The organism is Bacillus sp. 220_BSPC, assembly GCF_001054655.1.
Classification (GTDB): Bacteria; Bacillota; Bacilli; order Bacillales; family DSM-1321; genus Peribacillus; species Peribacillus frigoritolerans.
Map to the genome: position 1 here is coordinate 1 of NZ_JVPL01000060.1, position 40,661 is coordinate 40,661.

At 40.0% G+C, this 40,661-nt stretch carries 33 protein-coding genes, 1 pseudogene and 1 riboswitch; of the genes and pseudogenes, 25 read left to right on the plus strand and 9 right to left on the minus strand.

Translation table 11 applies throughout. From position 1 onward, the window contains the following. Positions 1-116: 116 nt before the first annotated feature. On the minus strand, positions 117-1,139 hold the full coding sequence (locus ADA55_RS03610) for a hypothetical protein (RefSeq protein WP_048679155.1): 1,023 nt from the start codon (positions 1,137-1,139) through the stop codon (positions 117-119). A 701-nt stretch (positions 1,140-1,840) separates the two neighbouring features. Between ADA55_RS03610 and ADA55_RS03615 the strand changes: the two genes are divergently transcribed. The 5 genes from ADA55_RS03615 (at position 1,841) to ADA55_RS03635 (ending at position 6,740) form a co-directional block, all read left to right on the plus strand. Beyond that, positions 1,841-3,121: an MFS transporter gene (locus ADA55_RS03615; protein WP_048679157.1), complete on the plus strand. Its 1,281-nt coding sequence runs from the start codon at positions 1,841-1,843 to the stop codon at positions 3,119-3,121. A 350-nt stretch (positions 3,122-3,471) separates the two neighbouring features. After that, on the plus strand, positions 3,472-4,260 hold the full coding sequence (locus ADA55_RS03620; protein WP_226990395.1) for an SDR family NAD(P)-dependent oxidoreductase: 789 nt from the start codon (positions 3,472-3,474) through the stop codon (positions 4,258-4,260). A 176-nt stretch (positions 4,261-4,436) separates the two neighbouring features. Beyond that, a complete protein-coding gene (locus ADA55_RS03625; protein ID WP_048679161.1) occupies positions 4,437-5,231 on the plus strand; it encodes an alpha/beta fold hydrolase in 795 nt (264 codons plus the stop codon). Positions 5,232-5,275: 44 nt separating this feature from the next. After that, positions 5,276-5,524 carry a ferredoxin gene (locus ADA55_RS03630; RefSeq protein ID WP_048679242.1) on the plus strand — a complete coding sequence of 83 codons (249 nt, stop codon included), beginning with the start codon at positions 5,276-5,278 and terminating at the stop codon, positions 5,522-5,524. Positions 5,525-5,747: 223 nt separating this feature from the next. Beyond that, the gene (locus ADA55_RS03635) at positions 5,748-6,740 is read left to right on the plus strand and encodes an NAD(P)/FAD-dependent oxidoreductase (RefSeq protein ID WP_048679165.1); all 993 of its coding nucleotides are present in this window, start codon (positions 5,748-5,750) and stop codon (positions 6,738-6,740) included. Between the two features lie 516 nt (positions 6,741-7,256). Here ADA55_RS03635 and ADA55_RS03640 read toward each other — a convergent pair. Beyond that, positions 7,257-8,168, minus strand: coding sequence for a LysR family transcriptional regulator (locus ADA55_RS03640; RefSeq protein ID WP_048679168.1), 912 nt, complete (start codon positions 8,166-8,168; stop codon positions 7,257-7,259). Between the two features lie 422 nt (positions 8,169-8,590). Between ADA55_RS03640 and ADA55_RS03645 the strand changes: the two genes are divergently transcribed. The 4 genes from ADA55_RS03645 to ggt all read left to right on the plus strand — a co-directional run bounded on the left by ADA55_RS03645 (position 8,591) and on the right by ggt (position 14,437). Then, positions 8,591-9,565 carry a TAXI family TRAP transporter solute-binding subunit gene (locus ADA55_RS03645; RefSeq protein ID WP_048679174.1) on the plus strand — a complete coding sequence of 325 codons (975 nt, stop codon included), beginning with the start codon at positions 8,591-8,593 and terminating at the stop codon, positions 9,563-9,565. 84 nt (positions 9,566-9,649) lie between these two features. Further along, on the plus strand, positions 9,650-10,156 hold the full coding sequence (locus tag ADA55_RS03650) for a DUF1850 domain-containing protein (RefSeq protein ID WP_048679176.1): 507 nt from the start codon (positions 9,650-9,652) through the stop codon (positions 10,154-10,156). Continuing rightward, positions 10,149-12,143 (plus strand): TRAP transporter permease, encoded by a 1,995-nt coding sequence (locus ADA55_RS03655; RefSeq protein ID WP_048679179.1) that lies wholly within the window; start codon positions 10,149-10,151, stop codon positions 12,141-12,143. The genes ADA55_RS03650 and ADA55_RS03655 overlap by 8 nt, the downstream gene beginning before the upstream one ends. A 218-nt stretch (positions 12,144-12,361) precedes the next feature. Beyond that, positions 12,362-14,437, plus strand: a complete 2,076-nt coding sequence (ggt, locus tag ADA55_RS03660) for a gamma-glutamyltransferase (protein ID WP_048679182.1) — start codon at positions 12,362-12,364, stop codon at positions 14,435-14,437. Positions 14,438-14,532: 95 nt separating this feature from the next. On the opposite strand, the gene ADA55_RS03665 is transcribed toward ggt, so the two are convergent. Then, positions 14,533-15,030, minus strand: coding sequence for an SRPBCC domain-containing protein (locus tag ADA55_RS03665; protein WP_048679185.1), 498 nt, complete (start codon positions 15,028-15,030; stop codon positions 14,533-14,535). A gap of 782 nt (positions 15,031-15,812) precedes the next feature. Here ADA55_RS03665 and ADA55_RS03675 point away from each other — a divergent pair. The 6 genes from ADA55_RS03675 to ADA55_RS03695 all read left to right on the plus strand — a co-directional run bounded on the left by ADA55_RS03675 (position 15,813) and on the right by ADA55_RS03695 (position 23,962). After that, positions 15,813-16,217 carry a VOC family protein gene (locus ADA55_RS03675; RefSeq protein WP_048679189.1) on the plus strand — a complete coding sequence of 135 codons (405 nt, stop codon included), beginning with the start codon at positions 15,813-15,815 and terminating at the stop codon, positions 16,215-16,217. Between the two features lie 558 nt (positions 16,218-16,775). Continuing rightward, entirely contained in the window at positions 16,776-19,391 is a 2,616-nt protein-coding gene (gene ppsA / locus ADA55_RS03680; protein ID WP_048679192.1) for a phosphoenolpyruvate synthase, read from the plus strand. A 472-nt stretch (positions 19,392-19,863) separates the two neighbouring features. Continuing rightward, complete coding sequence (gene hutG / locus ADA55_RS03685) at positions 19,864-20,820, plus strand: formimidoylglutamase (RefSeq protein ID WP_048679195.1); 957 nt, start codon at positions 19,864-19,866, stop codon at positions 20,818-20,820. A 316-nt stretch (positions 20,821-21,136) separates the two neighbouring features. Then, the gene (locus ADA55_RS29135; RefSeq protein WP_153246094.1) at positions 21,137-21,292 is read left to right on the plus strand and encodes a hypothetical protein; all 156 of its coding nucleotides are present in this window, start codon (positions 21,137-21,139) and stop codon (positions 21,290-21,292) included. 59 nt (positions 21,293-21,351) lie between these two features. Beyond that, the gene (locus ADA55_RS03690) at positions 21,352-22,023 is read left to right on the plus strand and encodes an SOS response-associated peptidase (protein WP_048679198.1); all 672 of its coding nucleotides are present in this window, start codon (positions 21,352-21,354) and stop codon (positions 22,021-22,023) included. Between the two features lie 334 nt (positions 22,024-22,357). Then, a riboswitch (SAM riboswitch) is annotated at positions 22,358-22,465 on the plus strand. A 189-nt stretch (positions 22,466-22,654) separates the two neighbouring features. Continuing rightward, positions 22,655-23,962: a Na+/H+ antiporter NhaC family protein gene (locus ADA55_RS03695; protein ID WP_048679199.1), complete on the plus strand. Its 1,308-nt coding sequence runs from the start codon at positions 22,655-22,657 to the stop codon at positions 23,960-23,962. A gap of 198 nt (positions 23,963-24,160) precedes the next feature. Here the strand turns inward: ADA55_RS03695 and ADA55_RS03700 are convergent, their stop codons facing one another. Together ADA55_RS03700 and ADA55_RS03705 are read right to left on the minus strand one after the other, a co-directional pair. Continuing rightward, a complete protein-coding gene (locus tag ADA55_RS03700) occupies positions 24,161-24,706 on the minus strand; it encodes a chromate transporter (protein WP_226990396.1) in 546 nt (181 codons plus the stop codon). 48 nt (positions 24,707-24,754) lie between these two features. Further along, positions 24,755-25,384, minus strand: coding sequence for a chromate transporter (locus ADA55_RS03705; protein WP_226990397.1), 630 nt, complete (start codon positions 25,382-25,384; stop codon positions 24,755-24,757). Positions 25,385-25,629: 245 nt separating this feature from the next. Here ADA55_RS03705 and ADA55_RS03710 point away from each other — a divergent pair, with 245 nt between their 5' ends. The 10 genes and pseudogenes from ADA55_RS03710 (at position 25,630) to ADA55_RS03750 (ending at position 37,782) form a co-directional block, all read left to right on the plus strand. Further along, the gene (locus ADA55_RS03710) at positions 25,630-26,508 is read left to right on the plus strand and encodes a LysR family transcriptional regulator (RefSeq protein ID WP_048679202.1); all 879 of its coding nucleotides are present in this window, start codon (positions 25,630-25,632) and stop codon (positions 26,506-26,508) included. A gap of 238 nt (positions 26,509-26,746) precedes the next feature. Further along, positions 26,747-27,058: pseudogene (locus ADA55_RS28175) on the plus strand (transposase); the annotation flags it as partial. 214 nt (positions 27,059-27,272) lie between these two features. Then, complete coding sequence (locus ADA55_RS03715) at positions 27,273-27,758, plus strand: DUF2975 domain-containing protein (RefSeq protein ID WP_048679206.1); 486 nt, start codon at positions 27,273-27,275, stop codon at positions 27,756-27,758. A gap of 352 nt (positions 27,759-28,110) precedes the next feature. Then, positions 28,111-30,105, plus strand: a complete 1,995-nt coding sequence (locus ADA55_RS03720; RefSeq protein ID WP_053087359.1) for an alkyl/aryl-sulfatase — start codon at positions 28,111-28,113, stop codon at positions 30,103-30,105. A 263-nt stretch (positions 30,106-30,368) separates the two neighbouring features. Then, the gene (locus tag ADA55_RS03725) at positions 30,369-31,607 is read left to right on the plus strand and encodes an MFS transporter (protein WP_048679211.1); all 1,239 of its coding nucleotides are present in this window, start codon (positions 30,369-30,371) and stop codon (positions 31,605-31,607) included. 117 nt (positions 31,608-31,724) lie between these two features. Continuing rightward, a complete protein-coding gene (locus tag ADA55_RS03730; RefSeq protein ID WP_048679214.1) occupies positions 31,725-32,630 on the plus strand; it encodes a LysR family transcriptional regulator in 906 nt (301 codons plus the stop codon). Between the two features lie 168 nt (positions 32,631-32,798). Further along, on the plus strand, positions 32,799-33,971 hold the full coding sequence (locus tag ADA55_RS03735) for an acyl-CoA dehydrogenase family protein (protein WP_048679217.1): 1,173 nt from the start codon (positions 32,799-32,801) through the stop codon (positions 33,969-33,971). A 27-nt stretch (positions 33,972-33,998) separates the two neighbouring features. Further along, complete coding sequence (locus tag ADA55_RS03740) at positions 33,999-35,573, plus strand: class I adenylate-forming enzyme family protein (protein WP_048679220.1); 1,575 nt, start codon at positions 33,999-34,001, stop codon at positions 35,571-35,573. 404 nt (positions 35,574-35,977) lie between these two features. Then, on the plus strand, positions 35,978-37,405 hold the full coding sequence (locus ADA55_RS03745) for an alanine/glycine:cation symporter family protein (protein WP_034312526.1): 1,428 nt from the start codon (positions 35,978-35,980) through the stop codon (positions 37,403-37,405). A gap of 164 nt (positions 37,406-37,569) precedes the next feature. Next, complete coding sequence (locus tag ADA55_RS03750) at positions 37,570-37,782, plus strand: YozQ family protein (protein WP_048679223.1); 213 nt, start codon at positions 37,570-37,572, stop codon at positions 37,780-37,782. Between the two features lie 101 nt (positions 37,783-37,883). Here ADA55_RS03750 and ADA55_RS03755 read toward each other — a convergent pair whose 3' ends face one another. The 4 genes from ADA55_RS03755 to ADA55_RS03770 are packed head-to-tail and all read right to left on the minus strand — an operon-like array spanning position 37,884 to position 40,567. Further along, positions 37,884-38,729 (minus strand): energy-coupling factor ABC transporter ATP-binding protein, encoded by an 846-nt coding sequence (locus ADA55_RS03755; RefSeq protein WP_048679226.1) that lies wholly within the window; start codon positions 38,727-38,729, stop codon positions 37,884-37,886. Between the two features lie 18 nt (positions 38,730-38,747). Then, positions 38,748-39,524: a cobalt ECF transporter T component CbiQ gene (gene cbiQ, locus ADA55_RS03760; protein ID WP_048679229.1), complete on the minus strand. Its 777-nt coding sequence runs from the start codon at positions 39,522-39,524 to the stop codon at positions 38,748-38,750. Continuing rightward, positions 39,511-39,822: an energy-coupling factor ABC transporter substrate-binding protein gene (locus tag ADA55_RS03765; RefSeq protein ID WP_048679232.1), complete on the minus strand. Its 312-nt coding sequence runs from the start codon at positions 39,820-39,822 to the stop codon at positions 39,511-39,513. Before ADA55_RS03765 ends, cbiQ begins: the two co-directional genes overlap by 14 nt. Before the next feature lies 1 nt (position 39,823). Beyond that, entirely contained in the window at positions 39,824-40,567 is a 744-nt protein-coding gene (locus tag ADA55_RS03770; RefSeq protein ID WP_048679235.1) for an energy-coupling factor ABC transporter permease, read from the minus strand. Positions 40,568-40,661: the final 94 nt, after the last annotated feature.

The following is a 40,661-nucleotide window of genomic DNA, read 5'->3' on the forward strand; positions in this document are numbered from 1 at the left end:
GGGTTCAGAATTTTTTAATTCCGAACCCCTTTTGTCTACAAACTGAAAGGTGAACCATTAGGGGTTCACCTTTTCCTATATCGTAATACTTTATCGCAAGATTGTTAGTCACCCACTTAAATACACACAAAGTGTGATTGATTTATATTTCTTGGCACCCCGATGTCAGCCATTGTAAGTAAACCTGGTTTACGGAGGGCATCAATTTGCTTAGCGGTATTGATGATCATTGCTGCGGTTGCAGTATCTCCAAAAATGCCGTTTGGAACAATCAACCTTTGGGTTTCGTTCCCCTCAATAACGATTTCATCTTCCTGTTTAATACCTGCAGACATCGTTAAATCCAAGGAAATTTCCTTTCCGTCCACAGTCTTGCCTGTGGAAATTTGATGAAGCCCCATAACATCCCCTCGTTTTAAGGTAGTTAGCGGAACGGTCATATTTTCGCTTGCAATCGTTGGTTCAATTGTATTGATAACATTTGAAAGTTTCCAATTCAGCCCGTAAGCGATTAACCTTACAGACTCCTCAAGACCTACATGCCCAATTTCATTCCGTTGGGCCAATAATTCAAACTCTTCTCTGGTCATCCCGATTCCGACCTTTTTTTGTAAAGGGAGGCGCCTTTTCGAAACATCAACTTTACGAATGACCTTAATTTGGTTAACAGTGGTCAATACTGTTGTAAAAGAAATGGCCATAGTATCCATGATGTACCCTGGATTGATTCCGGTCCCGATGACACTAAGTCCTTTTGCTTTAGCATAATCATCTATTTCCTTTGAAAGTAAAGGGTAGCGATGCCAAGGGAAGGAAAGCTGTTCACAGGTGGATACAACTGAAAAGCCGTGATATAGCAGCTCTTTGATTTGGGGCCATACTTGTTGTGCATTGGAACCGGTTGCATGGAGGGCGATAGGGTGGTCAGCTTCAGTATTTACTTCCTGGATATGGGGAACTACACACTTGTTCGTTTCCTTTTCATTGATCAGGAAGCCAATATCCTTCCCTACCTTATCGGGATCAATATCGACAACACCGATAATCGATTGAGGATTCGTTTGATAAGCACTGCGTACAATTTCAATTCCGATGGGACCGAGCCCGAATACTGCGAATTCAGAATATTGGATAGTCATTCATCTCTCATCCTTTCAAATAATTTATAACAAAATGCTAACATTGAGTGATAAATAATAAAAATAGTTAATTTTTATATATTTATAAAGAATCGTTATAAAAGGAAAGACGGCAACCGAATGAGCGGAAGAACATTCTTCAATTTTGAGTTTCCCTATCTAAGGAATCGTTGGTTGGCGGTTCAGGAACTGTATGCCTTTTTCACCTCAAGTTGCAGCATAAGTTGTGGTGATGGACTGAAAACCGCCATACTATTCCCGGTTAAAACTCTTTACTTGAACGGAACTAGACTTAGCAGTGCTTCAGTCCCATGAAGGACATTTTATTGTTGCAGGTAATGAAGTTTCAAATAATTATGGAGTTGCATTACCTTAATTACGAGGATTTGCAGAAACGTTATCCGGTTTTTGTGATAGGTGGGCAAGGTATTGTTTCGGGTTGTTTTCATCGAAACAATACCTTATTTAGTTTTTTATATAAAACTAGTTTTTCTGTTGGAAAAATATTATTCTGAATATTATTGACTATTACGAAAATTCAATATAACATTAAATATCGGTAACAATGTTTTTTATATGAAACAAGAGTTGCTGCTATTTTTTGAAAGGGGGAGTTGGTGAAGTTTGATAGCATGATAGCCATTTTGTATCGAAAATCATGAAAGCGCATTCAAATGAGCCTATGATAAGGGGGAAATAACATGTTACAAGGTCAAAAAAGATGGTTGTACATAGCGATTCCTATTTTTTTCTTCTGGTTTTTCGGTCAGATTGATAAAGTAGGTATCTCTGTTATCCAAACCGATCCGGGATTTTTAAGTGATCTTGGTCTGACTGGCCCGGATAAAAATGCGAAAATTGGCTTGATCTCCTTTATATTCATGATTTCATACTCCTGTTCCAACATTTTTTGGGGTGTTATTATCGACAAGTTAGGGGCGCGGAAAACAGCAGTTTTAGGTTTACTGGTATGGACAGCGACAATGGTCATGGGAGGACTGTCCACTACATACGAAATGTTTTTAATTAGTAGGGTCATCCTCGGAATCGGGGAAGGCATGATGATCCCGATATCGGGTAAATTCATTTCGAATTGGTTTAATAAACGAGAGCTTGGCAGGGCGCAGTCATTCTGGATTACTGGAAACTACCTTGGCCCGGCAGTGGGTACCGTTATGCTCATCCTCATTATTTCAACATTTCATTGGCAGGCCGCGTTCTTTGCTCTCGCCGCATTTAACTTGTTTATAAATATTCCAATGTTCCTTTATTTGACTCGTAATACGCCAGAAGAGCATCCACGCATGAGTAAAGAGGAAGTCTCCTATATTCGCCAAAAGGACGAAGCGCATGATGTGCAGTTGAAGCAATTCTTCGCAAAGGATTATCGTTATTGGATTGTCTGGTTTGGCAATTTGATGTCGTCCTTTCTTTTCTTTGGAATCAGTATTTGGCTTCCTACCTATCTCGTGGAGGCCAAAGGCTTTGAAAGAGATGCAATGACTGGGATTACCTCATTATCATGGCTATTCGCGCTAGGATTTGTCCTGGCTGGCGGATTTCTGGCGGACAAAACGAAACGCCCGAGCTTGCTTGCGACGATTCTTTTCATACTAACAGCTGTATTTTTGACAATCGCGGTCCTTGCACCTAGTCCTATTATGGCCGGGGTTTCAATGGGGCTCGCCATGGGAACTCAGGGAGGAATGTTTCATCTGACCAATTTCTTCATCATCAAATTTTCAACACCTGAAACAGCGGGACGTGCTGCCGGTTTAATGGGATTCACGAATATTATGGGTGGATTTTCAAGTTATATCATGGGGTGGAGCCGCGATATGTCTGGCGGTGATTTTGGTCCCTCCATTGCCATGCTGATTGTAGCAGCCACTCTGGGGTTTGTCGCGTACTTATTTATGATTAAACAAGAAGTTGCCGAAAATCACCTAAGTAATACGACAGGAAACAAAGTAACTTTATAGAGAGCAAAAAAGGTACTTATCATACGTTTCTCAGTAAGAAGGGACGCTAGATTCTTACTGAGAACCACAATAAATCTTGAATAACTCATTGGCGTGTACACAGGAATAAGAATGACCACAGCTTGATATACAACAAGGCACGTATTCCCGAACGATGGTTTCAGTTTTTTTACAGCTTACATTGACAATGAAGCGATTACATTTTAGAATTGTTTATATAAAAAAACATAGTTTTATATATGAAACGTTTATTGGGGTTATGTCCTCGCTACAAGACCGTATACTTGAATTGAACCGATCTTTGGATAACCGTTCATCATGTTTGAGAGATATTAGAAGGGGTGGAGACAATGGGCATGGCCTTAAAAGATAAAGTCGTTTTGATTACAGGGGGAGCTTCTGGAATAGGAGAAGCTGTCACACGCCGTTTTATACAAGAAGGAGCAAAAGTAAGCATTATCGGCCGCTCTAAAGAGACATTAGCGAAAATGAAAGGAGAATTTGGTGAAAATATCCTTACTTATCAGGGAGATGTAAGCAAATACGAAGACAATGAACAAGCGGTCCAAGCTACTGTTGAGCAATTCGGAAAGTTAGATGTCTTCGTTGCGAATGCAGGCGTGTTCGATGGATTTGCCAAATTTGCCGATGTGACTCCCGAGGCGCTTTCCGAAGCGTATGATTTTCTATTCAATATTAACGTAAAAGGCTCTTTTTTCGGAGCTAAAGCTGCTCTTGAAGAACTGAAAAAAACAAATGGCAATATTATTTTTACCGTGTCCGGTGCAAGTTTTTATCCAGATGGCGGCGGTGTTTGGTATACAGCGAGCAAACACGCCCAAATTGGATTAATGCGCCAGCTTGCGTTCGAACTATCGCCTTCCATCCGGGTAAATGCCGTAGCCCCAGGGGGTACATTGACAGCACTCACGGTGATTCCACCGCTGTGTCCATTTGTGAAAATCGTCGATAATGATACGAAAGCAAGCAGCATTAAAAAACGGAATATTCTTCAACTTGCCCAGATGCCGGAAGATCACGTTGCGGCATATGTACTGTTAGCTTCTGACGAATCACGAGCAATCACCGGTGAAGTCATTTCCAGCGACGGCGGATTGTCAGTGCGGGGCCTTGGCTAAGCTGGCAAGGTATTTGAATACGTTAGCTAAATTGTAAGTCGGGAAAGAAAGCACTTTCTTTATAGGGTTTTCAAGCAAAATATAAAAATAGTAAATCATTCTCTAATTTAAGAAAGTTATATCAAGTTTGGGGGCTTTAAGAGTTAGAGACTTACCTTTAGAAGGGGACTGATCGTATGCCATTCGTAAAAGTAGAAGATTTAAGTATTCATTATGAAATAGAAGGTAATGGAGTACCTTTAGTATTATTACATGGTATGAGCAATAATTCACAGTCATGGAAGGAACAAATCCAGGAATTAAAGGAGCATTATACAGTAATCGCATGGGATGCTCCGGGTTATGGGAAAAGTTCAGATCCATCAGAAGAATATAGAAATTTTAAAGAGTTCGCACGTATTCTGAACGGTATGCTAGATCAGCTAAAGCTGGAAAAAATCGATCTGCTCGGCCATTCAATGGGAGCGGCAATTGCGATAGAGTACTGCAGCCTGTACCCTAATAAGGTTAATAAACTTATATTAGCAGATTCGACAAGGGGGGCAGCTGCTCTATCCCCAGAAGAGAACGAGACGAAATTGAAAAATCGATTATTTTCAATTGAAAACCTTTCTACTAAGGAGATAGCGGAAAAGAGGATACAAGCACTGCTATCTCCCCATGCTTCAGAAAATGTCCATACACGAGTCAAAGAGATTATGACACAGATAAGACCGGCAGGATATCGTTCGGTAGCATATTCACTTTATCATCTAAATCAAATGAGTATGTTATCTCATATAGTTGTTCCTGTTCTTGTGATTTGTGGTGAGTTGGATACTGTAACTCCCATTAAGGAATCAGAAGCCATTCATGAAAAGCTAATGAACTCCCGGCTAGTGATTATTCCAGATGGCGGTCATTTGTGTTACCAGGAAAATCCAAGGAAGTTTAATTCGAGCATTTTGGAATTTTTGAACGGGAATGAGTAAGGAAAAAACAGGACTGAGATTTAAGAGGGGAATGAATGGGAAAAGTGGCTAATTATACAATCGTGGATAAAGAAACGTGTATTGCTTGCGGGGCTTGTGGTGCTTCAGCTCCGGATATTTATGATTACGATGAGGAAGGGATTGCGTTCGTTTTATTGGATAATAATGTTGGGGCAGCGATTATACCTGAAGAACTCGAGGAAGATATGATAGATGCTTCAGAAGGATGTCCAACCGATTCTATAAAAGTGGCTCAAGCATCCTTTGATGGTAACCCTAATAAATTTGAATAATAATTTTAGGTGCGTTTGTGACTAGTAGCTATATAGATTTTTAATGTGGTGACATATCCAGATTGTCTTTGAAAGGGTGGATATTCAATTGCTTTTATCCATCATTTCTGAATCAAAGAAAAAAGGAAGGGCTACTTGTGAAAACATTACAAGTCGATCTCTTACAACCTGTAGATCATGTTCAGTATGAACAACCAACCTAGAAGAACAAGGAGTGATTGCATTGACAGAAGAAAAGAAGGTCTATGACATAACTATTATTGGCGGCGGCCCAGTTGGCTTGTTTACTGCGTTCTATGGCGGAATGAGGCAAGCGAAGGTGAAAATCCTCGAAAGTCTGCCTCAATTGGGTGGACAGCTTTCGGCTCTTTACCCCGAAAAATTCATTTATGATATAGCTGGTTTTCCAAAAGTAAGGGCGCAGGAATTGATAGAGAATTTAAAAGAACAAATGAAAGTATTCGAACCAACCATTTGTCTTGAAGAGGCAGTTGAACAAATGGAAAAGCAAGCAGACGGAACATTTAAGATCACCACAAACCTCGATACTCATTTCTCTAAATCAGTGATCATTACTGCTGGAAATGGGGCCTTTCAGCCTCGTAAACTAGAATTGGAAGATTCAACACAGTTCGAGGATAAGAATTTGCATTATTTCGTGAATGATATGAACCGATTTAAAGGAAGAAAAGTGGCGATTCTAGGCGGTGGGGATTCTGCTGTTGATTGGGCCCTTATGTTAGAGCCGATTGCTGAAAAGGTAACATTGATACACAGAAGAGATAAATTCCGTGCCCATGAGCATAGTGTAGAAAAATTAGTGAATTCCTCTGTTGAGGTCAAAACACCTTATATTCCCTCCGAATTGGTAGGAACAGATTACATTACGCAAATAGTTTTAGAACACACTAAGACTCAACAAAAAGAAGTGGTTGACGTAGATGATTTAATTATTAATTACGGCTTTGTCTCTTCTCTTGGAGCGATTAAAGAATGGGGTCTAAACATCAATAAAAATGCAATTATCGTTAATTCAAAACAAGAAACAAATATTTCAGGCATTTACGCAGCCGGGGATATTTGTACGTATGATGGAAAGGTTAAATTAATTGCTTCCGGATTCGGTGAAGGTCCTACGGCAGTTAGTAATGCCAAAGCCTATATTGATCCTTTGGCGAAAGTTCAGCCGCTGCATAGTACTTCATTATTTGGATGACCTCTTTCTAACAACAAGACTTTTCTGAAGACTAAAGTACATAGGCTGGGTTCCTGAGATAAAAGTGATGGATAGGGGGTCTCGATTTTCCAGGTTATAATCGAAAAAAAGTTAAGTTTGATATATTCGAGGCTTTACATGTTTTGTTACTTAACAAGGGAACAGGTTAATATGACTGTTAAAATTAAAAGTCGAATTCCTCCACAGTTAGGAATTCGACTTTTTAGATTGGTTTAAGTAACGCCCCTATAGCGATTTTTCATAATGTTAATCTTTATTAAAGTTACAGGAAATACGGATCAAATAAGCACAAGGGTCCTTTGATAAGGTTTTCATAAGTTATATAGGGGTGAACCGCCCCATCGCCAATAAGAAGTTTAAAAGGTGAAATGATCGAATATTTAACAGCCCCGTTTCTCAGTGTCATAAAAGAGAAATGGGGCTTTTTAACACCGATAAGTATCATTCATTTTACTATAATTGCCTCGCTTCGCAGCAATATCCCAACCAAGAACTTTATATATTGTTAAAATCATCATCATTCTCTAACGTTTCCAAAATATGCTTAGTCAGAATTGAGGCATCCGTGTTTTTCCAAACTGCCGATATCGAACTGGTTAATTCCGAGTTATCGATGTTCAAGGCTTTTACTTGGCTTTTTCCCAACAAACTAACCATATCTTCCGGCATGAGGGCTACGCCTAAGTTATTGGATATTAGATTGGCAATCGTCAGTAATTCAGAGCCTTTACATAATTCTTTAGGTGAAAATCCAGCCGTCAGACAAGCCTTTTCCAAAAGGAATTGAAGGGAGTGTGCTTGAACGGCATCATAATGGATAAAAGGTTCGTCTTTTGCTTCGTATAAATGTATAGCGTCTTTATGGGCTAGTGTATGATTCGTGGAGACGACTAATTGTAAAGGGAACCTCATGAATTCAATCATGCTTAATCCTTCATTGGCGATGATGTTACTGTGAATGGGCGTTCGGATGAAACCGATGTGATAATTTTGTTGGTTTACGAGTTTTACTGCTCTTGAAGATGTTGTTTCATGCACGTAAAACTCTGTTTCCGGGTATTGCCCCACGATCTCTTTCAATAACTTCGGGATATATATACTAGCTGCAGAGGGTACGGTAGCAATCTTCAGTTTAGGCTTGGGGATGGTTTTGTTTTCAACTATGTAATTCACTGTTTTCTCGATATCTTCAAAGGAGGGCGCAAGCTTTTTATAGATGTATTCTCCTTCTTCCGTTAATGTAATTTTTCTTGTCGTTCGATTCAATAATTTAAAGCCTAATTGTTTTTCGAGGGATGAAATCTGTTGGCTAAGTCCGGGCTGGGATATATGCAGGGTTTTGGAAGCCTCGCTGAAACTAAGATGGTTAGAAACCTCTATGAAATAGCGAAGGGATAGGTAATTCAAACAATCACCCACTTCAATTGGATTTGAAAATGGAAAGGGTTGACTTTTAATTCCCTCTCAAACAAAAGCTGGATATAACGATTTATGGTTAAAAGGGCTAGGATGATTTTATAACATCTACTTATAAGTTTATAACAATAATATATTTCTAAAATGGAAGAGTCAATATTATCCTTAAAGAAAGGAAGAATAGGTAATAAACGGTAAAATATTACTATTGGATAGCAGATATCCCTTGTTTTTAATAGGTTTTTGTACACATTTAAGCTTGGTGATTTAATTTCTATAAAACTTATTAATGTATTACTAGTTCTTATGGGTGATGTGTCTAATTTTGTAAAAAAAGGGAAAGTGAGTCGGTCGGTAGAATAATAACATAATCATCTTTTGCAGATGATGAATATACATGAGGGGGGATTTTTATGAAAAAATTTCATAAGTGCTTTTTATTGGTCATGATTTTGACGGTCACCGGTATTATCACGGCTTGTAAAGACAGTAATGAAGGTGCCTCAGGAAGCGGTAACCAAAACTTGAGCCTGTTGACTGGTGGAACGGGAGGTACATACTATCCGCTTGGAGGACAAATTGGAAAAATCATTTCCGATAAAACAAAAGCAAACATAACACCTCAGACATCTGGCGCCTCCGCTGAAAATATGGAAACGTTAAGGGTTGGAGAGGCTGAAATCGCATTTTCGCAAACGGATATCGCCGCGTATGCAATTGAAGGAACAGAAATGTTCGACGGGAAGCCCATTGACAATATAATGGCGATCAGCTCTTTATATCCTGAAACTGTTCAAATTGTAACGACTGCAAAAAGCGGAATTAAATCAATCGAGGATTTAAAGGGAAAAAAGGTATCGGTAGGTGCTCCGGGTTCTGGTGCTTACATTAATGCCATGCAAATCTTGGAGATTCATGGGTTGTCTGAAAAGGATATTAAAGGGCAGAATCTATCTTTTGATGAGTCGACCGAAGGAATCCAAGCAGGCAATATTGATGCAGCTTTCATCACGGCAGGCACGCCTACTGGTGCAGTTGAGGCGCTATCCGTCCAAAATGATATTTTGGTTCTGCCTATTGCAGATGACAAAATTCAAGCATTGGTTAAAAAGTATCCATACTATGCTGAAGATACCATTCCAAGTGGTACGTACAAAATCAAATCCGAGGTGAAGACAGTTGCTGTTAAAGCGATGTTAGTGGTTACAAAGGATCTTGATGAAGATTTAGTTTATGAAATGACTAAAGCTGTATATGAAAACACAGATCAAATCACACATGCAAAAGGCAAGTTCCTTACAGCAAAGACTGCACTTGAAGGATTAGGGGATATGGAAGTGCATCCTGGAGCAGCAAAATACTTTAAAGAAAAAGGTGTTTCCAAGTAAGGCAATTGGGTCGGTAGCTCGCTTTATGTGGCCTATCGGCTTCATTTTTTTCTAAATGGGACACTGGTTGTGAAAGGGGTACCTATGATATTCAAGAAATTCATGGCTTTTGGTATACCTCTGCTCATCGCTTTTTTATTCTTTTTTCCTTATAAGCATGTAATAGCCTTTTCCTTCGAGGATCAAGGGGAATTAGTGGCATACTTTCCTTTGAAAAAAGAAAAAGAATTCAAGATTAAATATACACACTCCATCCACCTCACAGATGTTGTGGAATCATACCGGTTATCGGGTAAGCAAATCGAACAAACCGAACTTGCCTATGATGATTTTGCGGTCGGTATGCCTTCCAATGCAGAGGGTGAGGAAGTGTTTGAAGTAAAAGACGATACCTACTTCATAAAAAATATGCAACGCACTTTCACCTATATAGATTTACGGGTAGGACAAGTTAAAGCCAATCATCGATTAATATATGATGAAAAAACATACACATTGGCAGACTTCATGAAACCAGGGACATGGGTCAGGATTTCATCGGAAAGGATTTCATTGTGGGAACAGTTGAAGGGAGTGAAGATTAGTGGCTGATAATGAAAAAATCAAATATTTAACCGAAGCAGAGCAGCAGGAGTTATTGGAAAAATATGATCCAGAAGCCGGGACAAGGAAATTAACTGGTGTCTTGGGCCACATTGCGTTTTTTGGACTCCTGGCTTTTTCGCTATTCCAATTATATACTGCCATATTTGGTGTTTTTACAGCACAAATCCAACGGACGATACATTTAGGGTTTGCACTCTCCTTAGTATTTTTACTATTTCCTGCAAACCGGAAGAAGCGTCAAAAAGGAAAGTTTCAAATTGCCTGGTACGATATCATATTAGCAATCCTTAGTATTGGGGTTGGTGCATATTGGCCCTTATTTTTCGAAGATATCGTCATGAATGTAGGGCGTTTAGGCGTATTGGATTTTGCTGTCGGTTTTATGGCCATTCTGCTGGTTTTGGAAGCAACCAGGCGTGCAGTTGGTCTTCCTATCATGGTCATTGCTATATTATTCATTTTCTATGGGATTTTTGGACAGTATATGCCAGGATTCCTTGCTCATCGCGGTTTGACTCTGGAGCGTCTGGTGCAAACGATGTTCTTCTCGACAGAGGGCATTTTGGGTACTCCGTTAGCGGTGTCATCGACATTCATCTTCCTATTTTTACTGTTTGGATCATTTCTGGTCCGAACAGGCGTCGGTCAATACTTTAATGATCTCTCTACCGCCATTGCCGGCAGAAGGATAGGGGGACCTGCAAAGGTTGCGATTTTTTCAAGTGCTCTTCAAGGAACGATTAGCGGGAGCTCTGTGGCTAATGTTGTCACATCAGGAGCATTTACGATACCGATGATGAAAAATCTTGGATATAAGAGGGAATTTGCTGGGGCAGTGGAGGCGGCTGCTTCAACAGGCGGGCAATTGATGCCTCCGGTAATGGGGGCAGCGGCATTCTTAATGGTTGAGTTCATTGGGAATGGAATTACGTATTGGGATATAGCAAAGGCGGCTGCGATTCCAGCTATCCTTTATTTTTCAGGAATTTGGATCATGACCCATTTTGAAGCGAAACGACTTGGGCTGCGAGGGTTAACTCAAGAAGAGATGCCAAGTAAAAAGGAAGTGTTCGGCAAGCTTTATTTACTAATACCGATCCTTGCCATTATTCTATTGCTCATGATGAATATCACGGTTACACATGCAGCACTATACTCCATTGCCATCTCGGTTCTTGTAGGTTTCATTAACAAGGATGTCCGCATGAAATTCATCGATATCATTTATGCATTGGTGGATGGAGCCCGGACAGCACTTGCGGTTGCAGCGGCAACCGCAGCAGCGGGCATTATTGTCGGTATCGTCACGAAAACTGGGCTAGGACTTAAGCTGGCTAATGGCTTGATCGATTTATCTGGTGGATATTTGATTCCAACTCTGATGCTCACTATGGTAGCGGCACTTATATTAGGAATGGGTTCACCTACGACCGCCAATTATGTAATCACATCGACGATTGCAGCGCCTGCGATAATTTTGCTTGGTGTTCCCGATTTATCTGCACATTTATTCGTTTTCTATTTTGGCATTATAGCAGATATAACTCCTCCTGTTGCTTTAGCGGCATTTGCAGCGGCAGGGGTAGCGGGAGGCGAGCCGATAAAAACGGGGATTGAGTCATCGAAACTTGCCATCGCTGCATTCATCATTCCATATATTTTTGTTCTCTCCCCGCAAATGCTAATGATCGATACAACATGGATGGAGGTTGCGTGGGTAGTACTTACTGCAATGGCAGGTATGATTGCGATTGGGGCGGGTGTCATAGGTTACTGGATGAGGGGAATGAACTGGTTAGAAAGAGTCCTCGCCATAATCGTAGGTTTACTATTGATCTACCCTGAAACGGTATCGGACATCATTGGGATATCCGCTTTTATCGTGTTGCTGGCTTTACAATATCTTTGGAAAAATGACAATCACGACAGCTCCAAAATCTTGGAAAATGGTCAAAGCATAGAGAAAAATTGAGTTTGTGAATATCGATCCGGAAGTAAAGGGTAGAGCTTAACCATTCGGGGGGTGATTTTTTGAAGTGAAGCATCATTGAGAACGCAACGCCAAATGGGAATGTGCAGACTGCTTTTTATCGAGACAACCAGCATATTCCTACTAGAGAATTATACTCGTATATCCACTTGCCTTATGATAAAGCCCTAATTTGTTTTATTTTGAAAGGAGACTAATTCATGAAATTTTTAAAAAGTTTTATTTTAGTTACTTTCAGTTTCTTTTGTATGATCACACCAGCTTTTGCAAGTGTTCCTGGAGTGGATGGGTCAATGGGAAAGGGTTTTACAAATGGAATCGTCTCAGTTTCTCATCCGTTAGCAGCTGAAGCGGGTATAGAGATACTAAAACAAGGTGGAAATGCAGTCGATGCAGCAGCTGCCATTCAATTATCATTAAATGTAGTTGAGCCAATGATGTCTGGAATCGGCGGCGGTGGTTTTATCATGATTTATAATAAAAAGGAAAATAAAATAACGATGATCGAAAATCGCGAAATGGCACCTCAAAATGTTACGCCTGAACTTTTTTTAGATGAAAAGGGAAAACCTATTCCTTTTAGTAAGCGGCACACATCAGGGAAAGCGGTTGCAGTTCCTGGGACTCTGATGGGGGTGGAGACTTCTCTTGAGAAATATGGAACATTGAAATTATCACAAGTCACTGGCCCGGCCATTAAACAGGCTGAAGAAGGGGTGAAAGTCAATTGGGCAACAGCACAATATATCGATGAAAATGTAACAAAGCTTAAAAATAACCAAGCGGCTGCAAAAGTTTTTGTACCAGACGGAAAGCCATTGGAAGAGGGAGACATCCTCGTTCAGCCAGATCTGGCAAAGACTCTTAAGTTAATAAAAAAACAAGGTTCTAACGTTTTTTATAAAGGTGAAATCGGGGAAGCACTTACCCAAGAAGTTCAAAAGCGTGAAGGAACGATGACAACTGAGGATTTGGAAAACTATGAAGTGAAAGAAAGAGAGCCGATTAAATCGGAATATAGGGGATTTGAAGTGGTAGGGGCAGCTTCACCAAGCTCAGGCAGTTTGACTGTTCTGCAAATCCTGGAGCTTATGGAAGGATACGATGTGCAAAAGATGGGGGCCAACTCGCCTGAGTATCTTCATCATCTAACCGAAGCCATGCATCTGGCTTTTGCCGATCGCGCTGCCTATATGGCGGATGAAGATTTTTATGATGTACCAACAGAAGGACTATTAGATGAAGATTATATTAAAGAAAGAAGAAAACTCATCAATCCAAATAGATCAACAGCTGATGTCAAAGCAGGCGATCCATGGAAGTATGAGGGCAAAGAACCCACTGCAATGAAGATGGTAAAAGAAGAGAAAACCCCAATCGGACAAACGACTCACTTTTCTGTAATGGATAAGTGGGGAAATATGGTTGCTTATACGACTACAATCGAGCAAGTATTCGGATCAGGTATCATGGTACCTGATTATGGATTCATGCTAAATAATGAAATGACGGATTTTGATGCCACACCAGGTGGAGTTAACCAGGTGGAACCGGGAAAAAGACCGAGAAGCAGTATGTCCCCGACCTTCGTATTAAAAGATGGGAACCCCTTCATGGCCATTGGTTCACCAGGAGGAGCGACGATAATCGCATCGGTATCTGAAACGATCATGAACGTGCTTGATCATAAAATGCTCATTCAAGATGCCATATATGCGCCACGTATTTATTCTGCTGGTTATCCGACAGTAAGATGGGAACCGGGAATTGAACAAAATACAAGACTGGAGTTAATGGCTAAAGGCCATGTTTATGAAGAGAAACCGCAACATATCGGAAATGTGCAAGCTGTTATTTATGATTATGAAAAGGGGAAAATGTATGGAGGAGCCGATAATACGAGAGAAGGAACTGTTCAGGGTGTGTATAATGTTTCCCATAAATCGAAAAAGCCAAAAGAAATAAAAGAAGAAAAAAAGGGACCGTTTACATTAAAAGTGAATGGAGCCGTTTATCCTTATACAGCTGATCAAATGAAACTGATCGATGAAAAACCCTATATCCAATCAGATAAATTGCTACTAGGTTTGGGTGTAATCCAAACAGGGGATTTAGAAACATTTAAACCAGATAAAAAATCGTATCTACCCGTGTTAGGAGTAGCGAAATCATTAGGGTATAAAACAAAATGGAACGAAAAAGACAAAGAGGCCCTATTGGAAAAAGATCCGGCGGATATTGAAGATCCGGACGAAGATGGCAGTGTCACGAATTGATTGCCTTCCAAGTCTGCTCGGGAAATTGAATTCTAAATGAACCTAAACTGACAACCCCAGATTTCTCTATGTAAAGAGAGATCTGGGGTTGTTTTTTAGTTATATGAAATAGTAGAGAGGTAGTCAGTCAGTTGAACGAAGGTTCCTGAAAAGCCCTCCTGAACCATTTCCCGCGACTCCTCGTACGTTTTCATTTCCTCCTCGCTTGGGGATACAGGTGCCCCAATCATCGTAAGTGTTGTTTTACCTTCATGCTCGGTGAATGTAAAAGTATTGAGCGTTTCCAATGGCCAGTTGTCGTTAAAAGGAGCACGTACGATGTTCCCCATTTCATCAGAAAAGAAAGAGGTGTAAACGAGTTTATCTGGGGCATTTACTTCATGATAAACAAATTTGACCCACATTACATTACCATCAGGAGATGTCTGGCTGTAATGGAAGACACCTTCCTGGCGAAGCTCGAACTTAGAAATATCAAAAGCCCATCCTTTTGGGCCCCACCAGTTCTGCAGATGTTCTGATTCGGTAAAAGCCTTAAATACAAGCTCGCGAGGAGCATTGAAACTGCGGGTGATTTCGGTTTTTTGGAACATTTTATTCCTCCAATCATAATTTTTGTAGTTTCTTCAGATAAAGTTCCAAGCTGTCGAGTCTTTCTTCAAATATTTCACAATACTGTTCGAACCAAATGTTTAATGCTAAATGGCTCTGGGCGAAGCTTGTAAATTCGACGAATTGCTTCCGCATAAATTCCGCCGCTCCTGATTTATGAAGCCCACTTAGATGTTTGGATGCCAATGGGTGCCGAATTTGAAGTCGTTCCGCATATTCTCCCGCGGTGAAAGGGCCGTTTCTAATGAGGTCACCACCCCCACTCGAAGAGTAATTAATAATGTAGTATTCATCTTTACCCCACGTTTTATTAGAATTATAGTCCTTTGGGTGAGATATAAACAAACAGGAATATTCCCGTCAAGTAATATTGGAGAAAATATTTATCTCGAATTAACTTCATGTAGCAAGGGGAGGCAGTTTTCTTGTTTTGTTGTCCTACACGAGGCGGTACCAATAATATCCTTCCCCTAAAATGAAAAATGAGCGCTGATCCTTGTTCCGGGATAGAGCCACATTGTGGGAATTATTATAAGTTTTGTTGATGAAATCACTTTCTATTTTTGGAAACCGTTTACCATGCTGTACGTCGAGAATATAACAATGCTATTTTTGTGCATAATGATACAGGTTTAAGTTTTATTATAAAAAAGAATGATTTTTATTTGAAAACAGAACTAATGTTCTTGTATGCTTGTAACGATGATAATCTAGGTACCGGTTATTATTAAGGAATCCAAACTTGATTCAAAGGAGAATGAAAATGATTAAACCATATTTAATGTTTAACAGAGAATGTGAAGAGGCTTTCAAACTGTATGTTGAGGCATTTGGCGGGGAACTTATTGCTATGCAAAAATATAGTGAAATCCCATCAAGCCCAGACTTTCCTGTTGAAGAGAGTGATAAAGACCTTGTTCTTTACTCACAATTAAGATTAACAGAAGATGGAATTATAATGGGTTCTGATTCAAACCGTGAATTGAAGGATAGTGACAAAGTGGTTGTAAGTGTGGAGCTTAACTCGGAGGAACAAGCCAGAAAGGCATGGAACATATTAAAAGAAGAGGGATCTATACATATGGATCTTCATGAAACATTCTTTGCGAAACTTCATGGTTCGTTGAAGGATAAATTTGGTGTTTCATGGATGTTTACTGTCAATTAAAACTATTCTTGAATCTAAATCCAGAAGACAGCCTTCTTTGTAAAGTCGTTTAAGTACAATTATTTGGGAAGGTTAAAATTTTTAAAATCCTGATTAATACTCGGACGCTTTAATGGAGTAACCAAAAAAGCCCGATTTCTTATTAAGAAATCGGGCTTTTTACTATTGGGATTTCTGTAAGGTTGTAAATCCGTATTTCCCCTGACGCTGCAATAAATGATTGAATATCATTTTATGTGAGTACCTTGTAAAATGGTGTTTTTCTGCCATTGCATTTACTTCAATTGTGGTCATGGAAATACATTGAAAACAATGAGAAACTGTGATAAATTTATATAGATACACTAATTTAATATTTTTGTATAGTTTATACCCTATTATAATTATACAACGTAAATTCCTTCTCAGTCAATCCTTTTTTTTAAAAAGGATTGACTGAGAAGGAACATGGAACTTCAGTAGGAGCAAGAACGACTGGACAGCGTGAATGGTTGACCACATGAACAATTTTTGTCATATGATTGTCTTGGTATTGAGCGATAAATGGGAGGGAAAGAAATGAAACCATATGTACTGGAGTTTCGGGAGATCGACAAAACGAAACAAATGGTGGTCGGTGGCAAAGGGATGAATTTGGGCGAATGCTCGAGGATAGATGGAATTCTTGTACCAGAAGGATTTTGTGTTACCACTGAGGCATTTAAAAGAGTCATTGGGGAAAATGATGAGCTTCATCAATTACTCGATCAGCTTGCAGTACAAAAAGTGGACGAACGAAGAAGAATAAGTGAAATTAGCAGGAAGATTCGTGATCTGATTGAGGGAATTGAGATCGACAAGGGGATCGAAGAAGATATCGACCGATGTCTCTTAACTTTTGGCTTCGAGCATGCATATGCTGTTCGTTCTAGCGCTACAGCCGAAGATCTTCCATTTGCGTCCTTTGCAGGTCAACAGGATACCTATCTAAACATCAAAGGAAAAGATGCAATTTTACAACATATTAGTAAGTGCTGGGCTTCACTATTTACTGATCGTGCTGTGATTTACCGAATGCAAAACGGATTTGACCATCGCAAGGTTTATCTGTCTGTTGTTATTCAAAGGATGATTTTTCCACAAGCTTCCGGAATACTATTTACAGCTGATCCAGTTTCCTCAAACCGCAAGGTGCTTTCGATCGATGCTAGCTTTGGGCTGGGTGAGGCACTTGTCTCTGGCTTAGTGTCTGCGGACAATTATAAAGTTCAAGAAGGTAGGATTGTGGAGAAGAAGATTTCTACCAAAAAGTTGGCTATATATGCAGGAAAAGAAGGCGGAACGATGGAAAAGGAAATTGAGCCGGGGCAGCAGGTTTTATCGACCCTGTCAGATGAGCAAGTGTTGGAGCTTGAAAGGATCGGCAGAAAGCTTGAAGCGCATTTTGGCTGTCCGCAAGATATCGAATGGTGTTTGGCTGATGATACATTTTATATTGTCCAGAGCCGTCCAATCACTACTTTATACCCCATCCCTGAAGCGAATGATCAAGAGAATCACGTCTATGTATCTGTCGGTCATCAACAAATGATGACTGACGCCATGAAACCATTGGGATTATCTTTTTGGCTGTTAACGACTCCTGCACCCATGCGTAAAGCTGGCGGAAGGTTGTTTGTTGATGTCACACATATGGTGGCTTCACCTGAAAGCAGAAAAATGTTAGTAGAGGCCATGGGACAACACGACCCGCTTATGAAAGACGCACTCATTAACATAATAGAGCGAGGAGATTTCATAAAACCTTTACCAAATAATAAGCAAGAACAGAATTCCGGTAAAAGCAATAAAAGTGTGTCGTCTGCGGATTCTAGGGCACAAATTGAAAACGACCCGACAATCGTTTCTGATTTGATTAAACGTAGTCAAACATCGATAGAAGAATTAAAACAAAACATCCAAACGAAATCAGGATTGGAGTTATTTGATTTTATTCTGGAAGATATCCAGGTATTAAAGAAGATTTTATTTGACCCACAAAGTTCAGCTGTGTTTATGGCTGCTATAGATGCATCATCATGGATCAATGAAAAAATGAATAAGTGGTTAGGAGAAAAAAACGCGGCCGACACGCTTTCTCAATCTGTACCAAACAATATTACTTCAGAAATGGGTCTGGAGCTATTGGATGTTGCAGATGTGATACGTCCTTATCCAAAAGTAATTGATTATTTACAACAAGTAAAAGATGATAATTTTATGGATGAACTAGTTAAGTTTGATGGTGGTCAGGAAACCCAGGATGCTATCTATGATTATCTCGGCAAATACGGAATGCGATGTGCTGGAGAAATCGATATTACTAAAACTCGTTGGAGCGAAAAACCAACTACACTTGTCCCCGTGATTCTTAGTAATATCAAAAACTTTGAGCCTAATGCTAGCAATCTGAAATTTGAGCAAGGGCGACAGGAAGCTTTGAAAAAAGAACTAGAGATATTAGATCGATTGAAGCAATTACCGGATGGTGAACAAAAAGTCAAAGAAACAAAACGAATGATCAGCCTAATCCGGAATTTCATCGGTTATCGGGAATATCCAAAATACGGCATGGTTAACCGCTACTTCGTTTATAAGCAGGCTTTACTCAAGGAAGCCGAACAACTCGTACAAGCCAACGTTATTCATGCAAAAGAAGATATATATTATCTCACTTTAGAAGAACTTCACGAAGTCGTACGCAAAAATAAACTAGATTACCAGATGATCAGCAAACGAAAAGACGAGTACAGATTATATGAAAAACTTACTCCACCACGTGTTATCACGTCTGATGGTGAAATCATTGTAGGGGAGTATAAACGAGACAATTTCATGGCCGAAGCTATTGTAGGTCTACCGGTTTCTTCCGGAATTATAGAGGGCAGAGCACGCGTCATCTTAAACATGGAAGATGCAGATCTAGAAGATGGAGATATACTGGTTACAACCTTCACCGATCCTAGCTGGACACCATTATTTGTATCCATAAAAGGACTCGTCACCGAAGTTGGCGGGCTGATGACCCATGGAGCAGTCATCGCACGTGAATATGGCTTACCTGCCGTTGTCGGTGTGGTAAATGCCACCAAGCTGATAAAAGATGGGCAACGTATTCGAGTAAATGGAACAGAAGGTTATATAGAAATACTATAATTCATTAGATTTAAAGAAGAGCATTCGAATTAAGAGAATCATTGAAATCATGATGCTTTGCGGTTTATGGCAAAGCCCTTTGTCACTAGGTCATATAAGGGGGCAGTAACTGAAAATTGATACTAAAGTTTAGTAAGAACATCTTAAGGTTGAGCCTTCTGTTAAATGTTGATATTATATGATGCCAAAGCCCAATTTCTCGCTTACAACACCGAGAAATTGGGCTTTTTGTGGATTTTATTTATAGGCAAAATCGATTATCTCTTGCTAAATCTACTGGCTTGAGCAGCAATGTCAAACGGATACGAGAAAGATATTCTCCAACAGATATATCTGTCAATATCATAAATGCACGCTGAAAGCGGTTATACCTTCTATAGAAATATTAAATTTTTGTATTGGTAATTATACATTATCTCCATTATAATTTTTAAGAAAGATATTTCGGAATTTTTAAAATAAAGGAGAAATTATGTATACTCACCCGACTTTAAAATATTGGAATGGAAGAATTGATTCCCAAACTGACCTAGACAGCTTCAGATACCACCAAAGAGTGCGCTTGGCACCAATTTCGGAATTAGCCACCTCTTCCAATGCATCCCGAACTTTTGGACTCATTGGTTTTAAATGTGATGAAGGAGTCAAAAGGAATAAAGGCAGGGTTGGTGCTGCCGAGGGTCCTGATCATATTAGGCAGTCGTTGGCAAAATTACCCTGTCATTTACCTTCCCAAACCGAGCTGGTGGATGCTGGCGATGTAATATGTGAAAGTACAGATATGGAAGCCGCCCAATCTCAACTGGGATCAGCTGTTGCCCGGATTTTGGAGAGTAACGCGATTCCTATCATACTTGGGGGAGGTCACGAAACCTTGTATGGCCATTATCTTGGGATTAGGAAATCCATTGGACCAAAAGCTAGACTAGGGATTATTAATATTGATGCTCACTTTGATATGAGACCTTATGAAAATGAAACTTCATCTGGAACGATGTTTAAGCAGATTTTGGACGAAGATCAAAGTTGTGGCTATTTATGTGTCGGAATTCAGAAGCAGGGGAATACGAAGGCACTGTTTGAAACTGCAGAGAGGAGTAAGGTCGACTACATATTGGAAGAAGATTTGTCATTATACGAAATGGATGAAACGAAGCGGAGGATAAATGAATTCGCTAAGGAAAATGACTATATCATGCTTACATTATGTACGGATGTTATTGATTCAGCCTACGCACCTGGGGTAAGTGCACCATCGCCGTTTGGACTGGATCCGAAATTGGTCCGTGCCATTATTAGGCATATCGTATCGAATGAAAAGATCCTCTCATTTGATATCTCTGAAGTGAACCCTTCATTGGACGAAAATAATAAGACCGTTACATTGGCAGGGCATTTAATAAATGAGGTTTTGCTGCATTTTAAATAATGGACATGGGATGGCGGCAACTCCAATTCGGTCTTCCCAGAAAGAGCGTTTCTTTTCGTATCGACTGTTGGTGCTTTTCTTAATGTTATCTTCAGTATTGAAGCGAAAAACCTTTAAAGCGCCCAGACTGTCCATGAATCATTCATGGACAGTTTTTTGCGCCTCCTTCACAAGGATTCATGGTCCAAGGCATTGCTTCGTTCGACTAACCATTTAAAGGGAAGTAGATTTTCCATGACTCTGCTAAGTTCAATACTGATACTTGTGGGTTTTTGGTTTATAATAACAACCATCTAGCCTTTTGAGGAGGGATTCCATGAATGAATATAAAGTAACGGTCAGGAATGGCAGTACCTTAATTTTGTCGGAAATCATTAAAGCTGAAGATGAAAGAGAAGTCCTTGGCACTCTTTTGATTTCCAGCGAATTATTTAATCAACCATTTACTGATATCAGGATTTTAGAACGCTGATTTGTGACTGCCCGTTCCATTTGATACACTGTAATAAATCTTAATACGGTGGCGATATTATGTGTGGACGTTTCACCCTTTTCACTGACATAGAAGAAATAAAAGAACGGTTTGATATTCAAGGGTCATTTGATGAGGAATACCAATTCAGCTACAATATTGCTCCCTCCCAATCCGTGCTCTCCGTCATTAATGACGGGGTAAGGAATCGGCTTGGATATCTTCGGTGGGGACTCATTCCTTTCTGGGCAAAAGACGAAAAAGCGGGCTACAAAATGATCAATGCCAGAGCGGAAACCATTGCTGAGAAAGCAAGCTTCAGGAATGCGTATAAGAAGAAGAGATGCTTGATAATCGCTGACTCTTTTTATGAATGGAAGAAGACACCAGAAAGAAAAATACCGATGCGAATAAAACTGAAGAATCATGCACCATTTGGAATGGCCGGTCTCTGGGAATCCTGGAAATCTCCTGAAGGCATCAGCATCTATTCGTGCTCCGTTATAACAACTGTGCCTAATGAGCTAATGACCAGCATTCATGACCGCATGCCTGTCATCCTAAAACCAGAAGATGAAAAGGATTGGTTGAATCCTTCCACTAATGATCCTGCATATCTGCAACAGTATTTAAAGTCATTCGATTCGGAACAGATGGAAGCATTTGAAGTATCGACAGATGTAAACTCGACTAAAAATAATTCACCTAACCTAATCCAACAAATTTGCTGAGAGTTCATTAGATCTCTTAGAATGTAGACAACTTGATGAAAATCGAGTTTGTCTACATTTTTTTATGGTTTGTACAATTTGACGTTGCCTCCAGGCACTCGCTTTTTCCGCAGAAGTCTCGCACACCCGCTCCAATCAACTTAGATTCTCTTAATGAACAGTAAGGAGTACATGTGAAACACTTTAAAAATTACCCCTTGCGAAAATAGACAAAATGCTGTACTGTTATATTTGCTTTTCAAAACGACTTTCGATGTCACGAACTCAGGCAAGTTTCCAGCGTGGCACTTTTCTGGCAGGCATCGTAATTTTAGATAAATTATATAATGTAATCTTCTTATCAAGAGAGACGGAGGGACTGGCCCGAAGATGTCTCGGCAGCGGACTTAAATGGAGTGCTGTGCCAAATCCAGCAGGCTGATTTTCGCCTGAAAGATAAGGAGGGTGTTTTTTATAAATTAAAAGACCTCTTCTTGTTGTTAAATAGAAGGGGTCTTTTTTATGCCAGTTTTTTGCTACAGCTCCATGACTGGATAATCAGGTAGGTTCAAATTGGAGTTATTTGCGAAAACTGTTAAAAGAATAAGAGCTGTGACACATGTCGCGGGAAAAATAAAAAGAGGTGTACATCATGAGTGCAAACAATAAAGGGAATCCATGGGCATTGATCCCATTTGTCGTATTTTTAATTTTATTTATTGGATCCGGAATCATCACTAAAGATTTTTATTCATTTCCGGTGATTGTAGCGATATCCATTGCATCGGCAGCTGCATTGGCGATGAATCGGAAAGAGACATTCAATGAAAAGGTTGATATCTTCTGTAAAGGTGCCGGTGACGCCAATATTATGTTAATGGTAATCATTTTCCTTTTAGCCGGAGCTTTTTCCGAAGTTGCCAATGGTATGGGGGCAGTTGAATCAACAGTGAATCTTGCCTTAGCTGTTTTTCCCCAAAATCTATTAATGGTAGGAATTTTCATCATCGCTTGTTTTATTTCACTATCCATGGGGACAAGCATGGGAACGATTGTTGCCCTGGCACCTATCGGGGTTGGAATTAGTGAGCAAACAGATATTTCGCTTGCCCTTTCAATGGCGGCCGTTATTGGTGGTGCGATGTTTGGGGATAATCTTTCATTCATTTCAGATACGACAATCGCTGCAGTCCGAACTCAGGGAACGAAAATGAAGGATAAGTTTAAAGTGAATTTTTTCATCGTTTTACCTGCAGCCATCATCACATGTGCCATCCTAGGAATTTTAACGATGGGTGAACAAGCTGACATTTCCCAACAGTCTTATGATTGGGTGAAGATTCTTCCTTATCTTTGCGTATTGGTCACTGCATTGGCAGGAGTCAATGTGTTCTTGGTCCTTTCGATCGGAATCGTATTTGCCGGAATTATCGGGTTGGCGGATGGAAGTTATCAACCGTTGGGTGTCATCCAAAAAGTTGGAGAAGGAATGGCTGGAATGTATGAAATTTCCTTCCTTGCCATTTTAATTGCAGGTATGGTAGCTGTAATCAAACATAATGGTGGTATCGATTTTCTACTCCACCTTGTGACGCGAAATAGCAAATCGAAAAAAGGGGCGGAATTCAGCATTGCGGGGCTTGTTGGTTTGACGAACCTTTCAACGGCAAATAACACGATTTCAATTATCATTGCTGGGCCACTTGCCAAAAATATTGCTGAAAAATATGGGATTGATCCGCGGAAATCGGCGAGCGTCCTTGACATTTTTGCATGTTGTATCCAAGGGTTGATCCCATATGGAGCACAACTGCTTGTTGCAGCAGGGGTAGCAAAGATTTCACCGATAAGCATCTTGCCATATTCATATTACCCAATCCTGATTGGAATTTGTGGCGTCCTTGCCATCCTGATTGGTTTTCCACGGTTGCAGCCGGGAAATGATGGATCGAAGAACTAAAAGTTAAAACGAACCCCTAAAATTTCATTGAGTTTGTCTACAGTCTGAACACCCTGAATCATTGGATGCAGGGTGTTTTCTGTATGGTAAATACATAAACATAATAAAGTTTTCTCGCACTTATATAGTATCAATCATTTTTCAATTTTTCTGCTTAATTCCGGTCCAAATTAATGATGGTTGTGTGTGAGACAACTGTCATGAATAGAGGACAACACCAACTAAACCGGAAAGAATAATTACATAGGCTGGATGCCAGCGTAATTTCATTAGGGCAAATAACGATAAACCAAAAACGAGTAATAAGCTTATCGTATGCCATGAAAAGTTCACGGCTATCATATGATTGGAAAGTGCTAAACTGATCGCTGCAAAGATGATCAAACTAGTGACAATCGGTCTTAATCCATAAAACATGGATTGAACAACTGGATAATGATTCAATTTGCTGAAAAATGTGGCTATAACGGTTACGAATATAATGGCAGGAAGCAAGATTCCTAGAGCAGATGATATGGCTCCTGCTAACCCAGCAGTCGAATAGCCAACAAGAATGGCACTATTGGCGGTGACAGGTCCTGGGGACATTCCGGAAATGGCGATTATATCGGTGAATTCCTGCGTTGTCATCCATCCATGCTGTGAGACTTCCGATTCTATTACGGGAATCATGGCGTATCCGCCTCCGAAAGATACAAAGCCGATAATAAAGAAGGTGCTAAACAACTCCCACAATTCCATCATTCCATCACATGCTTTCTTAAAAATTAGTTAGACCCTATTTTGATTTACCTATATGCCAGCACCCATGAACGGTTCGAAATCATTTTCTTCTATTTTCCTATCCTTTTTGTCCATTTTGACATCGTAACCTAATTTTCTCTTAATGGAGATGGTCACAATACCCGCTAGAGCTCCTGCTAATATAACCATCACAGGGTGAAGAAAGAAGAGGACGGGAATTCCTACTATTAAAATACAGAAAGTTGATTTGTCTACAACTGCCGATTTTCCTATCTTGATAGCCGCATATGCAATGATGGCTACTATGGAAACTCTGATCGATATGAATGCAGATTCTACCTTCGGATTATCCTGAATGAAAAAATACACAATGCCCAGGAGCAGAACAATTAAAAAGGTAGGTAATGAAACACCGATCATGGCTGCCATTGCCCCCTTCATTCCGGCAATTCGATGGCCGATAAAGGTGGCGGAGTTAATGGCGACAGCTCCCGGTACGGACTGAGATAAAGCAAAAACATCCGTAACTTCTTCGCTTTTCATCCATTTTCTCTTTTCGACCACTTCATTTTCGATTAAAGGGATCATCGCAAACCCGCCTCCGAATGTGACAGGTGCTATTTTAAAAAAGGTCCAAAATAATTGGAATAGAGTTTTCCATTGTCCTTTCATTGACATCAGTCACTTCCTTTGCATGCTTTGTTTAATTCTTATCATTAACATATCAAAGAAAAAGGGCTGGGTAAATTGCAACAAAATCATCGGGTATAACAAAACGTTATACCCAGAAGATTCATCCGTTTTATAAAGAATGCCGCCAATAATTGAATAGCCTTAGAATGTATCTCACTATTTTCATTTCACCATTTACCTAATGATGCTATCATTTTAATAAACTATCTAAAAACATGGAGGTCGTTTTCTTGAAATTGGAAAATCTGAAAATGTTTTGTTTAGTGGTGGATGAAGGAAGTATAAGCCAGGCAGCGAGGTTAAGTTTCCTATCTCAGCCCGCTGTAACACGGCAGATCCATCAACTGGAAAATTATTATAACACTTTGTTATTCGACCGTGAGGAAGGAAGGCTGAGAGTTACAGAAGCAGGAAAGCTGTTATACCCTTTTGCTAAAGCCATAGTAAATGACTTCAACCATTCAAAAGAAGTGATTCAGCAATCGACGGGTAAATACCATGCAAATCTCATTGTAGGGGCTTCCTTGACTATCGGCGAGTATTTGTTGCCTAGCTTGCTTGGGAGATTCAAAAAACAACAGCCAGAAATAAAAGTGACATTGACGATAAAAAATACGCCCCGGGTTTTGGAGGATCTTTCAAACGATGTCATTGATTTGGCCTTGGTGGAAGGACTTGTGGAAAACACAGATTTTATTGTAGACAAGTTCGCCGAAGACGAATTGATATTGGTATGTCCATCCGACCACCCATGGAAAGAAAGAAAAGAAATTCAGCTAGAGGAATTGGGAAATGAAAGGATGATTTGGCGTGAATCCATTTCCGGAACACGGCTTATCGTTGAAAATATGCTAAGGGAGCATGGGATTTTAGAAAAAATTGAAAGCTACATGGAGATTGGCAGCACACAAGCGATAAAAAGTGCGGTTGAAGCTGGACTTGGAATCAGCATTTTGCCAAGGTTGACAGTGGCCAGAGAATTGGAGCAAGGCTTTTTACGGGAAGTGGATATATACAGAATAAATATGGCAAGAAATTTATGGCTAGTCAGGAAAAACAAGCGTTTTAATAAAATAGGAGTGTCTAAATTTGTTGATTTTCTTCAATAAGGATGGGACGCTGCCTTTGTTCACACTTATAATTGGCAGCATTTTCAGTTTCGTGGTTAACGGCGTAGCCCCGGCAGCAAGCAAAAGTCATGGTAAAATGAATATACCGCATTGATTATAAAAGCTCTTGTCTATCGGGAGGGGCATTTTGAATTTGGTTGTTAAGCCTTCGGTTAGACAAACAAAGGGATTAATGGGCATAATAAAAGATATAATGATGGTTCGGAGATGATATAGCGTGGAGTTAAAGGAAATAAAGAAGCTCGCCGAAGCATTAAATGAAAGCGGTAAACAGCAACTTGTATAATTCTTGCAGTCTCGAACGAAACCGATGTCGGCTCCTATTCGTGCAATTGATGAAATCCAGGTACAAAATCATAAAGCTAGTCTTGTCTGCCCACATTGCGACAGCCATTTTGTTGTGCGATTTGGTAAATACGTTATCAAAACAGGAGAGGTGAAAATACAGCAGTGTTACCGCTGTAAAGCCTGCCATCAAACCTTCAACGACCTCACAAACACACCTCTTCAATGCACCAGAAGACCACATAAATCTAAACGGGCAGTTTTGTTGAACAAGTTGTAAATTTAACATTTTAAAGTAAGAGCATTTCTTTGTAATGAGAAGTGCTTTTTATTTTTGTCAAAATTAAAAAGATATTTCAATAACAATAATAATATAAATAAAAACAATATAAATTTACTGTAATACAATAAATAATATGCTAAAATCATGTTGTCATTAAATAAGTGAGGTGTTTTGAATGAATGTTAAACGAGGTTCAACGACTTTCTTAAAGGTAATTATTTTTCTGGCTGGAATTGCAGTGCTTGCTTTGTGTATCTGGTTGCCTGAGATAGCCGTTAGAGATGCAAGGGTACATCCAGATACGGCTTACTTCCTAATCCCCTTTTTAGTATGTGCATACGGATTCTGTATTGCGTTTTCTGTTGCGTTGTATCAAGCATATAAACTATTAACCTACATCGAAAAGAACAATGCTTTCTCTGAATTATCCCTTAAATCTTTGAAGATTATAAAGAAATGTACTTTTACAGTCATTTTCCTCATTTTGTTAGGAATAGTAAGCTTAAGGGTGCTTGCTAAAGTCACGGGTAGTGATGATGCAGCGGGTCCTACATCATTATGTCTAATGGGTATTTTAGCAACAAGTATCATCGCAGCCGTTGTGGACGCACTTCAAAAGCCATTAAAAAATGCCCCAGATATAATGTCAAAAAATAAATGATTAACGGATATGTAAGACTTTGGATTGTCAGCCAGGTGATTTTTGGAGAACAAAAGCGACGCAGACACTCAATAAAACAGACACAACTAATCTATTTAACTACGGGGACGATAGCTCAATGAACCGCCTTTTCACCAAGGCGGTTTTCTAATGGTCAAATATCAACATTAGAATTTAACATAGCCTTTATATAAATAAAATTGAAGTTACCATTAAAAATAGGAAATATACTTAAAGTCAAATTAATTATAAAATAAATTCATATTATTCTAAAAAATTTCTAAAAGATGAGAAAGTTTCTGCTGCAAAATTCGGAATAGATACATGATATCTACTTAGAAAGGGGTATGAAATGTCCAAAATATCTTTTATAAAAGGAATTGTAACCGTTCCCATTGTTTTTGTTTTACTGGCAGGTTCTTCTTCTGTTACAAATGCTGCTTCAGATAAGCCAATGCCGGCAACAGATGCAACAATCTCAGCAAATAAGGCTGTTTATGAACAGTTGAATTTTACAGACAAGGAAGATTTCAAGAATGCACATAAAGGATTCATTGCGCCTTTGAATATGAATCCCATTAAAAATTCAAAAGGTGACGTGGTATGGGATAGTAATCGATATTCATTCATCAAAGAAGATCAGCCGGCAAGCTTTACTGTAAACCCAAGCTTGTGGAGACAGGCTCAGTTACAAAATATAACAGGCTTGTTTAAAGTGGTGGATGGCGTTTATCAAGTTCGGGGCCAGGATTTATCAGTGCTTACCATTGTGGAAGGAAAAACAGGATTAATAGTTTTGGATACACTTTCTACTATTGAAACAGCCAAAGCAGCCATGGAGCTTTATTTTGAACATCGGCCTAAATCCCCAGTAAGTGCAATTGTCATTAGTCACAGTCATGCGGATCACTTTGGTGGTATAAAAGGCATTGCTCAATATGCTGTAAATCCAGCTAAGGTACCGGTTATTGTCCCAGCAGGTTTTAACGAAGAAGCGCTAAGTGAAAACATTCTTTTAGGCAATATAATGTCTCGCCGTGCAGGTTATATGTTTGGAAATCTCTTACCCGCAAATGAAAGGGGATTTGTTACTTCTGGTATTGGCCCTGGATTAAGTAACGGAACTTTTAGCTATTTACCTCCAACAATGGAAGTGAAGGATGATATTCAAACGATGGAAATAGACGGAATAACATTTAAATTTTTATTGACGCCGGATTCGGAAGCTCCATCTGAAATGCATTATTATATCAATGATTACAAAACTTTAGTGGTAGCGGAAAACACCGGGCACACGTTACACAATATTTATACATTAAGGGGAGCTAAAACCAGAGATACCTTAAAATGGGTGAAAGCACTTGATGAAACAGTTGATCTGTTTGGAAACGAGGATATAGATGCTATGGTTACGGCCCATACATGGCCCATATGGGGAAGGGACAATGTTTTGGAGCAGTTGGAGAGTCAGCGTGATTTGTACAAATATATTCATGACCAAACCATACGATTAGCTAATTTAGGTCTCACACCTGACGAAATCGCGGAAAAGTTAAAGCTTCCTGAAAAGTTGGATAAAGTCTGGGCCAATCGGGGGTATTACGGAACATTGAAACATAACGTAAAGGCGGTTTACAACTTTTACTTAGGATATTTCAACGGTAATCCATCCGACTTGGATCCATTACCACAAGAGGAATCGGGCGCTAAATATGTACAATATATGGGTGGAGAAAAGAAGGTCATTAAACAGGCAAAACTTGATTATAAAAAAGGGGAATATCGCTGGGTGGCTCAAGTCTTAAAGCATGTAGTCATGGCTAACCCCAAAAATACAGAAGCAAAAAATTTACTGGCTCAAGCTTATGAGCAATTAGGATACACAGCAGAATCTTCTGTGTGGCGTAATTTCTATCTTACCGGCGCAGATGAGTTAAGGAACGGCGTGGCGGACTCGAAGGGAAGTGGTGGAATGATGAATCTCGATACGCTGCTCAATATGCCAATGGATGATTTCCTGAAATTCTTGTCCATTAAATTAAACGGAATAAAAGCGGAAAATAAAAATATGGCATTCCATTTAACAACTACTGATTCGAAAACCAATTACACGATCGATCTGAATAATTCTGTTTTGAACTTCAAAAAAGGGAAAATGGCGTCCACCCCTGATGCAACATTAACATTAGATAAAATGACATTCTATCAGATTGCTCTGGGACGTGAAGATTTATCCAAAATGGAAGCAGCCGGCAAAGTTGTGATTTCCGGTGATAAAAAACAGTTTGAAGACTTCCTGACTTTGCTGGATCAATTCCAACCAAAGGTTAATATCGTAACTCCATGATAATCAACCACTTCATATTCTGAAACCAGGATGGATCGGTTACCCACGAGTCTACTTAGCAGTCTCGTGGGTTTGAATGTATTAATTATTCCTGTAGGCATCCTGTTTCGTTTTTATTTTTTATAAAACGCTCCTAATAGTTACAGAACAAAAGTCAATAACCGTAAAAAGAAAATTTCAAGTTTTGTAATTCGAAAGGAATTATAAGCGCTTCCTATGCGATTGAGGTTTTGTGAAAATATGAAAAAATGGGGTGATGGGGAATGCAGTTATATGCAAGTAATAAACGAAAAATAATGATTAGCGGCCTTTTATTTGTTGGAATGATTTTAAGTTTTTTTGATCGCGTTGCCATAAATGTAGGGATTATTCCTATTGCAGAAGAGTTTCATCTCACTACGTCCCAGACAGGTATTTTAATTAGTATATTTTTTGTTAGCTACTCACTCATGCAACCGCTTGGTGGATGGATGACCGATAAGTATGGCGCCAGGGTCATGGTTACTGTTTCTTTGTTTAGTTGGTCCTTGTTCACTGTAATGACTGGGTTTGCTTGGTCATTTATGTCTTTATTATTCATCCGTTTTCTGTTCGGGTTAGGTGAAGGGCCTTTCTATCCTGCCAGTATGTCCACTATAAGAGATAACTTCCCGGAAGAAGAACGGGGCCGGGCAAATTCGTTTTTCCTGTCTGCCCAAAATATTGGCGGGATATTAGGTACTGCACTTGCTGCTTCAATGGTGGTGGCATTCGGTTGGCGGGGCATGTTTACCATTGCCGGAATTCTAGGGATATTGGCTTCTTTCGGAATTTGGTTCATTCTCAAGCCTCAAGGAAATCAAGAGGTTAAAAAAGACAAACCGAAACAAAAAAAGGTTGCTCTGAAACTGTTATTTAAAATCGAAAATATTTGGAAACTCATAACATTCAAGTTTATATCAAATATTATCAACTATGGTTTGATCACTTGGATGCCTATATATTTGGTTAAAGAAAAAGGAGTGGATTTAATAGCCGCCGGAGGTTTATTGGCAATCCCTTATATTTTTGGTTTCTTGATGTTTAATGTAAGCGGGTGGCTTCTGGATAAACATATGGCTAACCGGGAGAAGTATCTTGCCGCTGCAGGCGCTTTATTATCGGCAATTTTTCTCTTTTTAATGTCTAACGCCACGTCTATAGGACTTATCATCACGTATCTCACCCTCAACTCCGTAGCACTGTCTTTCTTTGGAACCGTTCTATATACGATCATCATAAAATACTCACCAAAGGAACTAACGGGCTCTGCCTCCGGACTCGTAACTTTCGCCGGTCAAATTGCAGGTGCGGTTTCTCCTTTAGCCCTCGGTTTGATTATCAGTCTGTTTAATGACTCCTATAATGCCGCTTTCCTGTTTTTGGTGATAATAGCGTTATTGGGAACGATTGTTGCCGTATCCATTAAAAATAATCAGGCACAACCCGCTAAAGAATACGAAAAAACATCTACCATTGTTTAAAACTGGATTCTGCTTTTGAGAATACAGCTTGAGGTGTTCTGATTCCACTTCTCTAAAATTGAAAGGGCTTTCTGTTCGAGGTATGATAGTAGTAATAGGCTAGAAGGAGAATAAACCATGAATATTGAACAATTGGAATATATCATCAAGGTAGCCGAGGTTAACTCGATTTCCACGGCATCAGAAAGCCTCCATATCTCTCAATCTGGAATCAGTATGGCCATTACGAGTTTGGAGAAGGAATTAGGTATAAAAATCTTCAAGCGGTCAAGGTTAGGAACCATACCTACAGAAGACGGAAAGGAAATCATCCAGAAAGCTCTTGAAGTATTAAGCAAATTGGAAGAAATAAGAGACAGTGCCCAAATACATTCAGATACGATGGAAAAAGAGTTGCGCCTTTCATCAACACAAGGTTTATTTCTAACGGTTTTGCCTAAATCCTTGGCCTTATTTAAGAAGAAGTATCCCGAGGTGAAAATTGTCATTGAAGAAAAAGGGGGGCAAGAGATAACCGAAGAAGTACGGAATGGTAAGATAGACATCGGGCTATTGAATATCCCAAAGGTTAAACCAAAAGAAATTGAGTTGGAATTCCAACCTTTGATGGAAGCAAAAGTGATTGTGATGGTCAGTAAGAACTCCCCTTTAGTGAACCGTAAAAGCATAACCCCACAAGAGCTGATGGACCAAAATTTGGTCATTTACAATGGACCAAGAATGAAGTCGTTCATTAAAGGTTTTTTTGATCATTACGGTGAGATGAATATTTTGTTTTTCACAAATAATACAGAAATCATCAAAAAAACCGTCGCTGAGGGATTAGCGATTGCCTTTTCTTATGATATCGGAGTTAACAGCGACCCCTATTTCCTAAGCGGGGAACTTGTGGCCATTCCTTTGGTGGAGCTGGAAAATAATACAATGGAATTCGGTTACGTTCGCTCTAAGAAGCAGTATTTTTCAAAAGCTGCCAGGGAGTTTATTAAATGTCTCGAATTTTACACCACTCTTAAATATTAGTTTCCTATGATGATAGGGAACTAATATTTTTTTGTTTACATCATTTTTTTTTATATTTACATCATATATCCTTATTTTACTTAAATATTATTTACATTTAAAATTAATTTTATAACATTTCAAATATTTAAAAAGTAAGATGAAAATAAAAAGCGAAAGGGGAAACTTATGGTTACGACCCAGGAAGAGAAATTAGAGGTACTTCAAACAAAGTTGCAGGATTTCATCCAAAATGAACTGCTTCCATATGAACAGGAGAATGGCTTGAATGCTGAAGAGGATATTCCGATGGAAGCCATAAAATGGGCAAGGAAACGATCCAGGGAATTGGGCTTTTACGGAATTAACCTCCCTGAAAAATATGGCGGACAAGATGTAAGCTTAAAAGGATTATGCATGTTCAAGGAAGAATTGGCACGTTCCGGTGCGGTTTTATGGGGGCAGGTTATAGGGGAAATTGGCGGGCCGCTAAGAATTGGTCAGATGTTGGAAAGTTTTACACCGGAGCAAATAGAAAAATATGTGATGCCCGTTGTGACGGGAGAAGTGAGTTGCTGCTTTGCCCTTACAGAACCAAATGCCGGATCGGATGCCTTCGCTATCGAAACAACAGCCGTTAAAGACGGCAATGATTATATATTAAACGGAAAAAAACATTTTATCAGTGCTGCACCCTATGCTGATTTCGCCATTGTCATAGCGAAAGAAATCCGGAAAGGAGAAAAAGAAAGGATCACTGCTTTCCTAGTTGATAAAAAAACACCCCAACAGCCGGGGTTTGAACTAGGAGACATCCAAGTTCCCCTATCAGGAGAGCGCATACATGCTGAATTGAATTTCAATCAATGTCGAGTGCCTGCCGCCAATATAATCGGTGAACCAGGAAAAGGATTGCTGCTCGGATTAAAAAGAATAAACACAAATCGCGCTTCCCATGCCGCCGGCTTCATCGGAATGGCTCAACACCTACTCGATTTATCTATTGAACATGCCAAAACGCGAGTCCAGTATGGCCGGCCCATCGGTGACTTCCAGGCAATTCAGCATATGCTAGCAGATATGGCGACGGAAATCTATGCAGCAAAATGCATGGTCTATGATGTGGTTGATAAAATTGATCAGGGAAAAGAGGATCGGGCCGGTACGTCCATGGCCAAGCTGTTTGCTTCAGAGGTAAATAGCCGTGTTGCTGACAAGGCCATCCAAATCTTTGGCTCCAAAGGCTTGGCAAAAGGGCATCCAGTAGAAAAAATGTACAGGAGTGCACGGATGTATCGGATTCTGAGCGGAACCTCAGAGATTCAAAAAAATACAATTGCCAAAGCACTATTAAAAGGGTGAAAACTTTTTCGGGGGAGGAAAAAATTCATGCTGCATAAGTTGACATTTCAGTCACTGATGAATAAAGGAATGAAACGATTCGGTGACCTGCCGGCTATTACCTTGTTGCCAAACGGAGAAACGATAACCTACGACGAGTTATGGAAGAAAACAGAACTTATCACTTCTTATTTACTGCGTTTAGGTGCAGGAAGGGGCGTCCGCATAGCGACCATCATTCCAAACAGTTTGGAAAGTGTGATGTTTGGTTTGGCCGTCCAGCAATGCGGGGCTACCTTGGTGCCATTAAGTGAAAAACTGGGGAAACGAGAAATACAATTCATTTTAAAGGAAGCAAAACCAGAAGTGGTCATAATTGCTACACAGACACACTTTGACACCTTCTTAGAGTATTTGGAAGAAATGAAGAAGGAGGATGTCCATGTCATTGGGCTCCCTGGCTTTAATAGTAATTATCCGGAGGAGTTTGAACTGTTTAAATGGCCTGGTGAAAAAAATAATGTAGACTTGCCAATAGCTGAAGAAGATGACATTGCCCTTCTGTCCTATACAGGAGGGACGACGGGTACACCCAAAGGCGTCATGCATTCCCAGAAAGGACTCGGCGCCGCGATACTTTCTGCAGCTATCGAAGACCCGCTGGACGACCGTGACCGGGTATTGCTAAGTACGCCCATTGTGCATTCAGCCGGTTCACTACTTTGGAGATCCCTTGTTTCGGGCGTCCATGTTTATGTGATGGGCTCATTCGACGCTGCAGCATTCATACAGGCGATAAAGGAACACAAAATTACGACGACATTCATGGTACCGACCATGTTATACAGGCTACTTGATCAGACCAAGAAGATGGAATATGATATGAGCTCCATGCGCAATATCTTCTACGGTGCGTCACCTATTTCACAGAAGCGCCTAAAAGAAGCTTTTGAAGTATTCGGGCCTATCATGCGCCAGCAATACGGCATGACAGAATGTAATATTGTCATTTCAAGACTATCGAAGAGCGCTCATGTATGGGCTTATCATAATAATCCGGAAGTTTTGAAAAGCTGTGGAAAACCGTGCATCCTTACCGAAGTTCGACTGATTGATGAGAATGGAAATGATGTAAAACCAACCGAGTTTGGAGAAATCATCGTAAAGTCACCAGCCATGATGGTTGGATATTATCAAAGACCGGATCTTACCCGTGAATACATCCGTGATGGCTGGCTCTACACGGGGGATATTGGTAAATGGGATGAAAGCGGTTACCTTTATATTGTAGACAGGAAGAAAGATATGATCATTACAGGCGGGATGAACGTATATTCTTCAGAAGTGGAGCGAGTGGTGAACCAGCACCCTTCTGTTGCATTGAGCGCATGCATTGGCGTTCCCCATCCAGATTGGGGAGAAGTAGTGTGTGTCGTGATAGCATTGCATGAAGGATTGAGCTGTACTAGTGAGGAATTAATGGATTTCTGCAAACAAAGGACCTCTAAGTATATGGTTCCTAAAATTGCCTATTTTCTTGATAAGTTCCCATTAACGCCTATTGGAAAAATAGATAAAAAAGAATTAAGAAAGATGTTTTCACAAGGTATTCTAACCATTTAGCAAAATTGAGACTTATAGCAAATATAAGATAGAGCAGAGGAATGCAAATAAGCCTCGCACGTTTACCTGGAATCAGGACGTGTGAGGCTTTTATGTGCTATATCCAAGATGTGTTTGGAATATGAGTATAATTAACGTTGAAGTGTTAAATGAAGTGAGGAAGTATGATTATTATCTATAGGAAATGATACTGATATATTTTATTTTTCGATTGATTCCACCAATTCATGAATGAAAAAAATGGAGTGTTAGGATATAATATATTATTGTATTGAAGATTCATTGTGGAATTTCCTTTTTTTTACGGGCTTCTTTTGTTTATCTTCTCGATGCACGGGGAAATAAATTATAGTTGTATATGTTTTTATAATAATAATCAGAGTTAAGTAGAGGGGTTTGTTTTAATGGAATTCTTAGAAAAATTTATTAGTGAGGCTAATGGTGTGTTATGGTCTTCCATATTGATCATCATGTTGGTTGGATTGGGTCTTTATTTTAGCATCCGCACGAAGTTTGTCCAATTCAGAATGGTAGGGGAAATGTTCAGGCTTTTGGGAGAAGGGGCCACTGCGGATAAAAAAGGTGTAACATCCTTTCAGGCATTTTGCATAAGCACGGCATCGCGGGTAGGAACGGGTAACCTTGCGGGTGTTGCCATCGCGATCACGACGGGCGGACCTGGAGCCGTTTTCTGGATGTGGTTAATAGCATTGATCGGATCTGCTTCCGCATTCATTGAAAGTACACTTGCTCAAATCTATAAAGTCAAGGATGGGGATGCATTCCGCGGCGGTCCTGCTTATTATATGGAAAAGGCATTGAATGCCCGTTGGATGGGAATCACTTTCGCTGTGTTGATTTCGCTTACATTTGGATTGGCTTTCAACTCGGTACAAGCCAATACGATTACAAGCGCATTCAATGAATCGTTTGGGATTGAAAAGTGGGTTACGGCAATAATCTTGGCTATGGTCACGGCTGTCATCATTTTTGGCGGGATCAAAATGGTTGCAAAAGTCTCTGAAGTCATCGTTCCGATCATGGCAGGAGCCTATGTAATAGTGGCGTTGATTATCATCATCATGAACATTACCGAGTTACCTGGTGTTTTTGCTTTGATCTTTGAAAGTGCATTCGATGGAATAAAAGAAGTGGCTGGCGGAGTACTGGGAGCTGCCATGATGCAGGGAATCAAGCGCGGCCTATTTTCAAATGAAGCCGGGATGGGTAGTGCACCAAATGCTGGTGCAACGGCTGATGTCAGTCATCCCGTCAAACAAGGGCTCATTCAGTCTCTAGGTGTTTTTGTCGATACGCTCATCATTTGCAGCTCGACAGCCTTCATCATTTTGTTTTCCGGTCTTTATACATCGAAGGAAACGGACGGTATCGTCCTTACCCAAAATGCCCTCGGAACGGCATTGGGATCTTGGGCAGGAATTTTCCTTGCCATTATCGTACTTTTATTCGCCTTTAGCTCCATTGTGGGCAACTATTATTATGGAGAGTCGAACATCGGCTTCATCAATGAAAATAAGGTTTGGCTGAATGTCTATCGTGTCGCAGTCGTAGGGATGGTGATATTCGGTTCGCTTGCCTCACTGGATTTTGTTTGGGGACTGGCTGACTTGCTTATGGCCCTTATGGCCATTATCAACCTGATTGCCATAGCATTGCTAGGGAAAATTGCTTTTGCTGCACTGGCGGATTATCAAAAGCAAAAGAAAAGTGGGAAAAATCCAGTTTTCCATGTGAACAATATTAAAGGTTTGAAGAATGTGGAATGTTGGGGTGACCCATCCGATAATGTGGATGTGAAGAAGGAAGCCTAAATTCTCATTAAGCTTACAAGTAAGTCCTTGAAAGGGGTTTTTACTTGTAAGCTTTTTGTCTTTTTCCTCCTTTTTTCATCATTATTGAATATTGCTTCGTTTTTTACACAAAATACCTTTGTCTATAATACTGCAATGATAATTTAAAAACTAGGAGTGAAAAAATGGATAGCAAGCAATCAAAAAATGAATCTTCAGAAGTTGCCGGGAGAATATATGATGTCAGCGATTATAAACGGGAAGATCCTTTATCTTCTGGACTGGCTCGAACCCACGAACAAGTCTCGGATACTTATGCGGAAGGCGAGATAAAGGCAGTCATTGATGATGTAAATGGAAGAGATATTGAGATTACAAAAGAAAAGGAAGAAAAGTAATACTGGGATTTTTGTTTTAGGAAGGATTATCGCCCGCTATTTTTAAGATATATCGGTTAGATCCCCTAGCTTCAGGAAAGCCGAAGCTAGGGGATAATTAATTAATAAATCTTTTCTGTCTCCAAATTTTGAAGCAATTCTTCCTTCGTTCTTGGGAAAAGGTCCCTTTCTGCAAGATTCCTTGATTGAAGAAGGGCTTGAAACATTTCAAAAACCCACGGTTTCTCCAGATGTGCCTGCAGCAAAACGTCTTCATCATGGAAAACGGAAACAGGGTCCCCTTGATATATGACCTTACCATCGTTCATGACCACGACCTCATCAGCCCATTGGTAAGCTAAATTAACATCATGAGTTGAGAGGATTATCGTTTTGTCAGGGTGGTGAATACTGTCCAGCAGATTCATGATCTGTCTTGAGAAATAAGGATCCAATCCAGCGGTAGGCTCGTCCAGGAGCCAGACATCGGGTTCCATGGCAAGTACCCCTGCGATGGCGACCCGTTTTTTTTGCCCAAGGCTCAAAAAATGGGTAGGTCTATCTTTTAGTTCGGTTACTTCCGTTTCAGCCATTGCCCAATTTACTTTCTCCTGGACTGCAATTCTATCCCATCCTAAATTCATTGGTCCAAACGATATATCCTGTTGTACATTAGCGGAAAAGAGCTGAGAGTCGGGATCTTGAAAAACGATACCGACTTGCTTTCGTAATGATAATAATGCTTTCCGGTCATATTTCATTTTCTTGCCCTTAAATCTGATCTTTCCTTCAGTAGGTTGTAATAGACCATTTAAATGGAGAAATAAAGTCGATTTGCCAGCACCATTATTGCCTAATAATGCAATTTTTTTACCTTGTTGGATCGTTAGCGAAAGTCCTTTTAAAGCGAAGGTTCCATCTGCGAATTGATGGGTGAGGCCTTCTATATGAAAAATATGCTCGTCCATTGTTGGGTTGCCTCCAATTTACAAATATCCATTAATAAGGATTAAGCTTCCTAGTATGACAATCGCGATCAGCCAATTGCGTGAGGAATAGGTGTAAGTATCCTCGATATAGGAAAGGTTCTCCTGATAGCCTCTTGCGTTCATGGCCATCGTCAACTGTCCAGAGCGCTGCAATACTCCTAAAAATAATGATGAAATTAGTAATCCGAGAGATCGAATGCCTTTCCTAAACGAACCATACCCCAGCCGTGAAGCTTGTGATTGGTGAATGGCCAATGCCGTATCTAAAAAAATAAAGATGAATCGATAGGTCAATTCTATTAAATCGACCAATAACGAAGGCACTTTAAGTTTTCTCAGCACGGATAGGATGACGGTAATGGGTGTAGTTAAGGTAAGGAAATATAAACAGCTGATGCTGCAGAATACGACAGTGACCAAATTGGCCACCGTACCAAAGCTGTCATCGCTGATGAATATTTGCCAATTCCCGATCTTCCAGGACCACCATATATTCGAAATCGAAGTGGATTTACCAGTGAAAGAAAAAAGGATGGTAATGGTTCCCGATAGTATAAAAAATCCTGGTAATAGAAGTAATTTAAGATAATAAGAAAGCGGGATTTTTGCCGCAAAAATGATTAAAGCGCTCATCACCGTAAAAGTGATGAGCGAAACGGCCATATCCCTTACCGTTAACGAAAAAAGCAAAAGGGAGAGTGCAAAAACCATCTTTTCCAACGGATGTACATCCTTTAGCCCATTGAAATAGGCATATTTATCAATGAGTAACATGCTTCGATTTTTTGGGAATTTCTTGTTTGGTTTGCTTATTCCTTTGTCTCATCACGCCAATGAAGTATCCAATGAAACCGGCTCCGATTGCAGCTTGCAGCGCAAATAATAAGCTTTCGGTTTCTGCACCTGGCGGCTCCCAAATACTGTTGAACCATGGCTTGTATTCCGGATGGATCTTAGTGATGGCTTCCTCAGCTTCGCCATCGGCACCGCCAAATTCCGTTCCTTGTTGGGTGATCAACGGTATGGTAGCAAGAATGACGACCAGGAAAAGCAGCAGTAAACTTTTTTTCATATTAACGGGCCTCCTTAGATAAAACTCGCAGCAATTTCAATTCGCCTAGATTGTATTTTTTCAAGAAATTCATCACGACGACTGTCAATAACCCCTCACTGATCGCTAAGGGAATTTGGGTCAGGGCAAAAATCCCTGCAAATTTACTGAAAGAGGCCATGAATCCTCCAACCTCGGAAGGGAAAGCAAGGGCAAGTTGAACGGAAGTTACTACATAGGTGCCCAAATCCCCAAAAGCAGCTGCCAAGAATACGGCAAGTGAAAAAGACCACCCCAATTTAGTTGCGCCCTTGAAGACAAAGTAAGCAATGAACGGTCCGCAAACGGCCATGGAGAATGCATTGGCCCCTAATGTCGTCAATCCTCCGTGTGCCAGTAAAACAGCTTGAAATAACAGAACGATGGAGCCGACGACACTCATGGCCAATGGTCCGAATAGTATGGAACCTAAACCAACTCCGGTAGGGTGCGAAGAACTTCCCGTAACGGAAGGAATCTTTAGGGCCGATAATATAAATACAAATGCGCCCGATAGGCCTAGTATCATTTTTGTTTCTGGGTTTTCCCTTACTTTGGACCTAATGGACCGGTACCCCAAGATTAAAAATGGAAGCGACACGGCCCACCAGAATATAGCCCATTCTATGGGTAAAAAGCCCTCCATGATATGCATGGCCAATGCCCGTTTCGGGACAAAAAGCAGTAAAATGACAAAATAAATAATTTTCCAATTGGTTCTTTTCATTCTTTCTCCTTTCAACACTTTTAATTGTTCTGATCAATCTTGAGAAGAAAAGCGGCGCCCAAACTAAAAAGCACTTCTCTCAAAGGAAAGAAGT

Excerpts from the sequence above, each read along its gene's own strand:
- ADA55_RS03610 (WP_048679155.1), bottom strand. The coding sequence starts at position 1,139 with ATGACTATCCAATATTCTGAATTCGCAGTATTCGGGCTCGGTCCCATC.
- ADA55_RS03615 (WP_048679157.1), top strand. The coding sequence starts at position 1,841 with ATGTTACAAGGTCAAAAAAGATGGTTGTACATAGCGATTCCTATTTTT.
- ADA55_RS03620 (WP_226990395.1), top strand. The coding sequence starts at position 3,472 with ATGGGCATGGCCTTAAAAGATAAAGTCGTTTTGATTACAGGGGGAGCT.
- ADA55_RS03625 (WP_048679161.1), top strand. The coding sequence starts at position 4,437 with ATGCCATTCGTAAAAGTAGAAGATTTAAGTATTCATTATGAAATAGAA.
- ADA55_RS03645 (WP_048679174.1), top strand. The coding sequence starts at position 8,591 with ATGAAAAAATTTCATAAGTGCTTTTTATTGGTCATGATTTTGACGGTC.
- ADA55_RS03650 (WP_048679176.1), top strand. The coding sequence starts at position 9,650 with ATGATATTCAAGAAATTCATGGCTTTTGGTATACCTCTGCTCATCGCT.
- ggt (WP_048679182.1), top strand. The coding sequence starts at position 12,362 with ATGAAATTTTTAAAAAGTTTTATTTTAGTTACTTTCAGTTTCTTTTGT.
- ADA55_RS03665 (WP_048679185.1), bottom strand. The coding sequence starts at position 15,030 with ATGTTCCAAAAAACCGAAATCACCCGCAGTTTCAATGCTCCTCGCGAG.
- ADA55_RS03675 (WP_048679189.1), top strand. The coding sequence starts at position 15,813 with ATGATTAAACCATATTTAATGTTTAACAGAGAATGTGAAGAGGCTTTC.
- ppsA (WP_048679192.1), top strand. The coding sequence starts at position 16,776 with ATGAAACCATATGTACTGGAGTTTCGGGAGATCGACAAAACGAAACAA.
- hutG (WP_048679195.1), top strand. The coding sequence starts at position 19,864 with ATGTATACTCACCCGACTTTAAAATATTGGAATGGAAGAATTGATTCC.
- ADA55_RS29135 (WP_153246094.1), top strand. The coding sequence starts at position 21,137 with ATGAATGAATATAAAGTAACGGTCAGGAATGGCAGTACCTTAATTTTG.
- ADA55_RS03690 (WP_048679198.1), top strand. The coding sequence starts at position 21,352 with ATGTGTGGACGTTTCACCCTTTTCACTGACATAGAAGAAATAAAAGAA.
- ADA55_RS03695 (WP_048679199.1), top strand. The coding sequence starts at position 22,655 with ATGAGTGCAAACAATAAAGGGAATCCATGGGCATTGATCCCATTTGTC.
- ADA55_RS03700 (WP_226990396.1), bottom strand. The coding sequence starts at position 24,706 with ATGATGGAATTGTGGGAGTTGTTTAGCACCTTCTTTATTATCGGCTTT.
- ADA55_RS03705 (WP_226990397.1), bottom strand. The coding sequence starts at position 25,384 with ATGTCAATGAAAGGACAATGGAAAACTCTATTCCAATTATTTTGGACC.
- ADA55_RS03715 (WP_048679206.1), top strand. The coding sequence starts at position 27,273 with ATGAATGTTAAACGAGGTTCAACGACTTTCTTAAAGGTAATTATTTTT.
- ADA55_RS03720 (WP_053087359.1), top strand. The coding sequence starts at position 28,111 with ATGTCCAAAATATCTTTTATAAAAGGAATTGTAACCGTTCCCATTGTT.
- ADA55_RS03725 (WP_048679211.1), top strand. The coding sequence starts at position 30,369 with ATGCAGTTATATGCAAGTAATAAACGAAAAATAATGATTAGCGGCCTT.
- ADA55_RS03730 (WP_048679214.1), top strand. The coding sequence starts at position 31,725 with ATGAATATTGAACAATTGGAATATATCATCAAGGTAGCCGAGGTTAAC.
- ADA55_RS03735 (WP_048679217.1), top strand. The coding sequence starts at position 32,799 with ATGGTTACGACCCAGGAAGAGAAATTAGAGGTACTTCAAACAAAGTTG.
- ADA55_RS03740 (WP_048679220.1), top strand. The coding sequence starts at position 33,999 with ATGCTGCATAAGTTGACATTTCAGTCACTGATGAATAAAGGAATGAAA.
- ADA55_RS03745 (WP_034312526.1), top strand. The coding sequence starts at position 35,978 with ATGGAATTCTTAGAAAAATTTATTAGTGAGGCTAATGGTGTGTTATGG.
- ADA55_RS03750 (WP_048679223.1), top strand. The coding sequence starts at position 37,570 with ATGGATAGCAAGCAATCAAAAAATGAATCTTCAGAAGTTGCCGGGAGA.
- ADA55_RS03755 (WP_048679226.1), bottom strand. The coding sequence starts at position 38,729 with ATGGACGAGCATATTTTTCATATAGAAGGCCTCACCCATCAATTCGCA.
- cbiQ (WP_048679229.1), bottom strand. The coding sequence starts at position 39,524 with ATGTTACTCATTGATAAATATGCCTATTTCAATGGGCTAAAGGATGTA.
- ADA55_RS03765 (WP_048679232.1), bottom strand. The coding sequence starts at position 39,822 with ATGAAAAAAAGTTTACTGCTGCTTTTCCTGGTCGTCATTCTTGCTACC.
- ADA55_RS03770 (WP_048679235.1), bottom strand. The coding sequence starts at position 40,567 with ATGAAAAGAACCAATTGGAAAATTATTTATTTTGTCATTTTACTGCTT.